52 protein-coding genes and 1 tRNA gene (2 of these 53 cut by a window edge) are annotated in these 56,261 nt (G+C 68.1%); 17 read left to right on the top strand and 36 right to left on the bottom strand.

Going from position 1 to position 56,261, the window contains the following annotated elements; translation table 11 throughout:
* From WKR98_RS15360 to WKR98_RS15335, 6 genes are all read right to left on the bottom strand, one after another.
* Window positions 1-307: the 5' portion of a RidA family protein gene (locus WKR98_RS15360; RefSeq protein ID WP_087837422.1), read on the bottom strand. 41 nt of this gene lie to the left of the window's left edge; the window shows 307 of its 348 coding nt (coding positions 1-307); it begins with the start codon at window positions 305-307; its stop codon lies beyond the left edge, outside the window.
* A gap of 60 nt (window positions 308-367) precedes the next feature.
* A complete protein-coding gene (locus tag WKR98_RS15355; protein ID WP_341433989.1) occupies window positions 368-1,264 on the bottom strand; it encodes an alpha/beta fold hydrolase in 897 nt (298 codons plus the stop codon).
* Between the two features lie 46 nt (window positions 1,265-1,310).
* Entirely contained in the window at window positions 1,311-3,710 is a 2,400-nt protein-coding gene (locus WKR98_RS15350; protein ID WP_341433988.1) for a DNA internalization-related competence protein ComEC/Rec2, read from the bottom strand.
* A 97-nt stretch (window positions 3,711-3,807) separates the two neighbouring features.
* A complete protein-coding gene (locus WKR98_RS15345) occupies window positions 3,808-4,617 on the bottom strand; it encodes a TatD family hydrolase (protein ID WP_341433987.1) in 810 nt (269 codons plus the stop codon).
* Window positions 4,618-4,642: 25 nt separating this feature from the next.
* The gene (locus tag WKR98_RS15340; protein WP_341433986.1) at window positions 4,643-5,338 is read right to left on the bottom strand and encodes an ABC transporter ATP-binding protein; all 696 of its coding nucleotides are present in this window, start codon (window positions 5,336-5,338) and stop codon (window positions 4,643-4,645) included.
* Window positions 5,331-6,599, bottom strand: coding sequence for a lipoprotein-releasing ABC transporter permease subunit (locus WKR98_RS15335; protein ID WP_238159997.1), 1,269 nt, complete (start codon window positions 6,597-6,599; stop codon window positions 5,331-5,333). Before WKR98_RS15335 ends, WKR98_RS15340 begins: the two co-directional genes overlap by 8 nt.
* Window positions 6,600-6,708: 109 nt before the next feature.
* On the opposite strand from WKR98_RS15335, the gene WKR98_RS15330 reads away from it, so the two are divergent.
* From WKR98_RS15330 to WKR98_RS15310, 5 genes are all read left to right on the top strand, one after another.
* Window positions 6,709-7,791, top strand: a complete 1,083-nt coding sequence (locus WKR98_RS15330) for a hypothetical protein (protein ID WP_341433985.1) — start codon at window positions 6,709-6,711, stop codon at window positions 7,789-7,791.
* Complete coding sequence (recJ, locus tag WKR98_RS15325; protein ID WP_124689741.1) at window positions 7,770-9,482, top strand: single-stranded-DNA-specific exonuclease RecJ; 1,713 nt, start codon at window positions 7,770-7,772, stop codon at window positions 9,480-9,482. Before WKR98_RS15330 ends, recJ begins: the two co-directional genes overlap by 22 nt.
* 79 nt (window positions 9,483-9,561) lie before the next feature.
* Window positions 9,562-10,666 (top strand): peptide chain release factor 2 gene (gene prfB / locus WKR98_RS15320; protein WP_124689742.1). Its coding sequence is split into 2 segments (ribosomal slippage): window positions 9,562-9,642 and window positions 9,644-10,666, totalling 1,104 coding nucleotides; the frame shifts between segments, so codons are not numbered across the junction.
* 78 nt (window positions 10,667-10,744) lie between these two features.
* Window positions 10,745-12,274: a lysine--tRNA ligase gene (lysS, locus tag WKR98_RS15315; RefSeq protein WP_341433984.1), complete on the top strand. Its 1,530-nt coding sequence runs from the start codon at window positions 10,745-10,747 to the stop codon at window positions 12,272-12,274.
* A gap of 66 nt (window positions 12,275-12,340) precedes the next feature.
* Window positions 12,341-13,672 (top strand): serine hydrolase domain-containing protein, encoded by a 1,332-nt coding sequence (locus WKR98_RS15310; RefSeq protein WP_445936099.1) that lies wholly within the window; start codon window positions 12,341-12,343, stop codon window positions 13,670-13,672.
* Between the two features lie 5 nt (window positions 13,673-13,677).
* On the opposite strand, the gene WKR98_RS15305 is transcribed toward WKR98_RS15310, so the two are convergent.
* From WKR98_RS15305 to WKR98_RS15285, 5 genes are all read right to left on the bottom strand, one after another.
* The gene (locus WKR98_RS15305) at window positions 13,678-14,124 is read right to left on the bottom strand and encodes an SRPBCC family protein (RefSeq protein WP_124689745.1); all 447 of its coding nucleotides are present in this window, start codon (window positions 14,122-14,124) and stop codon (window positions 13,678-13,680) included.
* Window positions 14,125-14,229: 105 nt separating this feature from the next.
* Window positions 14,230-14,607 carry a VOC family protein gene (locus WKR98_RS15300; protein WP_341433983.1) on the bottom strand — a complete coding sequence of 126 codons (378 nt, stop codon included), beginning with the start codon at window positions 14,605-14,607 and terminating at the stop codon, window positions 14,230-14,232.
* Between the two features lie 26 nt (window positions 14,608-14,633).
* Window positions 14,634-15,734 carry a tRNA 2-selenouridine(34) synthase MnmH gene (mnmH, locus tag WKR98_RS15295; RefSeq protein ID WP_341433982.1) on the bottom strand — a complete coding sequence of 367 codons (1,101 nt, stop codon included), beginning with the start codon at window positions 15,732-15,734 and terminating at the stop codon, window positions 14,634-14,636.
* Complete coding sequence (gene selD / locus WKR98_RS15290) at window positions 15,734-16,768, bottom strand: selenide, water dikinase SelD (protein ID WP_124689748.1); 1,035 nt, start codon at window positions 16,766-16,768, stop codon at window positions 15,734-15,736. Before selD ends, mnmH begins: the two co-directional genes overlap by 1 nt.
* A 71-nt stretch (window positions 16,769-16,839) precedes the next feature.
* Window positions 16,840-17,322, bottom strand: coding sequence for an SgcJ/EcaC family oxidoreductase (locus WKR98_RS15285; RefSeq protein ID WP_124689749.1), 483 nt, complete (start codon window positions 17,320-17,322; stop codon window positions 16,840-16,842).
* A 277-nt stretch (window positions 17,323-17,599) separates the two neighbouring features.
* Between WKR98_RS15285 and acnA the strand changes: the two genes are divergently transcribed.
* The 5 genes from acnA to WKR98_RS15260 all read left to right on the top strand — a co-directional run bounded on the left by acnA (window position 17,600) and on the right by WKR98_RS15260 (window position 24,757).
* A complete protein-coding gene (acnA, locus tag WKR98_RS15280) occupies window positions 17,600-20,302 on the top strand; it encodes an aconitate hydratase AcnA (protein WP_124689751.1) in 2,703 nt (900 codons plus the stop codon).
* 95 nt (window positions 20,303-20,397) lie between these two features.
* Window positions 20,398-21,306 carry a LysR substrate-binding domain-containing protein gene (locus WKR98_RS15275; protein ID WP_124689752.1) on the top strand — a complete coding sequence of 303 codons (909 nt, stop codon included), beginning with the start codon at window positions 20,398-20,400 and terminating at the stop codon, window positions 21,304-21,306.
* A gap of 112 nt (window positions 21,307-21,418) precedes the next feature.
* Entirely contained in the window at window positions 21,419-22,615 is a 1,197-nt protein-coding gene (locus WKR98_RS15270; protein WP_341433981.1) for a CaiB/BaiF CoA transferase family protein, read from the top strand.
* Window positions 22,612-23,523 carry a hydroxymethylglutaryl-CoA lyase gene (locus WKR98_RS15265; protein WP_341433980.1) on the top strand — a complete coding sequence of 304 codons (912 nt, stop codon included), beginning with the start codon at window positions 22,612-22,614 and terminating at the stop codon, window positions 23,521-23,523. Before WKR98_RS15270 ends, WKR98_RS15265 begins: the two co-directional genes overlap by 4 nt.
* Before the next feature lie 43 nt (window positions 23,524-23,566).
* A complete protein-coding gene (locus WKR98_RS15260; RefSeq protein WP_124689755.1) occupies window positions 23,567-24,757 on the top strand; it encodes a DUF2863 family protein in 1,191 nt (396 codons plus the stop codon).
* Window positions 24,758-24,775: 18 nt separating this feature from the next.
* On the opposite strand, the gene WKR98_RS15255 is transcribed toward WKR98_RS15260, so the two are convergent.
* Window positions 24,776-25,771: a bile acid:sodium symporter family protein gene (locus WKR98_RS15255; RefSeq protein WP_124689756.1), complete on the bottom strand. Its 996-nt coding sequence runs from the start codon at window positions 25,769-25,771 to the stop codon at window positions 24,776-24,778.
* A 324-nt stretch (window positions 25,772-26,095) separates the two neighbouring features.
* Here WKR98_RS15255 and WKR98_RS15250 point away from each other — a divergent pair, with 324 nt between their 5' ends.
* Complete coding sequence (locus WKR98_RS15250; RefSeq protein ID WP_124689757.1) at window positions 26,096-26,818, top strand: glutathione binding-like protein; 723 nt, start codon at window positions 26,096-26,098, stop codon at window positions 26,816-26,818.
* A 39-nt stretch (window positions 26,819-26,857) separates the two neighbouring features.
* Here WKR98_RS15250 and WKR98_RS15245 read toward each other — a convergent pair whose 3' ends face one another.
* Entirely contained in the window at window positions 26,858-27,535 is a 678-nt protein-coding gene (locus tag WKR98_RS15245; RefSeq protein ID WP_124689758.1) for an LrgB family protein, read from the bottom strand.
* Window positions 27,532-27,933, bottom strand: a complete 402-nt coding sequence (locus WKR98_RS15240; RefSeq protein WP_341433979.1) for a CidA/LrgA family protein — start codon at window positions 27,931-27,933, stop codon at window positions 27,532-27,534. The genes WKR98_RS15245 and WKR98_RS15240 overlap by 4 nt, the downstream gene beginning before the upstream one ends.
* Before the next feature lie 93 nt (window positions 27,934-28,026).
* On the opposite strand from WKR98_RS15240, the gene WKR98_RS15235 reads away from it, so the two are divergent.
* The 3 genes from WKR98_RS15235 to efp all read left to right on the top strand — a co-directional run bounded on the left by WKR98_RS15235 (window position 28,027) and on the right by efp (window position 30,748).
* Window positions 28,027-28,959 carry a LysR family transcriptional regulator gene (locus WKR98_RS15235; protein ID WP_124689760.1) on the top strand — a complete coding sequence of 311 codons (933 nt, stop codon included), beginning with the start codon at window positions 28,027-28,029 and terminating at the stop codon, window positions 28,957-28,959.
* Window positions 28,959-30,059: an elongation factor P maturation arginine rhamnosyltransferase EarP gene (gene earP, locus WKR98_RS15230; protein WP_341433978.1), complete on the top strand. Its 1,101-nt coding sequence runs from the start codon at window positions 28,959-28,961 to the stop codon at window positions 30,057-30,059. Before WKR98_RS15235 ends, earP begins: the two co-directional genes overlap by 1 nt.
* Before the next feature lie 131 nt (window positions 30,060-30,190).
* Window positions 30,191-30,748 (top strand): elongation factor P, encoded by a 558-nt coding sequence (gene efp / locus WKR98_RS15225; RefSeq protein ID WP_124689762.1) that lies wholly within the window; start codon window positions 30,191-30,193, stop codon window positions 30,746-30,748.
* Between the two features lie 276 nt (window positions 30,749-31,024).
* Here the strand turns inward: efp and WKR98_RS15220 are convergent, their stop codons facing one another.
* The 18 genes from WKR98_RS15220 to WKR98_RS15135 form a co-directional block, all read right to left on the bottom strand.
* Window positions 31,025-31,477 (bottom strand): DUF1178 family protein, encoded by a 453-nt coding sequence (locus tag WKR98_RS15220; RefSeq protein WP_341433977.1) that lies wholly within the window; start codon window positions 31,475-31,477, stop codon window positions 31,025-31,027.
* A 107-nt stretch (window positions 31,478-31,584) separates the two neighbouring features.
* Complete coding sequence (locus WKR98_RS15215) at window positions 31,585-33,444, bottom strand: diguanylate cyclase (protein WP_124689764.1); 1,860 nt, start codon at window positions 33,442-33,444, stop codon at window positions 31,585-31,587.
* Between the two features lie 70 nt (window positions 33,445-33,514).
* On the bottom strand, window positions 33,515-33,952 hold the full coding sequence (locus WKR98_RS15210; protein ID WP_341433976.1) for a low affinity iron permease family protein: 438 nt from the start codon (window positions 33,950-33,952) through the stop codon (window positions 33,515-33,517).
* A 468-nt stretch (window positions 33,953-34,420) separates the two neighbouring features.
* Window positions 34,421-35,959, bottom strand: a complete 1,539-nt coding sequence (locus tag WKR98_RS15205; RefSeq protein ID WP_341433975.1) for a malonate--CoA ligase — start codon at window positions 35,957-35,959, stop codon at window positions 34,421-34,423.
* A complete protein-coding gene (locus WKR98_RS15200; RefSeq protein WP_341433974.1) occupies window positions 35,956-36,774 on the bottom strand; it encodes an enoyl-CoA hydratase/isomerase family protein in 819 nt (272 codons plus the stop codon). Before WKR98_RS15200 ends, WKR98_RS15205 begins: the two co-directional genes overlap by 4 nt.
* A gap of 17 nt (window positions 36,775-36,791) precedes the next feature.
* Window positions 36,792-37,760 (bottom strand): Bug family tripartite tricarboxylate transporter substrate binding protein, encoded by a 969-nt coding sequence (locus tag WKR98_RS15195; protein WP_341433973.1) that lies wholly within the window; start codon window positions 37,758-37,760, stop codon window positions 36,792-36,794.
* Window positions 37,761-37,835: 75 nt separating this feature from the next.
* Entirely contained in the window at window positions 37,836-39,218 is a 1,383-nt protein-coding gene (locus tag WKR98_RS15190; protein WP_341433972.1) for a malonyl-CoA decarboxylase domain-containing protein, read from the bottom strand.
* Window positions 39,219-39,243: 25 nt separating this feature from the next.
* Window positions 39,244-39,927 (bottom strand): GntR family transcriptional regulator, encoded by a 684-nt coding sequence (locus tag WKR98_RS15185; protein ID WP_124689771.1) that lies wholly within the window; start codon window positions 39,925-39,927, stop codon window positions 39,244-39,246.
* A 70-nt stretch (window positions 39,928-39,997) separates the two neighbouring features.
* Complete coding sequence (locus WKR98_RS15180; RefSeq protein ID WP_124689772.1) at window positions 39,998-41,662, bottom strand: ABC transporter permease; 1,665 nt, start codon at window positions 41,660-41,662, stop codon at window positions 39,998-40,000.
* Window positions 41,663-41,717: 55 nt separating this feature from the next.
* Window positions 41,718-42,680, bottom strand: coding sequence for an ABC transporter substrate-binding protein (locus WKR98_RS15175; protein WP_238159998.1), 963 nt, complete (start codon window positions 42,678-42,680; stop codon window positions 41,718-41,720).
* A 47-nt stretch (window positions 42,681-42,727) separates the two neighbouring features.
* Window positions 42,728-43,822, bottom strand: a complete 1,095-nt coding sequence (locus tag WKR98_RS15170) for an ABC transporter ATP-binding protein (RefSeq protein ID WP_124689774.1) — start codon at window positions 43,820-43,822, stop codon at window positions 42,728-42,730.
* A 137-nt stretch (window positions 43,823-43,959) separates the two neighbouring features.
* On the bottom strand, window positions 43,960-44,145 hold the full coding sequence (locus tag WKR98_RS15165; RefSeq protein ID WP_124689775.1) for a hypothetical protein: 186 nt from the start codon (window positions 44,143-44,145) through the stop codon (window positions 43,960-43,962).
* Between the two features lie 96 nt (window positions 44,146-44,241).
* The gene (locus tag WKR98_RS15160; RefSeq protein WP_124689776.1) at window positions 44,242-45,051 is read right to left on the bottom strand and encodes a MetQ/NlpA family ABC transporter substrate-binding protein; all 810 of its coding nucleotides are present in this window, start codon (window positions 45,049-45,051) and stop codon (window positions 44,242-44,244) included.
* Between the two features lie 59 nt (window positions 45,052-45,110).
* Window positions 45,111-45,773, bottom strand: coding sequence for a methionine ABC transporter permease (locus WKR98_RS15155; RefSeq protein ID WP_124689777.1), 663 nt, complete (start codon window positions 45,771-45,773; stop codon window positions 45,111-45,113).
* A gap of 2 nt (window positions 45,774-45,775) precedes the next feature.
* Window positions 45,776-46,621: a methionine ABC transporter ATP-binding protein gene (locus WKR98_RS15150; protein ID WP_124689778.1), complete on the bottom strand. Its 846-nt coding sequence runs from the start codon at window positions 46,619-46,621 to the stop codon at window positions 45,776-45,778.
* A gap of 180 nt (window positions 46,622-46,801) precedes the next feature.
* Window positions 46,802-48,889 (bottom strand): TonB-dependent siderophore receptor, encoded by a 2,088-nt coding sequence (locus tag WKR98_RS15145; protein WP_238160457.1) that lies wholly within the window; start codon window positions 48,887-48,889, stop codon window positions 46,802-46,804.
* Window positions 48,890-49,173: 284 nt separating this feature from the next.
* Window positions 49,174-49,247, bottom strand: a tRNA-Cys gene (locus WKR98_RS15140).
* 151 nt (window positions 49,248-49,398) lie between these two features.
* Window positions 49,399-49,833, bottom strand: coding sequence for a hypothetical protein (locus tag WKR98_RS15135; RefSeq protein ID WP_124689780.1), 435 nt, complete (start codon window positions 49,831-49,833; stop codon window positions 49,399-49,401).
* A gap of 154 nt (window positions 49,834-49,987) precedes the next feature.
* On the opposite strand from WKR98_RS15135, the gene WKR98_RS15130 reads away from it, so the two are divergent.
* Window positions 49,988-51,082: a helix-turn-helix transcriptional regulator gene (locus WKR98_RS15130; protein ID WP_124689781.1), complete on the top strand. Its 1,095-nt coding sequence runs from the start codon at window positions 49,988-49,990 to the stop codon at window positions 51,080-51,082.
* Window positions 51,083-51,102: 20 nt separating this feature from the next.
* Here WKR98_RS15130 and WKR98_RS15125 read toward each other — a convergent pair whose 3' ends face one another.
* The 4 genes from WKR98_RS15125 to WKR98_RS15110 are packed head-to-tail and all read right to left on the bottom strand — an operon-like array spanning window position 51,103 to window position 54,885.
* Window positions 51,103-52,134, bottom strand: a complete 1,032-nt coding sequence (locus tag WKR98_RS15125) for an ABC transporter ATP-binding protein (protein ID WP_124689782.1) — start codon at window positions 52,132-52,134, stop codon at window positions 51,103-51,105.
* The gene (locus WKR98_RS15120) at window positions 52,131-52,934 is read right to left on the bottom strand and encodes an ABC transporter permease (RefSeq protein ID WP_161567824.1); all 804 of its coding nucleotides are present in this window, start codon (window positions 52,932-52,934) and stop codon (window positions 52,131-52,133) included. Before WKR98_RS15120 ends, WKR98_RS15125 begins: the two co-directional genes overlap by 4 nt.
* A complete protein-coding gene (locus tag WKR98_RS15115; protein WP_124689784.1) occupies window positions 52,931-53,827 on the bottom strand; it encodes an ABC transporter permease in 897 nt (298 codons plus the stop codon). Before WKR98_RS15115 ends, WKR98_RS15120 begins: the two co-directional genes overlap by 4 nt.
* Complete coding sequence (locus WKR98_RS15110; RefSeq protein ID WP_161567825.1) at window positions 53,827-54,885, bottom strand: extracellular solute-binding protein; 1,059 nt, start codon at window positions 54,883-54,885, stop codon at window positions 53,827-53,829. Before WKR98_RS15110 ends, WKR98_RS15115 begins: the two co-directional genes overlap by 1 nt.
* 311 nt (window positions 54,886-55,196) lie before the next feature.
* Here WKR98_RS15110 and WKR98_RS15105 point away from each other — a divergent pair, with 311 nt between their 5' ends.
* Entirely contained in the window at window positions 55,197-55,613 is a 417-nt protein-coding gene (locus WKR98_RS15105) for a RidA family protein (RefSeq protein WP_124689786.1), read from the top strand.
* A 54-nt stretch (window positions 55,614-55,667) separates the two neighbouring features.
* On the top strand, window positions 55,668-56,261 hold the 5' portion of the coding sequence (locus WKR98_RS15100) for a GntR family transcriptional regulator (RefSeq protein ID WP_124689787.1). It continues 120 nt past the right edge of the window; 594 of the gene's 714 nt are visible here — the first part of the coding sequence; the start codon lies at window positions 55,668-55,670; the stop codon falls past the right edge of the window.

Below are 56,261 nucleotides of genomic sequence, written 5' to 3'. Positions count from 1 at the left end.
GCGCGGCCAGCTTGGCCTCGACCGTGGCGCGGGCGGGCGTGTGGCCGGCCGGCACCCAGGCGTCCCAGACGGAGTTCATCGCGGCGAAGTCGGCGATGTCGGCCAGGAAGATCTGCGCGCGCAGGATGCGGGTCTTGTCGGTGCCGGCGGCGGCCAGCAGCTTGTCGATGGCGGCCAGCACCTGGCGGGTCTGGTCCGCCGGATCCTTGGAGGGATCCTCGGCTACCTGGCCGGCCAGATAGGCCACGCCGCCGTGCACGACCATTTCGGACATGCGCTTGCCGACACTGAAACGCTCGATGCTCATGGTGTTTTCCTCTTTGTGGAGCAGATTCGGAGCCGCAAGCATAGCAGGCCGTGATGGCCGCTAGTCGCGCAGGAAACCGTCCACCAGATCCAGCTGCGCCGGCGTCATGAACGTGGGCGCATGCCCGACGCCGGCGACCTCGACGCATTGCGCATGCGGGTTGCGGGCGAGCATCCCCGCCACGGTATCCTGGGTCAGCAGGTCCGACTGTTCGCCGCGCACGATCAGGATGGGACACTCGATGTTGGTGTAGACGTGCCACAGCGCGGCTTCGGCCGCGACGGCCGTGGCCGGGTCCATGGCCGCGAAGGCCTCGGCGATGGCCGGATCGTAGTGCATGGTCCACGGGCCGGCCGGGCCATCGACCTGGCGCACCACGTGCCGCGTCAGCTCGTCCCACTGTTCCGCCGTATGCGGGCCGAACGAAGCCGATACCGTGCTGACGTAGGCCCGTGCTTCCTCGAAACTGCCGAAGGCCGGCGCCTTGCCCACGTACTGCCCGATGCGCGACAGCGCCGCCGGGTCCAGGTGCGGGCCCACGTCGTTCAGCACCAGCTTGTCGATGGGCGACGCCTGCAGGCCCGCCAGCGCCATGCCGATCAGGCCGCCCAGCGAGGTCCCGAACCAGTGCAAGGTCTCGGCCTGCACCCGGGCCAGCAGCGGCATCATGTCCGCGACGTATTGCGGCACCGTGTAATAGGCGGGATTGACGAGCCAGTCCGAGCGGCCGCGCCCCACCACGTCCGGGCAGACCACCCGGTAGCGGCCGGCCATGCGCCGCGCCAGCGCGTCGAAATCGCGGCCCGAGCGGGTCAGGCCGTGCGCGCAGACCAGCACGTGGTCGTTGGACGGATCCCCCCACTCCCAGTACGCCATGCGATGCAGGCCCGCCGGGCTCAGGCAGGTCACGAACTCCAGGCGGGGCTGGAGGGAGTCGGGCGAGGCGTCGTGATTCATGAAGGCGTTCCTTGCTGGGCCGGACTCGGGATTGTAGCCACCGCCGTCACGGCGCGGTGTGCCAATAACGGTGCCTGGACTCGCGCTCGCGGTCGACCCGCAGCCCCCCGGCTTGCGAGGTGAACACCAGCGCCCCGTGCTGGTCGGTGCGGTGGAACACGGCGCCCGCGCGCTGCCACCGCCGCTGCGCGTCGGGGTGCGGGTGGCGGTAGCGGTTCAGGTAGCCCGCCTGCGCCACGGCGTGCGAGGCCCGCGTGGCCGCGACCAGCGCCGGACTGGACGACCCCCGCGACCCGTGGTGCGGCACGGCCACCACATCGGCGGCCAGATCCCGGGCGCCCGCCAGGCCCGCCTCCTCGGCCGCGCCGATGTCCCCCGTCAGCAAGGCCGCGTGATGGGCGCCGCGCACCCGCAGCACGCAGCTGTGCGCATTGCGCCGACGCGCCGGCACCTCGCCCGCGGGGGAATCGGGATGCAGGAACTCGAACGCCACGCCATCCACCGTCCAGCGCTGCCCGGCGGCGCAGCGCGCGAAAGCCGCCCGCCCGATGTCCACGGGCGCCAGATCGTAGGACGCATGCACCCGCGCGACGGGCAAGGCCGCGATCACCGAGCGCAGGCCGCCCGCATGATCGGCGTCGGCGTGCGACACCACCACGTGGTCCAGCCGGCGTATGCCTCGCGCGCGCAGATAGGGCCAGACGACGCGCCCGCCGGCATCGACCTGCTCGCCATAGGGCGGCCCGGTGTCGTACAACAGCGTCGCGCGCGCCGTCTCCACCACGATGGCGGTGCCCTGCCCCACGTCCAGCAGCGCCAGACGCCATTCGCCCGGCGCGGGACGCTCGGGCCGATAGGCCAGCATGGGCACCAGCAGCACCAGCCCCAGCCAGCGCCCGGGCAGGCCGCGCGGCTGCAAGGCCCAGACCACGCCGGCCAGCGCCAGCGCGAACAGCGGCCAAGGCGGCGCCGCCAGCGAGACGGCCGCCAGCCGGGTCTCGGCCAGCCACTGCAAAGGCACCATCAACCCTTCGAACACGGCATGGGCGACGGCCGCCGCGGCCGCGCCCGCCTGCGCCAGCCCCGGCACGACACACAGCGCGAGCGCCGTCAGCGCCAGCGGCGTGACCAACAGGCTGACCATCGGGATGGCCACGGCGTTGGCCAGCGGCGATACCAGCGACACCTGCTGGAACAACAGCGCCAGCGCGGGCAGCAGGCCCACGGTCAGCGCCGCCTGCGCCCGGGCGCCTTCGCGCACCGGGGCGGCCAGCCGCGCGGACCATGCGGCGGCCGGCGCCGATTCATCGCGTTGCCGCCAGCGCCCGCCGCCACACAGGATCAGCAGCGCCACCGCGCCGAACGACAGCCAGAACCCGGCCGCCAGCGGGGCCCAGGGATCCAGCGCGCAGACCAGCGCCGCCGCCGGCGCCAGCACTCGCGAACCGGACACCGGCACGCGCCATGCCGCCGCCCCCGCCACCACGGCCAGCATGAAGAAGGTCCGCCGGGCCGGCACTCCCCACCCCGCCAGCAGGCAGTACAGCCACGCCACGGCCAGCGCCGCACCGGCTGCCACGACCTGGGCGGGCTGCCGCTCGGACAATCGGATGCCACCCCAGCGGCTGCGCTTCCAGGCCTGCAGCACCGCCCACCCTGCCAGCGCGGCCAGCATGGTCACGTGCAGGCCGCTGATGGACACCAGGTGCGTGATGCCCGTGCGGTTGAAGGTGTCCCAGTCACGCCGGTCCACGCCGGCCTGGTCGCCCATCGCCAGGGCCGTCAGCACGGCGCCGTAGCGCTTGCCTTCCAGGGCCTGGCGCAGGGCCGCGCGGCATGCATGGCGCACCCGCTGCACCGCCACGTCGAAACTGGCGTAGGGGTCGTCCGCCACCTTGGCGGGACGGCCGCGCACCGACCCGGTTGCCCGTATGCCGCGTTCGAACAAATAGGCCTCGTAGTCGAAGCCGTGAGGATTCAGGTTGCCGTGAGGCCGCTTCAGCACCACGGTGCCGCGCCAGCGTTCGCCCGGCACCACCTCCGCGTCCTTCCCCCACCATGACAGTTGCACCTGCTCAGGCACGCCGGCCGGCGGGTCCAGCACCTTCGCCTCGAAACGCTGGCCGGTCGCCGTGGCCGTGGCCAGGCTGGTGACGAGATAGTCCAGCTCCCGGGGCACGTTCTCTTGCGCCGGCGACAGGCTGTCCTGCAAACGCAGGTCGATGCGCGCCAGCGCCAGGCCGCCCCCCGCCGCGAAAGCCGCGAGCGCGAGCAAGGCGGCCGCGCGGCGAGGCCGCCGGCGTCGTTGCAGCGATCGCCACCCCACGGCACACGCCGCCAACACCGTTGCGCCCACCAGCACCGACACCCAGGCCGATGGCACCGCCGGCAGGCCATGCACCCCCGCCGTGCCCAGCACGAACGCCACCAATGCAAAACGCAGCATGTCCTTCCTCCGGCCCAAGGCCAGGATGGTAGGCATGCCGGGGCCGCCACGCAGCCCCCGCTGGGATGAATCTGTCCGGGATGCGGCCTCGCGGCGCTCAGGCCGCCAGCGCCTCGCTCAAGCGCGGCAATACCCGCCGCGCATTGGCCGACGTGGCCGCGGCGATCTCCGCCACCGGCAGGCCGCGCAGTTCGCCCAGCACCGCGGCGATGCGCGGCAGTTCCGCCGGCTCGTTGCGCCGGTCATCACGCGGCAGCCAGGCCGGCGGAATGTCGGGCGCGTCGGTTTCCAGCACCAGCGCGGCCAGGTCCATCGCGGCCGCCAGCCGGCGGATGTTGCGCGAACGTTCATAGGTCATTTCCCCGCCCAGGCCCAGCGCGAAACCGCGCGCGACGAACTGGTCGGCCTGCTGCCGGCTGCCGTTGAAGGCATGGGCGATGCCGCCCGGCACTTCCACGCGCCGCAGGTATTTCAACAATACGTCCTGCGAACGGCGCACGTGCAGCAGCACGGGCAGGCCGAACTCGGCCGCCAGCTTGAGCTGGGCGTGGTAGAAGCGTTCCTGGCGCGCGCGCTGCTCGCCCTGGGCGATGTCCTGGACGAAGAAATCCAGGCCGATCTCGCCCACGGCCACGAAGCGCGGATCGCCCATGGCCCGTGCCACCGCGTCGCGCAGGCGGTCCAGGTCGTCGTCGGCGGCGCCGCGCACGTACATGGGATGGATGCCCAGCGCGTACGCACCGCCCGGGATTGCATGGGCCAGGTCGCGCACGGTGGAGAGATTGTCGCGCCCCACGGCGGGAATGACGATGCCGGCCACGCCCGCGGCGCGGGCCCGCCGGGCAACGTCCGAACGGTCGCGGCCGAACTCGGCCGCATCGAGGTGGCAATGGGTATCGATCAGCATCGATCCACTTTACCGTCTCGCCGTCCTAGGCGGAAACTTTCTCGGCCAGCAGGCCGTCGGCCATCTTCAATTGCCGGTCGGCCAGCGCCGCCAGCTCGGCGTCGTGGGTCACGATGACGAAGGCCATGTCCAGATCCTGGTTCAGCCGCTTGAGCAGGCCGAACACCTCGCGCGCCGTATGGCGGTCGAGATTGCCGGTGGGTTCGTCGGCCAGCACGCATAGCGGCCGCGTCACCAGCGCGCGGGCCAGCGCCACGCGCTGGCGCTCGCCGCCGGACAACTGGCCGGGGTGGTGGGTGGCCCGCTGCCCCAGGCCCACCTGCTCGAGCATTTCCGCTGCGGCACGGCGTGCCTGTGCGCGGTCCATGCGGCGCACGATCAGCGGCATCGCGACGTTGTCCAGCGCCGAGAACTCGGCCAGCAGGTGATGGAACTGGTAGACGAATCCCAGGCTGCGGTTGCGCGCCAGGCTGCGCTGCTTCTCGTTGAAGCGGGCCGCCGCCTGGCCGTCCAGCAGGACCTCGCCCGCGCTGGGCTGGTCCAGCAGCCCCAGCACGTGCAGCAGCGTGCTCTTGCCCGAGCCCGAGGCGCCCACCAGGGCCACCATTTCACCCTGGCGCACGCGCAGGTCCACGCCGCGCAGCACGGTGACGCGCTCTCCGCCCTCGGCATAGGTCTTGGATATGCCCCGCCCTTCCAGCACCACGCGGCGATCAGTCATGGCGCAGCACCTCCGCCGGTTGCAGGCGTGAGGCGCGCCAGCTGGGATACAGGGTAGCCAGGAACGACAGCACCAGCGACGTCACGCCTATGGTGACGATGTCGGACAGGCGCGGATCGGACGGCAGTTCGGTGATCAGGTAGATGTCGCGCGGCAGGAACTGGATGCCCAGCGCATGTTCGATGGCGGGCACGATGACATCGATGTTGTAGGCGATCAGCGTGCCGCCCGCCACGCCCAGCAGCGTGCCGATGACGCCGATCAGCGCCCCCTGCACCACGAAGATGCGGGCGATCTCGGCCGGCGTGGCGCCCAGGGTGCGCAGGATGGCGATGTCCGCCTGCTTGTCGTTGACCGCCATGACCAGCGAGGACAGCAGGTTGAAGGCCGCCACGGCGATGATCAGCGCCAGGATCAGGAACATCATGCGTTTTTCGGTCTGCACCGCGGCGAACCAGGTGCGGTTGTTGCGCGACCAGTCGGCGGCGGCAATGTTCGGCGGCAGCAGTTGCGCCAGGTCGCGCGCCACCTGCGGCGCCTTCTGCATGTCGGCGATGCGCAGCCGCACCCCGCCTATGCCGCTGTCGCGGAACAGCCGCGCCGCGTCGTCCACGTTCACGAAGGCCAGGCTGGAATCGTATTCGTAGTGGCCGGCCTCGAACACTCCCACCACGGTGAACTGCCGCATGCGGGGCGTGAAGCCGGCGGGCGTGACCGAGCCCTGCGGGGCCAGCATCAGGATCGGATCGCCCAACCCCACGCCCAGGCCCTGGGCCAGCGCGCGACCCAGCACCACGCCGTAGCTGCCGGGCTTCAGGTCGTCCAGCGACCCGGACACCATGTTCTTGGCCACGTCGGAGACGTCGCGTTCGGCCTCGGGATCGATACCGCGCACCTGCACCCCGCGCAATACCTGGTCACGGGCGATCATGGCCTGGGCCGCCACGTAGGGCGCCCCCGCCTGCACCTCGGGATTCTTCTTGGCCTGCGCCGTCAGTTCGCGCCAGTTGGCCAGCGCCGCGCCGCGCTCGCCCCCCACCGGGTAGAGCTCGATGTGCGGCAGCACCGACAGCATGCGGTCGCGCACTTCCTTCTGGAAGCCGTTCATGACCGACAGCACGATGATCAGCGCCGCCACGCCCAGGCCGATGCCCGCCATGGAACTGGCGGCAATGAAGGAAATGAAGCGATCGCGTCGCCGCCCGCGGCCGGCACGCGTATAGCGCCAGCCTATCCAGAATTCGTAGGGTATCTTGAGCACGCGCGTATTATGGCAGAAGGCGGCGGCCGGCACCGCCTCCGCCCCACCCCCTACAATACCGGCCATTCGGCCCGCCGCCCGCGGGCCCTCGCATCCGGATCCGACCGCCGTGCCCGCCTCGCCCTCCGCCCTGACCCTGCTGCTTCCCGGCCTGCTGACCGACGCCGCCATCGCGCCCGAACTGGCGCGGCAGCTGGCGGACCAGCCCGCCGTGCGCACGCTGGTCGCGTGGCTGGGCGCCGCCCACCCCGTCCAGCAGGACTTCGACCCCTTCGAGGCGGGCTGCACGTCGCGCGAATACTGGTGGCTGCATCGCGCGGGCTACCGGCCGCCTGACGGCAAGGTCGGCGCGGGACTCGCGCCCCTGCTGGCGAACGACGCCCAAGCCGATCGCCCCGTCTGGCTGGCGGACCTGGCCCATGTGCAGGTCGGCCGCGACGGCCTGGTCCTGACCGACTCCGGCGAACTGGACACGACGCAAGGCGAAAGCGACGCGCTGCTGGCCGCGGCCCAGCCCGCGCTGGACGCGCATGGCGCGGCGGCCCGCGGCATCGGCCCGCGCCGCTGGCGCCTGGACCTGCCCGAAGGCGCCGCCCGGCACACCGGCACGCCGGACGCCGTGACGGGCGCCGCGCTGGATGCCTGGTGGCCGCGCACGCCCGAGGCCCGGCCCTGGCGCAAGCTGGTCAACGAAATCCAGATGCACTGGCACGAGACGCCGGTGAACGCCGACCGCGAAGCGCGGGGGCTCGTCCCGGTCAACGCCTTGTGGCTGTACGGCGGTGCCGCGCCGTGGCGGCCGGACTGGCCCGCCGGCCGGCCCTCGCTGGTGGCCGGCAACGCGCCCTGGCTGCGCGCGCTGGCCGAACGCGACGGCCTGCCCTGGCTGCGCCCCGTCGATGCGGCCGCGGCGATCCGGCCCGGCGCGCTGGTGGAGCTGGACGACCTGGCCCTGCCCGAGCGCACCGACGACTGGCGCACCTGGCTGGACGCCGCCGCCCGGCTGGATCGCGACTGGTTCGCCCCGGCCGACGCGGCCCTGCGCGCCGGCACCCTGCGACAACTGACCCTGGTGCTGCCGGCCCGCGAACGGCTGGTCACCCTGAACCTGGAACGGCGGCCCGCCCTGCTGCGCTGGCTGCCCACCCCCCGACACGACTGGAAACGCTGGTGGTTGCCCCAAGAATCCTGACCCGTCAACCCGATCCGGCGGCCCGGCGCCGCCTGGAACTGGCCGGCATCCATCCCCTCCTGGCCCGCCTGTGGGCGGCGCGCGGCGTGGCCGCGCCGCAGGAAACGGCGCCCGACTGGCAGGCCATGCTGGCCCCTTCGCTGCTGACCCACGCCGGCCGCGCGGCCGCGCTGCTGGCCGACGCCATCGCCGCGCGCAAGCGGCTGCTGATCGTGGCCGACTACGACTGCGATGGCGCCACCGCCTGCGCCGTGGGCCTGCGCGGCCTGCGCGCCATGGGCGCCGTGGTGGACTTCCTGGTGCCCAACCGCTTCGAGACCGGCTACGGTCTGTCGCCGGCGGTGGTCGACCTGGCCTGCGCCCATCCGGCCGGCAAGCCCGACATCCTGATCACCGTCGACAACGGCATCGCCAGTCTGGACGGCGTGGCGGCGGCGCGCGAGGCCGGCATGCAGGTCGTGATCACCGACCATCACCTGCCCGGCGACGTCCTGCCCGAGGCCCTGGCCATCGTCAACCCCAACCAGCCCGGCTGCGGCTTCCCGTCCAAGCACCTGGCGGGCGTCGGCGTCATCTTCTATCTGTTGCTGGCGCTGCGGGCCGAGCTGCGCCAGCGCGGCGCCTTCGGTGGCGACAGCGGCCCCAGGCTGGACGCCCTGACCGACCTCGTGGCCCTGGGCACCGTGGCCGACGTCGTCCGGCTGGATGCCAACAACCGCCTGCTGGTGGCGCAGGGCCTGAAACGCATACGCGCCGGCCGCATGCAGCCCGGCCTGCGTGCGCTGTTCTCGGTCAGCGGCCGCCAGGCCCGCGAGGCCAGCACCTTCGACCTGGGCTTCGCCCTGGGTCCGCGCATCAACGCCGCCGGCCGACTGGCCGACATGAGCCTGGGCATACGCTGCCTGGTCACCGACGACGAGGACGAGGCCCTGAAGCTGGCGCGCGAACTCGACACCATGAACCGCGAACGCCGCGAGATCGAGGCCGGCATGCGCGATCAGGCCCTGGCCTCGCTGGACGCGCTGCCCGCGGCCTCGGCCGCCAGCCTGTGCGTGTTCGACGCCTCGTGGCACCAGGGCGTGGTGGGCCTGGTGGCCTCGCGCCTGAAGGACCGCTTCTGGTGCCCGACCCTGGCCTTCGCGCCGGCCGGCGACGGCGAACTGCGCGGTTCGGGCCGCTCCGTGCCCGACGTGCACCTGCGCGACGCGCTGGATCTGGTCTCCAAGCGCTACCCCAGCCTGATCCGCAAGTTCGGCGGCCACGCCATGGCCGCCGGCCTGACCCTGCACGAGGCGGATTTCGCCGCCTTCGCACCGGCCTTCGACGCCGCCGTGCGCGAACTGACGGGCCGCAGCCGCTTCGAACCGGCGCTGGAAACCGACGGTTCGCTGGAGACCGACTACGCCAACGCCGAGGTCGCCACCCTGCTGGACCAGCAGGTCTGGGGATCCGGGTTCCCGGCTCCCGTGTTCGTCGACGCCTTCGTCGTCCGCAACCAGCGAGTAGTGGGCGAGAAACACCTGAAGCTGGCGCTGGAACGCGGCAGCCAGCGCTTCGACGCGATCTGGTTCGGCCATGCCGACGCCCTGCCGCCCGCCGTGGACCTGGCCTACCGCCTGGCGCTGAACAACTGGAACGGCATGGTGTCCGTCCAACTGGTGATCGAGCACGGGCAGGACGCGGCGCGCTGAATCCCGCGCGCGGCCCGCCGGCGAATGCCCGGCCTACGTTAAAATAGCGGGTTACGCGAAAAATCACCTGGAATTCAGCATGGAAGCAGAACGCCTCAACCAACTCGAAGCCCAACTGCAGGACCTGGCTGCTCGCACCCAGGATCTACGGAGGTATCTTTGACTACGATGTCAAAGATGAACGCCTGCAGGTCGTAAACGCCGAGCTGGAAAACCCCGACGTCTGGAACGACCCCAAGCACGCCCAGGACCTGGGCCGCGAGAAGAAAGCGCTGGAAACCATCGTCCTGACCATCAACGAGATCGACACCGGCCTGCGCGACGCCACCGAGCTGTTCGAGATGGCCGCCGCCGACAACGACGACGCCACGCTGGAGTCCATCGTCGGAGATGCCTCGGGCATCGAGGAAAAAGTGGGCGGACTGGAATTCCGCCGCATGTTCGCCAATCCGGCCGACCCGCTGAACTGCTTCCTGGACATCCAGGCCGGCGCCGGCGGCACCGAGGCGCAGGACTGGGCCTCCATGCTGCTGCGGCAGTACCTGAAGTACGCCGAGCGCAAGGGCTTCAAGGCCGAGCTGATGGAAGAGTCCGAAGGCGAAGTGGCCGGCATCAAGTCCGCCACCATCAAGATCGAGGGCGAATACGCCTTCGGCTACCTGCGCACCGAGACCGGCGTGCACCGCCTGGTGCGCAAGAGCCCCTTCGATTCGTCCGGCGGCCGGCACACCTCGTTCGCCAGCGTGTTCGTGTATCCGGAAGTCGACGACTCCTTCGAGGTCGACGTCAACCCCGCCGACATCCGCGTGGACACCTTCCGCGCCTCCGGCGCGGGCGGCCAGCACATCAACAAGACCGACTCCGCGGTGCGGATGACCCACATCCCCACGGGCATCGTCGTGCAGTGCCAGAACGACCGTTCGCAGCACCGCAACCGCGCCGAAGCCATGCAGATGCTGAAGTCCAAGCTGTTCGAACTGGAAATGCGCAAGCGCATGGCCGAACAGCAGAAGCTGGAAGACTCCAAGACCGACGTGGGCTGGGGCCACCAGATCCGTTCGTACGTGCTGGACCAGAGCCGCATCAAGGACCTGCGCACCAACGTCGAAATCTCCAACACCCAGAAGGTGCTGGACGGCGATCTCGATCCCTTCATCGAAGCCAGCCTGAAACAGGGCGTCTGACCGACGCCGGCAACGCGACGACTTCGGTCGTCGCACCGACATCGACGACATCCGACATTACCGACCCCGACAGCCATCATGACCGACAACCGGCCCACCGCCAACGAACCCGCGCAAGACGAAAACCAGATCATCGCCGAACGGCGCGCCAAGCTCGCCCGCCTGCGCGAAGCCGGGCCGGCCTTCCCCAACGACTTCGTGCCCGCCGACCGCGCGGCCGCGCTGCATGCGGCGCATGACGGCACCGAAAAGGAAGCGCTGGACGCCACCGACATCGCCGCCAGCGTCGCCGGCCGCATGATGCTCAAGCGCGTGATGGGCAAGGCCAGCTTCGCCACCCTGCAGGACTCGACCGGCCGCATCCAGATCTACCTGAGCAAGGAACTGGTGGGCGAAGAGGTCTACAACGCCTTCAAGCACTGGGACATCGGCGACATCCTGGCCGTGCGCGGCAAGGTCTTCAAGACCAACAAGGGCGAACTGTCGATCCAGGCCGCCGAGGTGCGGCTGCTGACCAAGTCGCTGCGCCCCCTGCCCGACAAGTTCCATGGTATCGCCGACCAGGAGATGCGCTACCGCCAGCGCTACGTCGACCTCGTCATGACCGAGTCGACCCGCAACACCTTCGTCGCGCGCAGCCGCGCCATCGCCTCCATCCGCCGCCTGATGACCGAGGCCGGCTTCCTGGAGGTGGAGACGCCCATGCTGCACGCCATCCCCGGCGGCGCCGCGGCCAAGCCCTTCACGACCCACCACAATGCGCTGGACATGCCCATGTACCTGCGCATCGCGCCCGAGCTCTACCTGAAGCGCCTGATCGTGGGCGGCTTCGAGCGCGTGTTCGAGCTGAACCGCAACTTCCGCAACGAAGGCGTCAGCCCCCGGCACAACCCCGAATTCACCATGATGGAGTTCTACGCGGCCTACGGCGATTACCGCTGGCTGATGGACTTCACCGAACAACTCATCCGCCAGGCCGCCATCGACGCCACCGGCGGCGCCAAGGTGACCTACCAGGGCCGCGAGGTGGACCTGTCGCAGCCCTTCGACCGGCTGACCATCACCGAGGCCATCCACAAGTACGCCCAGCCCGGCTACACCGATGAACAGCTGAACGACGAAGTCTTCGTGCGCGCCGAACTCAAGCGGCTGGGCGCCCACGTGGACGGCCCGCAACTGGCGCGCGCCGGTCTGGGCGCGCTGCAGCTGGCGCTGTTCGAGGAAACGGCGGAAGCCAAACTGTGGCAGCCGACCTACATCATCGACTACCCGGTGGAAGTGTCGCCGCTGGCGCGCGGGTCCGACACGCGCCCGGGCATCACCGAGCGCTTCGAGCTGTTCATGGTCGGACGCGAGATCGCCAATGGGTTCTCGGAGCTGAACGATGCCGAGGACCAGGCGGAACGGTTCCGCAAGCAGGTCGAGGCCAAGGACGCCGGCGACGAGGAAGCCATGTACTACGACGCGGATTACATCCGCGCGCTGGAATACGGCATGCCTCCGACGGCCGGCTGCGGCATCGGGATCGACCGCCTGGTGATGCTGCTGACCGACAGCCCCAGCATCCGCGACGTGATCCTGTTCCCGCATCTGCGGCCGGAGGACTGATCTTTCTCGCGGCGGCATGCTGCTACAGTGAGACCACGTTCTCCGGAGCAGAAGCGAGGAAGCCACATGGACACACGACCTCGGCCACGCGCGGCCGTTCTGGCCGCCCTGCTGCCCCTGGTAGCCGTCGGTACCGCATTGGCCGCCGCCCCCTCCCCCACCTATCCCGACGCCGATGCCAGCGACCCTGCCAGGCTGGGCTGGATGGTCGGCTCGCCGCCTCCGCCAGACCGCATCCTGCGCTTCGACGACGGCTCCTACTTCCGCTTCCCCGCGATGCGCTGGAGCGTCTCGCACTTCCGGCAGCTGATGCCCACGGTGAACGTCTCGCGCGGCCTGGACGCCCCCACGCCGCTGCCGCGGGCCTTGCGCGACGACATCGACGGCGTGGTCTTCCAGCCGCTGGGTTCGAGCCGGACCATGACCTGGCAGGCATCGCTGAAGGCCAACTACACCGACGGCATCGTCGTGCTGCACAAAGGGCGCATCGTCTACGAACGCTATTTCGGCGTGCTCGGCCCCCAGGGCCAGCACGGCGCGATGTCGGTGACCAAATCCTTCATCGGCACGCTGGCCGCCATGCTCGCGGCCGAGGGCAAGCTGGATCCGTCGCGCCGCGTTGCCGAATACGTGCCCGAACTGGCTTCGTCCGCCTTTGGCGACGCGACGGTCCGCCAGTTGATGGACATGACGACCGGCATCCGTTTCAGCGAGGACTATGCCGATCCCGACGCCGAGGTCTGGGCGCACGCGGCCGCCGGCAATCCCCTGCCCAAGCCCGCGGACTACACCGGGCCGCGCAGCTACTACGAGTTCCTGCGAACAGTGAAGCCCGAGGGCAGGCACGGTGCGGCTTTCCACTACCGCACCGCCAACACCGACGCACTGGGCTGGGTGCTGGCCCGCGCCAGCGGCATGTCGGTGGCGCAATTGCTGTCGGAACGCATCTGGAGCCGGCTGGGCGCCGAGCAGGACGCCTACATGACGGTCGACTCGACCGGCACGCCGTTCGCGGGCGGCGGCCTGAACACGGGCCTGCGCGACCTGGCTCGCTTCGGCGAAATGATCCGGAACAACGGCTTTTTCAACGGCCGGCAGATCCTGCCCGCCGCCGCCGTGGCCGACATCCGGCGCGGCGGCGACCCGGCGGACTTCGCCCAGGCCGGCTACACGCTGCTGGCGGGCTGGACCTATCGCGACATGTGGTGGGTCACGCACAACGCGCACGGCGCCTTCGCCGCGCGCGGCGTGCACGGGCAGGCCATCTACATCGATCCCAAGGCGGAAATGGTGATCGCGCGCTTCGCGTCGCATCCGGTGGCGGGCAACGCCGCCAACGATCCGACGTCGCTACCGGCCTACCACGCGCTGGCGCAGCACCTGATGAAAACGCGCTGATCCGCTCAATCCGGGATTTCCGGCTCGACCAGCTTGGCCAGCTGGAGCAGCGATTCCTGCCAGCCCAGGTAGCACATCTCCGTGGGAATGACCTCGGGAATGCCGGCCTGCACGACGTCCAGGTCGGTGCCGCAGGCCACCTGCTTCAACACGACCGTCACCGCCATTTCCCCCGGCAGGTTGGGATCGTCGAACTTGTCGGTATAGCGGATCTTCTGGAACGGAACCAGTTCCTGGTATTCGCCGCCGAAGGAATGCGCATTGCCGGTCGTGAAGTTCCGGAAGGACATCTTGAATGTCCCGCCTACCTTGGCCTCCAGGTGGTGGACCTGGCAGGTGAAGCCATACGGCGGCAGCCACTTCGCCAGCGCATCGGCCTCGACGAAGGCGCGATAGACCCGCTCGGGGGTGGCGCGCAGGACACGGTGGAGTCGGACGGTACCGGTAGCCATGGTGAATCTCCTTTCGTCAGGGTGGTTACATGCCTACGACGAGTGGGAAGCGCAAGAATCGACAACTTGGCGGATCAGTGAAAACCCTAGGACGCGTTCATGCCGTCAATCCCAGACGGTGGCCCCCTGTTCGAATCCGCCTCGGTAAGGCTTGCCCACGCAGAACCGGTGTCCGCTGGGCGCCTGCATGACCACCCAGGCCTCCTTGCGGGACACCACGACGGCCCCGAGGTTTTCCAGCCGCGCCACTTCCGCCTCGACCGCATCGGTCTCGATGTCGAGATGGGCCCGCGCTTCGTGATCGACCTTCTGGATGATGACCTGGACGTCCCCGGGCCGGGTCACGAGCTGGATGTAGCGCCCGTCCGGATCGATCTCCGCGGGCAGGGGGCACCCGAGCGCGGCGCTCCAGAAGCGGGCCTCCGACAGCAGGTCGCCAGTCTTGCAGTCGATGACGATGTTTCCCAACCGGCTCTTGTGCATCGCAGCTCCCGAACGGGCAGCGCCCGCTATGCCCTCGCGTGATCCCGCAAATAATCCAGCACCGCGCGCTGGTCGCCCGTGAACACGATACGCGCCGCCTTCAGCTTGCGCTGGTAGACGTACATGGGATCGTAGTAGCCGGTCAGCAGTTCCTCGATCCAGGCTCGGTGCGGCTCGACGCTGTCTCCTCGCGCCTGCCCGGCCAGGGCGGCATCCATGATCGCCGCCAGGCGCTGGTGCCGTTCGCCGCCCAGCCGCCTGCGGATGTTGTCCAGACTTTCCCGCAGGCGCTGGCCGAACATCTCCCTGCCCGCCTCCTCGCCATGGATGGCCACGAACTCGGCGCACAGGTCGACCACGTAGTCGCGCAGGATGCGCTCCACCCGGTTCTCCAGGCTGTCCTCCAGCCAGACCACCGGATATTCCTGCATGCCCTGGAACAGGCCCAGCGGCACGCTGCAACTGCCTATCGCGTGGCTCTCGTCCTCCAGGACGAAGCGAGCATGGCCGGCTTCCCGCTTCTTCAGGACATCGATCGCCAATTCGTTTTCGAAGCCGATCTGCGGCGGCTGCCCGGTGGCGTGCTTGCCGAAGCTCGATCCGCGATGATGGGCATGGCCCTCCAGGTCCAGGGCATGGTCCAGCGCCCGCAGCACATCGGTCTTGCCCGTGCCCGTCATGCCGCCCAGCACGACGAAGCCGCACTCGGCCACGGCGCGCTCCAGCGTGTCCATCAGGAAGCCGCGCATGGCCTTGTAGCCACCCACCACGCGCGGATAGGCGATGCCCGCCTCGTCCCGCAGCCACTGCTGGGCGATCTGCGAACGCAGGCCGCCGCGGAAGCAGTACAGGCTGCCCTCGGGGTGCGCGCGGGCGAAGGCCGCCCAGGCCTCGACCCGTTCGGCCTTGGTCTGGCCACGCACCAGTTGATGGCCCAGCGCGATCGCGGCCTCCTGGCCCTGCTGCTTGTAGCAGGTGCCGACCTTCTGCCGCTCGATGTCGGTCATCAGCGGCAGGTTGATCGCGCCCGGGAAAGCGCCCTTGCGGAATTCGATGGGCGCGCGCGTGTCCATCAGGGGCGTGCCCCGCAGGAACAGCGCGCGATAGTCGTCGATGTCGCCTTGCATCACACCACTTCGACCGCGTAGTCGCGCCGCTCGACCAGTTCCCCGATGGGCTCGAGCGCCAGCCCGGATTCGGCGGCGGCCGCCAGGAACTCGTCCTCGGCCCCCGGCGCGACCGCCACCAGCAGGCCGCCGCTGGTTTGCGGATCGCACAACAAGTCGATGCGATCCTGGCCCAGTGGGGCGATGCGCTGGCCATAGCTGTCGAAATTGCGGCCCGTGCCGCCTGGCACGCAGCCTTCGGCCAGATAGTGCTCCACGCCCGGCAGGCGCGGCACCTTGGCGAACTCGACGCGGGCGCTGACGCCACTGCCGTCGGCCATCTCCACCAGGTGGCCCAGCAGGCCGAAGCCGGTGACGTCGGTCATGGCCTGGACCCCGGCCAGCCGGCCGAAGCGGCTTCCCGGCCGGTTCAGCGTGCACATCCAGTCCCGTGCCAGGTTCACATCTTCGGGGCGCAGCTTGGCCTTCTTCTCGGCCGTGGTCAGGATGCCGATGCCCAGCGGCTTGGTCAGGTACAGCTTGCAGCCCACCGTGGCGGTGTCGTTGCGCTTGAGCCGGGCCTTGTCCACCACGCCGGTCACGGCCAGCCCGAATATCGGCTCGGGAGCGTCGATCGAATGCCCGCCCGCCAGCGGAATGCCCGCCGCGTCGCAGGCCGCCCGGCCGCCGCGCACCACCTCGCGCGCCACCTCGGGCGGCAGCAGGTTGACCGGCCAGCCTAGGATAGCGATGGCCAGCAGCGGATCGCCACCCATCGCATAGATGTCGCTGATGGCGTTGGTGGCGGCGATGCGGCCGAAATCGAAGGGATCGTCGACGATGGGCATGAAGAAATCCGTGGTCGACACCACGCCGCGCTCGTCGTCCAGCGCGTAGACCGCCGCATCGTCGCGCGAGGCGTTGCCCACCCACAACCGCGGGTCGAGATGCTGCGCGCCGCTGCCGGCCAGGATCACATCCAGGACCTTGGGCGATATCTTGCAGCCGCAGCCGGCCCCGTGGCTGTACTGCGTCAGGCGTATGGGAGTGCTCATGGATCGTTCGCAATGGCTTGATGGCGCCATTCTAGAACACCCGTTCCGGGCAGCTCCCCCCGCCCTGCCCCCTACTTTCTTTCCGGCATCGCCGACGAGTGATGGCTGGTGATCAGCCATTGCCGCCCGTCCCAGCGATAGGCATAGGTATAGCGAGCCTTGACCGCGGCCCCCGTCCGGGCGAAGGTGAAGGTGTACAGCCCCGAATCGACGGCGGTATTGCACCCCAGCGCGATGCGGCGCTCGTCGATCCGGCCCGCCGGACGATCCTCCAGGAAATGCTGGAAGTAGTCCTCCTTGGCCTGCGCGCTGTAGCGCGGCTGGTTGGACATGGTGGGCAGCAGCACCGAATCGGGCGCGTAGTTGGCCACCACCTGATGCGGATCGCCGGTCTGCAGCGAGCGGTTCCATCGGTCGAACAGGCCGGCGATCTCCTGCTCGCTGACCCCCTTGCAGCTTTCCAGGTGCGGCGCCAGCGCCCCCCCGGACACCCCCGGATTCGTGGCACAGCCCGCCAGCGCGCCGGCCAGGATCACCATTCCCAGACGTTTCATGGACTTCCCCCCTTCATTGTTGTTGTGGAAGCGAACGCTCAAGCATAGCGGAGAGCGGCCTCGGCCGGGCCGATGACAAACACCTCCCCGCAAGCCACGAAGCAGGCCGTCTCAAGAACCATTCCCCCATCCGGCAGTCCAAATCATCACTTGCATTTTTATGTCTTATATCTTATATAAGACATATGACCTACCCTTATAGAAAGTCATCCGCCCCCTACATCGCAACGACGCAACATAAGTGGTAGATTTAACCGGTTTTCCTTCGGAGCCCATCATGCCGCACAACACGTTCAAAACCCTGAAAGAGTTCAAGATCGGCAGCAAAACCGGCCAGTACTACTCGCTCCCGGCGCTCGGCAAGGCCCTGGGCGTGGCGGTAGAGCGACTGCCCGTCTCCCTGCGGATCGTGCTCGAATCCGTCCTGCGCAACTGTGACGGCAAGAAAGTCACCGAAGAACACATCAAACAGCTCGCCAACTGGAAACCCGGCGCCAAGCGCGAAGAAGAAATCCCCTTCGTCGTCGCCCGCGTCGTGCTCCAGGACTTCACCGGCGTTCCCCTGCTGGCCGACCTGGCCGCCATGCGCAACGTCGCCGCCAAGCTCGACAAGAATCCCAAGGCCATCGAACCCCTGGTTCCGGTGGACCTCGTCGTCGACCACTCCGTCATGATCGACGCCTACGGCACCAAGAACGCCCTCGACATCAACATGAAGCTGGAATTCAAGCGCAACCACGAGCGCTACCAGTTCATGAAGTGGGGCATGCAGGCCTTCGACACCTTCGGCGTGGTGCCCCCGGGCTTCGGCATCGTCCACCAGGTGAACCTCGAATACCTGGCGCGGGGCGTGCACAAGCGCGACAAGGTCTACTACCCTGACTCACTGGTCGGCACCGACAGCCACACCACCATGATCAACGGCATCGGCGTGGTCGGCTGGGGCGTGGGCGGCATCGAGGCCGAGGCCGCCATGCTGGGCCAGCCCGTCTACATCCTGACCCCCGACGTCGTCGGCGTCGAGCTCAAGGGCAAGCTGCGCGAAGGCGTCACCGCCACCGACCTGGTCCTGACCATCACCGAGATGCTACGCCGCGAGAAAGTCGTCGGCAAGTTCGTCGAGTTCTGTGGTCCCGGCACGGCCAGCCTGACCGTTTCCGAGCGCGCCACCATCGGCAACATGGCCCCCGAGTACGGCGCCACCATGGGCTTTTTCCCCGTGGACGAGCGCACCATCGACTTCTTCAAGGGCACGGGCCGCACCAAGGAAGAAATCGACGCCTTCGAAGCGTATTACCGCGCCCAGAAGATGTTCGGCGTGCCCAATGCCAAGGACATCGACTACACCACGCTGCTGACCCTGGACCTGTCCACCGTCGCGCCCTCGCTGGCCGGCCCCAAGCGTCCCCAGGACCGCATCGAGATCGGCGACGTCAAGGCCACCTTCGGCGACCTGTTCAGCAAGCCGGTTGCCGAGAACGGCTTCTCGCAGCCCGCCGCGAAACTCGACCAGGTCTTCACGACCGACAACGGCATCCCCATCCAGAACGGCGACATCCTGATCGCCGCCATCACCTCCTGCACCAACACGTCCAACCCCAGCGTGCTGCTGGCGGCGGGCCTGCTGGCCAAGAAGGCGGTGAAGGCCGGGCTCAAGGTCAAGCCGCACATCAAGACCTCGCTCGCCCCCGGATCGCGCGTCGTGACCGAGTACCTCCAGAAGACCGACCTGCTGCCCTATCTTGAACAGCTCGGCTTCGACGTGGCGGCCTACGGCTGCACGACCTGCATCGGCAACGCCGGCGACCTCGCGCCCGAGCTGAACGACCTCATCACCAAGAACGACCTGGTGTGCGCGGCCGTGCTGTCGGGCAACCGCAACTTCGAGGCCCGCATCCACCCGAACATCAAGGCCAACTTCCTGGCCTCGCCGCCGCTGGTCGTGGCCTACGCCATCGCCGGCACCATGAAGCGCGACCTGATGACCGAGCCGGTGGGGCGCGGCACCAAGGGCGATGTCTACCTGGGCGACATCTGGCCGACCCAGGCGGAAGTCGAGAAGCTGATGAAATACGCCCTGGATCCCAAGGCGTTCAAGAGCAACTACGCCCAGGTCAAGACCAACCCCGGCAAGCTGTGGCAGGACATCCAGGGCGTGGCCGGGCAGATCTACGACTGGCCCAAGTCGACCTACATCGCCGAGCCCCCGTTCTTCGAGGACTTCACGATGGAGCCGGGCGCGGCCAATGCCGTGGTCAGGAACGCCCGGGCCCTGGGCCTGTTCGGCGACTCCATCACCACCGACCACATCTCGCCGGCCGGCTCGATCAAGGAAAGCTCGCCCGCGGGCAGGTACCTGCAGGCCAACGGCGTGATGAAGGCCGACTTCAACAGCTACGGCTCGCGCCGCGGCAATCACGAGGTCATGATGCGGGGCACCTTCGCCAACGTGCGCATCAAGAACCTGATGATCCCGCCCAACGCCGACGGCACGCGCGTGGAAGGCGGCCTGACCCTGCACCAGCCCAGCGGCGAACAGCTGTCGATCTACGACGCGGCCATGAAGTACATCGCCGAGGGCACGCCCACGGTCATCTTCGGCGGCGAGGAATACGGCACGGGTTCGTCGCGCGACTGGGCCGCCAAGGGCACGCAGCTGCTGGGCGTGAAGGCCGTGATCGCGCGCAGCTTCGAGCGCATCCACCGCAGCAACCTGGTGGGCATGGGCGTGCTGCCGCTGCAGTTCAAGGGAGGCGACAGCATCCAGTCCCTGAACATCACGGGCCGCGAGACCTATGACATCACCGGGCTGGAAAACGGCATCAAGCCCCAGCAGGACGTGACGCTGACCATCCACTACGAGAACGGTACCAGCAGGCAGGTCCCGCTGCTGCTGCGCATCGACACGCCCATCGAGGTGGACTACTACAACCACGGCGGCATCCTGCCCTTCGTGCTGCGCCAGTTGCTGGCAGCCTGAAGCCGGCCGGCCCCTCGGGGCCGCCACCCGAGGCCTGCGCCTCCGGTGCCCTCGCGGCGCCCGGCGCAGGCCTTGCCACATCTGCGGAGCCACGCTTGGTCAATCTTTCGCGCTTCGATCTCGTCACGCTGTCGTTGTTCGCGGCCGTCGCGCGCCACGGCAGCATCTCGGCCGGCGCCCGCCAGGCCAACCTGGCGGTGGGCGCGGCCAGCCGGCGCATCGCCGACCTGGAGGACACGGTGGGTACTCCCCTGCTCTACCGCCGGGCCTCGGGCGTGGAGCTGACCGAGGCCGGAGGCGCCTGCCTGCGGCACGCGCTGCGCATCCTGCAGGACGTGGAGCAACTGGCCGGCCGGATGTCCGACTATGCCAGCGGCGCCGTGGGCCAGGTCCGCATCGCCGCCAATACCTCGTCCATCACGCAGTTCCTGCCGGAGGACCTGGCCGGGTTCATGGCGAGCCATCCCGGCATCCGCATCGAACTCGAAGAACAGAACAGCGCGGACATCGTGGCCGCGGTGAACGAGAACCGCGCCGACGTCGGCGTGTTCGCCGATCGCACGCCCGCCGATGGCCTGGCGACCTACCCTTATCGCGAGGACGAACTGGTGCTGATCGCGCCGCGCGCGCACGCGCTGGCGTCCCGGCGCTCGGTGGCCTTTCGCGATACGCTGGACTATGACTACGTCAGCCTGCCGGACGCCACCTCGCTCGCCAACCGGATACGGGAGGAAAGCAGCCGGCTGGACCGGCCCATCCGGCCGCGCATCCAGGTGCGCAGCTTCGATGCCATCTGCCGGATGGTCTCGACCGGCATGGGCGTGGGGATCCTGCCCCGCCTCGCGGCGGTCCCGCATGCGAAGTCCATGAATCTGAAGCTGGTCGCGCTGGAAGACGGCTGGGCCAGGCGCGGCCTGCTGCTGGGCGTGCGCGCGCCCGAGGCGCTGACCGCGCCGGCGCGGCTGCTGGTGTCGCACTTGCGGGCGGCCGCCGCGCCGGCCTGACCCCGCGCCGGCTTTCGCATTCCGGCAAACCCCGCTTGCCCGATCGGCCATTTCCCCCTCCGAACGTTTCGGGTCACACTGTCGCCAAGCCATTTCCCCCACGAGACCTCCCATGCCACGGCAAATCCTCGAAGGCATCCGCATCCTGGAACTGGGCCAGTTGATCGCCGGCCCGTTCGCCGCCAAGACGCTGGCCGATTTCGGCGCCGAAATCATCAAGATCGAACCGCCCGGCCAGGGCGATCCGCTGCGCAAGTGGCGCATGCTGCACGAGGGCACCTCGGTCTGGTGGGAAGCCCAGTCGCGCAGCAAGCAATCGGTATGCGTGGACCTGCGTCAACCCGAAGGGCAGGAACTAGTGCGCAAGCTGGCCGCGCAGGCCGACGTGCTGATCGAGAACTTCCGCCCCGGCGCCATGGAGAAATGGGGCCTGTCCTGGGAAGCCCTGCATGCGCTGAATCCCCGCCTGATCATGCTGCGCGTCTCGGGCTACGGCCAGACCGGAACCAAACGCGACGAACCGGGTTTCGCGGCGATAGGCGAAGCCATGGCCGGGCTGCGCTACCTGACCGGCGAACCGGGCCGCTCGCCCGTGCGCGCGGGGCTGTCGCTGGGCGACACGATCGCCGGCCTGCATGGCGCGATGGGCGTGCTGCTGGCGCTGTACGACCGCGACGCGCGCGGCGGCCAGGGGCAGATGATCGACACCGCGCTGTACGAAAGCGTGTTCAACCTGAGTGAAAGCCTGCTGCCCGAGTATTCGGTGTTCGGCGCCGTGCGCCAGCCGGCGGGCGGCGCCCTGCCCGGTATCGCTCCCTCGAACGCCTACCCTTGCGCCGACGGCGAGTACGTGCTGATCGCCGGCAACGGCGATGGCATCTTCGTGCGCCTGATGCGGCGCATGGGACGCGACGACCTGGCCGACGACCCGGGCCTGGCCCGCAACGACGGCCGCGCGCAGCGCGCGGCCGAGCTGGACGAGGCCATCGGCGCCTGGACCCGCACGCTGGACAGCGGCGCGGTGCTGGCCGCGCTGCGCGAGGCCGACGTGCCCGCCGGCCGCATCTACAACGCCCGCGACATCGCCCAGGACCCGCACTACCGCGCCCGCGACATGATCCAGGCAGTCACCTCGGCCAAGGGCCTGAAGGTCGAGATGCCCGGCATCGTGCCCAAGCTGTCCACGCATCCGGGCGCCATCCGCCACCGCGCGCCGACCCTGGGCGAACACACCGACGCCGTGCTGCGCGGCGTGGGCCTGGACGACGAGGCCTTGCGGACGCTGCGCGGCAAGGGAGTGATCGCATGATCCAGATCAACGAGGTCGGCCCGCGCGACGGGCTGCAGATCGAACCCGCCTTCGTCGCCACCGACGACAAGGTGGCGCTGGTCGATGCGCTGTCCGACTGCGGCTTCGCCCGCATCGAGGTGACCAGCTTCACCTCGGCCCGCGCCATTCCCGCGCTGGCCGACGCCGAGGCCGTCATGCAGCGCATCCGCCGCCGGCCCGGCGTGGTCTACACCTGCCTCGTGCCCAACCTGCGCGGCATGGAGCGCGCCCTGGACAGCGGCGCCGACGAACTCAACCTGGTGATGTCGGTCAGCGAGACCCACAACCAGGCCAACCTGCGGATGACCCGCGAACAATCCACGGCCCAGTTGCTGGCCATGCTCGAACGCGCCGCGCAGGCGCGCGTGCCCTGCAACGTCTCGCTGTCCACCACGTTCGGCTGCCCGTTCGAGGGCGACATCGCGCCGTCCGAGGTCGAGCGGCTGGCGCGGCTATTCGCCGGCGCCGGCGCGGCCGGCATCACGCTGTGCGACACCACCGGCATGGCCTACCCCACGCAGGTGGCGGACCTGTCCGCGTCGCTGGCCGCCCTCCTGCCCGCCTCCATCTCCTTGACCCTGCATCTGCACAACACCCGCGGCATGGCGCTGGCCAATGCGCTGGCGGCCTGGCAGGCCGGCGTGCGGCGCTTCGACGGCGCCGTGGGCGGCCTGGGCGGCTGTCCCTATGCGCCGGGCGCCAGCGGCAACGCCAGCACCGAGGAACTCGTCCACATGTTCGACTGCATGGGCGTGGACACCGGCGTCTCGCTGGCCCCGCTGCTGGAGGTCGTGGCCACCCTGCCGCGCCTGGTCGCGCGCGAGGTGCCCAGCCAGTTGCTGGCCGCCGGGCCGCGCCTGCGCACCCATCCGGCGCCGGGGAGATAAACTAGCGGACTCGAACAATCATTCCGTCAGCCGCGACCCCTCCATGCCCCGTTCCCGCAGCACATCCTCGTCCCGCCTCAATCGCGATGCCGAAAAACTCGTATCGCTGTCCCTGTCGCTCAACGGCTCGGGCAGCCGGGTCGAGGACCGCTACTGGGAGGGGGAACTGGGCACGCTGCTGGAGAAGCTCATGCACGGCGGCCAGGACGCGACCATCGAGGCCGCGCTCGAGGTCCTGTACCAGCGCAACGCCGGCGCCTACGAGATCCTGGTCGAGCAGGCCGAGACCCTGTCGGAATCGCTGACGCTGCAGAAGGACGGCGTGGACCACGACGTGCTGCTGGTGGTGGCGCCGGTGGTGGCCTGGACCCGTTTCAGCATTCCCTACGGCCCGATACGCATCGGCCTGCTGGATGCGCTGAAGGCCCAGCTGCACGGCCACATCCTGGCGGCCGACGCGCGCATGGCGGTGGCTCCGGAACTCTACAGCGTGGACCAGATGCCGCGCTCGTTCAGCGCCACGCGGCTATGGCTGAGCCGCCTGGGCTCGCAGGCGCTGGGTCTGACGCTGCCGCGCATGCCGGCCACCGACGACACCGAGGTCGCGAACCTGCTGGCCGACACGCGCTACGTGGTGGCGGCCGTTGCCGTGCCGCGCGGCGCCCCGGTGTTCCGCTGGCAGGAAAACCCCGGCAAGCCCGAGCACACGCGTGAAAGCTGCCTGGCCCAGTGGGAAGCGCAAGCCGCCCCGCTGTTCGCCGACCTGCTGCCCGGCTGCGGCTTCGAATGCCTGCTGCCGGACGCCTACTACGTCAACAACCGCGAAGCCGACCGGCGCGTGCGGCCGCTGTCGCTGCGCGCCTCGGTCGCCTGGCTCGAAGCCACGCTGGGCATCGCGCCCGACCAGTTGCGCGCCGTCATCGCCGCCTGCGGCGAAACCGAGATCGAGGAATACCGGATCGGCTTCACCCAGCGCCAGAGCAACGACGTCATCTATGGCTCGACCTGGCCGATATTCGGCCGCGACGACGACGATCCCGAGATGCCCGTCATGGACGTGATCGCCGACCAGCTGCGGGAACTGGGCGTGACCGACCTGCGCAAGCTGCAGGGCCTGCTGCCCCTGGAATTCTGCGACGACTGCGGCGCGCCCTACTTCCCCAACCCCCTGGGGGAAATGGTGCACGCCGAGCCTCCCGAGGACGCCGACGCCGGCCCCGCCCATTTCCACTGAGCGGGACGCGGCGGACGCTCAGGCCGCGCGCGGGCTGGCCTCGGTCGCTTCCTCGGGGCGGTTGGCGTAGCGGCGCGCCAGCACCGCGCATACCATCAGCTGCATCTGGTGGAAGATCATCAGCGGCAGGACAATGGCGCCGGCGGCGCTGCTGGACAACAGCACCTTGGCCATGGGAATGCCGGTGGCCAGGCTTTTCTTGGACCCGCAGAAAACGATGGTGATCTCGTCTTCTTTCGAGAATCCCAGCGCGCGGCTGATGTAGGTCGTGGCCAGCAGCGCCACGGCCAGGATCACCGCGCAGGCCACCAGCACGCCGGCCAGCGTCGCGGTCGAGGTCTGGTGCCACAGGCCGCCCACCACGGCCTCGCTGAAGGCCGAATAGACCACCAGCAGGATGGAGCCCTGGTCCACGTACTTGAGCACGGCGCGATGGCGCGCGACCCAGCCGCCTATCCAGCGGCGCATCACCTGCCCCACCACGAAGGGCAGCAGCAGTTGCATCAGGATCTTGCCCACCGCGTCGAACGAGAAGGCCGCCTCGCCGGCGGTGCTCATCATCAGCTTGACCAGCACCGGCGTCAGGAAGATGCCCAGCAGGCTGGAGGCCGAGGCGCTGCAGATGGCCGCCGGGATGTTGCCGCGCGCGATGGACGTGAGCGCGATGGCCGACTGCACCGTGGCCGGCAGGGCGCACAGGAACAGGATGCCCAGGTACAGGTCGGGGGTGACCAGCGGCGCCAGGAGCGGCTTGAACGCCATCCCCAGGACGGGGAACATGACGAAGGTGAATACGAAGATCAGCAGATGCAGCCGCCAGTGGGTGGCGCCGGCGACGATGGCCTCGCGCGACAGCTTGGCGCCGTGCAGGAAGAACAGCAGGCCGATGGCGATGTTGGTGATCCAGTCGAATACCACGGCCGTCTGCCCGGAACATGGCAGGAAGCTGGCAAGGGTGACGACGACGATCAGGCTGAGTGTGAAATTATCGGGCAGGAAACGCGGACGAGTCATGGGATGGGCCGAAAAACAAAGGAAACCTGCGCCTGGCGCCGGGCACGAGGCCTCGCGGCGCCTCCGGACGAAGCCGGTCGCTGGTCCCGCCGCAGCGGTCGTTGCGCGCTGGCAGCCAGCGGCCGGAAGGCGGATCCGGCCAAGGGTAAACACGGATTATCTTCCTTTGTCGCCCCCCTGCCCAGCCCGCATTCGGTGCAGCTGCTGTGCGCCACGGTCAAAGATCGCCGCCCGTATCCCTTCCGCAAGGGCGGCCTATGGGCCACGAGCGAGGGTCTTTGTCGCATAATCGCATCGAATTCGACCTCTTTTCCGGAGTCCCGCATGACCGACAAGATCGCCAAGCCGGCCCAGCAGCCCATCCAGGTCTACTCCTGGCCGACGCCCAATGGCCACAAAGTGCACATCATGCTCGAGGAGTGCAAGCTTCCGTACGAAGTGACGGGCATCAACATCGGGGCTGGCGACCAGTTCAAGGAAGAGTTCCTGGCCATCAGCCCCAACAACAAGATTCCCGCCATCGTCGATCCCGAGGGGCCCGACGGCAAGCCGATCTCGCTGTTCGAGTCCGGCGCCATCCTGGTCTACCTGGCCGGCAAGACCGGCAAGTTCCTGGGCAAGACCGACCGCGAGCGCTACAGCACACTGCAATGGCTGATGTTCCAGATGGGCGGCGTCGGCCCCATGCTGGGCCAAGCCCACCATTTCCGGCTGTACGCGCCCGAGCGCATCGAATACGCCACCAACCGCTACACCAACGAATCCCGGCGGCTGTACAGCGTCATGGACAAGCAGTTGTCCCGCCAGGCCTTCCTGGCCGGACGCGCCTACACCATCGCCGACATGGCCACCTGGCCCTGGACCCGCTCGCACGCCAACCAGGGGGTGGACCTGGCGGACTTCCCCAACGTCAAGCGCTGGTTCGACGAGATCCACGCCCGACCGGCCGTGCAGCGCGGCATCCAGGTCCTGGCCGATCAGCGCAAGCCGCAGGACGCCACCGCGAAGGAAAACCTGTTCGGATCCACGCAGTACCAGCGGCGCTGACGCGCGGGGGCGGCGTCCCCTGCCGGCGCGCCGCGGGCCTCAGGCCAGCCAGGCGCCCAGGACCGGTGCCAGCAGCACCATGGACAGGCCGCTGAATATCATCAGCAGGCTGGCCATCACGCCGGCTTCCTCGCCCAGCTCGCGCGCCTTGGCCGTGCCCAGCGCGTGGGCCGCGGCGCCGTAGGACGCGCCGGAGGCCAGCTCCGAACGGCGCGGCATCAGGGCCAGGATCAATTCGCCGGTCAGCATGCCGGCCAGCCCGGTGAAGACCACGAACATCGCCGCCAGGTCGGCGTCGCCGCCGAAGCGGTCCGCCGTGGCCATGGCGAAGGGCGTGGAGACCGAGCGCACCAGCAGGCTGCGCGCGACCTCGGGGGCCAGGTGGAAGGCCCGCGCCAGCCACCACGAACTGGCCACCGCAGCCGTCACGCCCGCCACCGTGCCCACGGCCAGGGCCGGCCACAGCTCCCGTATCAGGCGCCGGTACTGGTAGATCGGTACCGCGAACGCCACCGTGGCCGGGCCCAGGAACCACAGCAGCACGCGCGTATCGGCCGCGTATTCGTCCAGCGAAATGCCCGTGGCCAGCAACAAGGCCAGCAACGCCAGCGGCGTCAGCAGGATGGGATGCGTCCAGAGCCGCGGATGGCGGGCATGGAGCAGCTTGTTCAGGTAATACAGGGCAAGCGTGGCCACCACGCACAGGACGATGATCATGATGCCGCCTTCGCCGGCGCGCGGGCGCGGCGCCGCCGGGCGATCCACTCCACCGTCGCCGCGGTGGTCAGCATGACGCAGGCGTTGCCCAGCACGATGACCGCCGCCAGCTTCAGCCCCTCGTTCCTGAGCAGATCCTGGTAGCGCACCATCGCGACCACGGCGGGAATGAAGAACACCAGCATGTCGGCCAGCAGCCAGTGCGCGCCCAGGTCGATGCGGTGGAGCGGCAGGCGGCCGCTCAGCAGCAGCGCCAGCACGGCGAACAGGCCCACCACCCCGCCGGGGATGGGCAGGCCGGTCCAGCGGACGGCAGTGTCGGCGGCCCACCAGACTGCAACCAGGGCCAGGACCTGGAGGATGCGGACGGCGAAGGGGGGAAGGAAGCGGTGCGACATGGTTGTTCTACGGGTATACCCGTAATTCTAGGCAAGACGCTTCCATTTAGAAAATGAATAAAATCCATATTAAGAATTCCATATTGGAATGAAATGGATTTGCGCGCCCTGCGGTACTTCGTCGAGGTCGTCCAGCGCCAAAGCTACACGGCGGCGGCGCGCGCGCTGTTCGTGACCCAGCCCACGGTCAGCAAGATGATCCGGCAGTTGGAGGACGAACTGGGCACGCCGGTGCTGCGCAAGTTCGGCCGGCGCATCGAACCGACCGACACCGGCCGCATCGTGCTGGAACGCGGACGGCAACTGCTGGCCCTGCACGCCCAGTTGCAGGCCGAACTGTCCGACGTGCGCCAGGCCGCCCGGGGCGAACTGGTCGTCGGCACCCCACCGCTGGCGCACCACCTGCTGGCCCCGCTGCTCGCACGCTTCCATCAGGACTATCCGGGGATCGAGCTGCGGCTGTTCGAGCGCGGCTCGCGCTCGGTCGAAGACGAACTGAAGTCCGGTACGCTCGAGATCGGCGCCATGCTGCTGCCGGCGGACGAAAACGAATACGAAACGCTGCCCATCTGCAATTTCCCGCTGCGCCTGATCGTGCCGGCATCCTCGAGCTGGGCCGGGCGCGAACGGGTCCGGCTGGAGGAACTGGCGGCCGAACCCTTCATCTTCTACGGCGAGGGCTTCGTGCTGAACGAAGTGGTCCACGCCGCCTGCGTCCAGGCCGGCTTCACGCCGCGGATCGCCGGCCGCAGCAGCCAGTGGGACTTCATGGCCTCCATGGTGGCCGCCGGCGTGGGGCTCGCCCTGCTGCCGGAGCTGTTCAGCCGCCAACTGGACCGCTCTCGGCTGGCGGTGGTCCCGCTCCAGGATCCGCAGTTGTGGTGGCACATGGCCTTCGCCTGGCGCCGCGGCCGCTACCTCTCGTTCGCCGCGCGCGCCTGGCTGGACCTGGCCCGCCGCATGCTGCCCGGGGACGGCCGGGCCGCGGGCGATAATGGCGTCCTTTGGGACGAGGAAAACCGCTGATGCGCGCCGACATCTTCTGCCGCGTGATCGACAACTACGGCGACATAGGCGTGTGCTGGCGCCTGGCCCGCCAACTGGCGCGGGAGCACGGCTGGCGGGTGCGCCTGTGGGTGGACGACCTGCCGGTCATGGCGCGCCTGGCGCCGGCGGTCGATCCCAAGGCGGCCGCGCAGCGCGCCGACGGCGTGGACATCGTCCGCTGGACGCGGCCGGCGCCGCCGCTGGAACCGGGCGACGTGGTCATCGAGGCCTTCGCCTGCGATCCGCCCGCCGAATTCGTCCAGCGCATGCGGGACCGGGTGCGCCCGCCCGTCTGGGTCAACCTGGAATACCTGAGCGCCGAGACCTGGGTCGAGAACTGCCATGCCCTGCCCTCACCCCAGCCGGGCGGGCTGCGCAAGTACTTCTTCTTCCCCGGGTTCACGCCGGCGACCGGCGGGCTGCTGCGCGAGCGCGGCCTGCTGGCCGAACGCGATGCCCTCCAGGCCGATCCGGCCGCCCGGGCCGCCTTCCTGCGCGGTGCCGGCCTGCCCGAGCCCTGTGCCGGCGAACGCCTGGTCACCCTGTTCTGCTATCCCGACGCACCGGCCTCCATCCTGGCCGACGTACTGGCGGGCGGCGACATACCCACGCTGCTGGCCATCCCGCCCGGCGTCGCCCCCTACCTGACCGCCGGCGCGCGTGGCCGCCTGCGCATCGCGCGGGCGCCCTTCCTGCCCCAGGCCGACTACGACCGCCTGCTGTGGAGCGCCGACCTGAACTTCGTCCGGGGCGAGGATTCCTTCATCCGCGCCCAGTGGGCCGGCCGCCCCATGGTCTGGCACATCTACCCCCAGGCCGAGGCCGCCCATGTCGACAAGCTGCACGCCTGGCTGCGGCGCTACCCCGCCCCGCAAGCCGCGGCGGCGCTCCAGGCCGCCTGGAACGGCGACGCCGGGGCGGCGCGCTTCCAACCGTTGCTGGCCGAGGCCTTGTCGCCCGCGGTGTTCGACCCGTGGCGCGAGGCCGCGCGCGCCTGGAGCGACACCCTGGCCGCCCAGCCCGACCTGGCCACCCAACTGGCCGGTTTCTGCGCGGCACGGCAGGAAAACCACGCCTGACGCGGAACTAGCCGGGGCACCCTGTCCCGGGCTATACTAGTTGGCTGCACAGGCCATATGGCCGTCTTTTGGACATCGCGGCGCTACACGCCGGCTGTCACTAGCGTTCCCTCCCCTAAGGTTGCTCCAGCATGAAAATCGCTCAGGAATTGCGCGTCGGCAACGTCATCATGGTCGGCAAGGATCCCCTGGTCGTCCTGAAGGCCGAATACAACAAGTCCGGCCGCAACGCCGCCGTCGTCAAGATGAAGCTCAAGAACCTGCTGACCGGTTCGGGCACGGAATCCGTCTACAAGGCCGACGAAAAGTTCGAAATCCTGGTGCTCGAGCGCCGCGAGTGCACCTACTCGTACTTCGCCGACCCCATGTATGTCTTCATGGACACCGAGTACAACCAGTACGAAGTCGAAGCCGAGAGCATGGGCGATGCCCTGCACTACCTGGAAGAAGGCATGCCCGTCGAGGTGGTCTTCTACGAAGGCCGCGCGATCTCGGTGGAAATGCCCACCATCGTCGTGCGCGAGATCGTCTACACCGAGCCGGCCGTGCGTGGCGACACCTCGGGCAAGGTCATGAAACCCGCCAAGGTCAACACTGGCTACGAACTGCCGGTGCCGCTGTTCTGCGAAATCGGCGACAAGATCGAGATCGACACCCGTACGGGCGAGTACCGTAGCAGGGTGAAATAAGCCCCCCCCCCTACGCGCTTACGCGCGCCCGGCATGGTGAGCCCCCAGCCGCTACGCGGCAGCCCCCCGAGGGGGCCGGGGCCCGCCTTGGGGCGGCCCGGCGCCGGGCCCCGTGGGGCGTCGAAGTGGACCGGCGGAGCCGGATCCACTTCGCCTCGTCTTTCTTGGGGGCCTTTGGCCCCCTTTCCCCCATAGTTTCGTCTATTGGTTGGCTTGCGCTTTTTTGGCGCAGGGCAGGCGCAGGTTCGCCCCGCTTTGCGGGACGAACAAACGTCCTTATTGCAAGCGGTCGTCGTCTAGCAGGGCGGGGATGGGGGCTACGGCTATGCCTTCTTCGGCCAGGGACTGGCGTTCCTGCTGGGTGGCCACGCCGCGGATGGGGCGTTCGGGGGCGTCGCCGTGGTGGATGCGCCGGGCTTCAGTGGCGAAGCGTTCGCCGACGTTTTCGGTCTGGCGCAGGGCTTCCCGCAATTGTTTCAGCATGGCGGCCTGCATGTCGGGGGACATGGGGGCGTTGCCGGGTTCGCGCGCGGCGGGAGTGGCCGGCGCCTTGCTGCCGGAGACGTTCAGCATGGGGGCCGACAATTTCTTGTCGATGGATTTGCTATCGCACAGCGGGCAGCTGATCAGGCCGCTTTCGCGTTGCGTGTCGAAATCGGAGTGCGAGCTGAACCAGCCTTCGAAAACGTGGCCGTGCTCGCATTGCAGATCGAAAACCTTGAATGCCATGAATGATGCGCCTGTCGCCCCCGGGGAACGCCTGGCGCGGTCTGTACCTGTAGAGAGCCCTATCGTACCCCAAGCCCGGGGCTTGCAGCCGCGCCGCGCCCCGGCCTTCATACCGAACGCGACATCGACCCCTGCTGCGGTTCGTAGACGCAGGTGCGATTGCGCCCCTGCCGCTTGGCGGCGTACAGCGCGGCATCGGCCTGGCGCACCAGCAGCGCCGCCGCGGTGGCATGGCCCGGCACCATCGCATCGACGCCGATGCTGACCGTCATCACGCCCTGCTCGCTCTTCAGGTGGGGAATCCGCGCATCCAGCGTGGCCTTGCGAATGTTCTCGGCGATCAGATAGGCGCCATCGATGTCCGTCTTGGGCAGCAGCACCGCGAATTCCTCGCCGCCGTAGCGCGCCGCCATGTCGGCCGGGCGCCGGATATTGCCCTGGATCACCTGGGCGATGGTGCGCAGGTACTGGTCGCCATGCTGGTGGCCGTAGTGGTCGTTCAGCGCCTTGAAATGGTCGGCATCGATCAGCAGCAGCGCCAGCGAGCTTTCCTCGCGCGCGGCGCGCCGCCATTCCCGCTCCAGCGCCTCGTCGAAGCGGCGGCGGTTCGACAGGTTGGTCAGGCCGTCGGTGGCCGCCATGGCCAGCAGCTGGGCATTCTCGGCCTCCAGGGCTTCCTCGGCCTTCTTGCGGCGCGAGACGTCGCGGATGTTCAGGATGCAGCGCTCGTCGCCCATCTCGGGCGGCAGGCGCTTGACGCTGGCCTCCAGCCAGCTCCACGACGAATCCCGGTGGCGCGCCGGAAAGGTCAGCATGCGCGGCCAGGACTGCTCGTCCCCGGAGAACAGCGGCACGTAGTCCGCCCGCACGAAGTCGTCGATGTTGCGCCCTTCGATGTCCCCCGGCACCCACCCCAGCACGTCCTTGATGGCCGGCGAGATATAGGTGACGATGCCGTCCGCCCGGCACAGCGCGATGATGTCGGCCGAATTCTCGGCCAGCACCCGGTACCGGGCCTCGCTGCGCAGCGCGCTGCGCTCGGCCGCCAGACGCAGCGCGAACTCCCGGCGCAGCATCCACACCAGCACCATGGTGCCCATGCACAGCAGCAGCGTAAGCATGGCGATGATCCCCGCCTTGTTGCGCCAGGCCGCATAGATGTCGCTGTCGGCCATGCCCACCAGCACGATCAGCGGCAGCGGGGGCTCGACCGCCGTGAAGGAATAAAGCCGGGTCACCCCATCCGTGGCCGACACGGCCTCGTACGAACCGGTGTCCGATGCCGGATAGCGCTTGAACAGCTCGAGATCGGCCAATTGCTTGCCCAGCAGGCCCTGTACCGCCGGGAAACGCGCCATGACCGAGCCGTCGGCGCGCAGCAGCATGATGGAGCCATTCTGGCGCAGGTCCAGTTGGCGGAACTGGTTTTCCAGGTGGGAGATGCGCAGCGTGCTGACCACCACGCCGCCGAAGCTGCCGTCGGGCCGGCTCACGCGGCGGCTGATGGCGATGGACCACATATTGGTCAGCCGCGAGAAAAAAGGCCGGCTCACGAACAGTCCGACGTCGGAAGCTTCCTTGTGCACGCGGAAATAGTCGCGCTGCGAAAACTCGACGCCGCGCGGCTGCACCGACTTGGAGTCGGTCAGCATCCGGCCCTCGGTGTCCAGCACCACCATCGTTCCCACGCCGCGCATCTGCGGCAGGCTGCCGAACAGCAGTTGGTGACGGCGATAAGGATCCAGGCCTTCGGCTTCGGCAAGCCGCAGGCCATTGAGCATGGATTGCAGAGAGAGGTCGACCAGCTCGATGTCGCGGCCGATGCCGTCGGCGACCACCCGGCCCAGGTTCACCGTGGCTTCCCTGGCCGCTCGCCTGGCATCCTGGCGGGTGTCGTATAGCGCGGCCGCGCATACCAGGCCGAAACACGCGACCACCAAGGTGGCCCATAACGTTAGCCAGCGCATGGACCAAACGATACAGGTTACAAAAATTAACCGGGACTATACATCCATTGGGTAGCCCGCGGCACGCGTCTTAACGGTGATTTGCATTCTCCGGCCCGGAAGACGTCCCCGCCCGGCCCCGGGCCACCCTCTCCGCCATCGCGTGGTAGCGCGCGCTCAACCGGCGCAGGTGATCCTCGTCCATCGTTTCGATCGCGACCAGCTTGCTGTTGGCGCCCTCCAGCGCCCCCAGCAACTCGTCCAGCTTCAGGTGCAGCGCCTCGCTGTCCTTGTTCTGGGTGCGCTGGATCACGAACACCATCAGGAAGGTCACGATGGTGGTTCCGGTATTGACCACCAGTTGCCAGGTTTCGGAAAAATGGAATATCGGCCCGAGCGCGCCCCAGAGCACGATGGCCGCGCACGCCATGCTGAACGCCGGCGGCGAGCCCGTGGTCCGGGTGACCGACGTCGCGAAGCGATCGAACAATTGCCCCCTGCCGTTTCTCCGTATGCTGGCTTGATTCATCGCCGTCTCCCGTGGATGAGGACGATGGGGCGTAGCAAGCGTCGTACCCGCGGAGCAACCCGAATGGGGAAGGAGGAATTGGTGCGCCCGGCCGGAATCGAACCGGCACGCCTTGCGGCGGCGGATTTTCTTACCCGCTACTGCTCGCGCAGCCGGATTGCACGAAGGCAATGCCGTTTGGGGTCTGGACTCTGCCTTGACCATCGCGTCGCGCGGCAAGATTGCCGCGCCAGCCTTAGGTCCCCGCCGTCGAGTCTCTACACACGCCCGGCGGCCAACATCGGCCGCCTGCTTGGCTCGGCGTTCCCGTGCCAGGGGTTCGCCGAATTTGACGGGTTCTACTCCCGGACTTTCGTCCAGGGCACTCCACTCTTACGGAAGTCCGCTACGTCTACCAGTTTCGTCACGGGCGCACGGGCGGTATTGTAGCCGATGCGCCCCCGGCGCCCTTCCCCATGCCAGGCCTGGTCAGGCGTAGGTCTGGCGCAGCACGTTCTTCTGGACCTTGCCCATGGTGTTGCGGGGCAGTTCGGACACCACATGGATGCGCTTGGGCACCTTGAAGTTGGCGATCCTGGCCTTGAGTTCGGCGATCATGGCGGCCTCGTCCAGGTTGGCGCCCGGCTTGGGCACGACCACGGCCATCACCGCCTCGCCGAAGTCGGGGTGCGGCACGCCGATGACGGCGCTTTCCTCGACGCCCGGCATGTCATCCAGGAAGCTCTCGATTTCCTTCGGATAGACGTTGAAGCCGCCCGAGATGATGAGGTCCTTGCTGCGGCCCACGATGGACAGGTAGCCGTCGGGCACCCTGGCGCCGCCGGATTCGCCCCCCCAGCGGCCGACATCACCGGTCTTGAACCAGCCGTCCGGCGTGAATTCCTCCCGGGTCTTCTCGGGCATGCGCCAATAGCCCTTGAACACGTTGGGACCCTTGACCTGGATATTGCCGATCTCGCCCGGTGGGCACGCCGCCCCCGCATCGTCCACCACCCGCGCCGACACGCCCGGCAGCGGCTGGCCCACGGTGCCGCCCAGGCGTTCGCCCAGGGCGGGGTCGTAAGGATTGGAGACCAGCATGACGGTCTCGCTCATGCCGTAGCGCTCGAGGATGGTGTGGCCGGTTCGTTCGCGAAAGGCGTTGAAGGTCTCCATCAGCAGGGGCGCCGATCCGGACACGAAAAGCCGCATGTTGCGGCAGGTGTCGCGCCCGAACGCCGGCTCGGCCAGCAACCGCACGTAGTAGGTCGGCACGCCCATCATGACGGTGCAGCGCGGCAGCAGGCGCAGCGCGGCGGCCACGTCCAGCTTGGGCAGCCAGATCATTTTCGCGCCGGCCAGCAGCGCGCCGTGCGCGGCCACGAACAATCCGTGCACGTGGAAAATGGGCAACATGTGCAGCAGCACGTCGTCGGCGCGCCAGCCCCAGTATTCGTGCAATACGCGGGCGTTGGAGGCCAGATTGCCATGGGTCAGCATGGCGCCCTTGCTGCGGCCCGTCGTGCCGGAGGTGTACAGGATGGCTGCGAGATCATCCGCGGCGCGCACGGCCACCTCATGCTCGGGCGAGGCCTGGGCGGCGGCGTCCAGCAGCGTGCCGGTGCGATCGTCGTCCAGCGTGTAGACGTGGCCCGTTCCGGCGCGTTGCGCGCAGCGGCCCACCCATTCCCGGTTCTTGCTGGCGCAGACCACCACCGACGGTTCGGCATCGCCCAGGAAGTAGTCGATCTCGCTTTCCTGGTAGGCGGTGTTCAGCGGCAGGTAGACGTAGCCCGCGCGCAAGGTGGCCAGGTACAGCAGCAAGGCCTCGGGGGACTTCTCGACATGGACGGCCACGCGGGCGCCCTCGGGCAGGTCCAGCGAACGCAGCAGGTTCGCCATGCGCGCCGTCTGCGTCTGGACGTCGCGCCAGGTGTAGTCGCCGGCGCCGGGCGCCTCGATGCAGACCGCGTCGAGATCGGCGGGGAAACCGGAGGCCAGCAGGGAATAGAGATTCTCGTCTTTCATCTATCTTCTTCGGTCGGGAAAGGTGAAGCGTCGCCGCCGAACACGGGGGTGCGCCCTTCGAGGAACGCCGCCACGCCTTCGCGATGATCGCGGGTATCGCTGTAGGAAAAGAATGCCGCCAGCTCGGCCTCGGCCAGCGGCTCGGGCCGCTGCAGCCGCCGTACCATGTGCTTGTTCAGGGTAGCCGCCAGCGGCGCGCCGGCGGCAAGGCGGGACAGGGTGCGCGCAAGCTCGGCCTCGAGCTCGGCATCCTCGACCACGCGGGTCAGGAGGCCCTTGGCATGGGCCTCGGCGGCGTCCAGGATGCGGCCTTCCAGCAGCAGTTCCAGCGCCACCGCGCGGCCGGCCACGGTCAGCAGACCCGCAAGCTCGGCCGGCGCCATCGGAAACCCCAGCCGCGCGATGGGCGCGCCCACGCGGGTGCTGCGGCCGGCGATGCGCAGATCGCAGCAGCAGGCGATCTCCAGCCCGCCGCCCACGCAGGCGCCCTGCACCAGCGCCACCGTGGGCCATGGGCAATCGTCGATCGCGCGCAGCGCCGGGGCGATGATCCGCTCGTGGTAGTGGCGCACCGCCGCGAGGCCGCCCCGCTCCACCGGAAACTCGCCGATGTCGGCGCCGGCCGCGAAATGGCCGCCGGCGCCCCGGATGACGACGGCGCGCAGGCCCGGCCGGTCCGCCGCGTCCCGCATCGCCGCGGCCAGCTCGCGCCACATCGCGGCGGTCAGCGCATTGAGCTTGCCCGCGTGCGCCAGGGTCAGCGTCAGCACGCCGCCCTCGGTCGACGCGTCGATCCGGCCCGGCGCCGGTTCCATGAGCGGAGCCTCGTCCATCAATCGGCCTTGATGCCCGCGTCCTTGGAGACCTTGGCCCAGCGCTGCACTTCCTCGTGCAGATACCTGCCGAACTCGGCGCTGGTGTAGCGCGGCATCTCGGAGCCGTTGCTCAACCACACCTTCTTGATCTCGGGCGTGCCCAGCGCCTTCTGAACCTCGGCGTACATGCGCTCGACGATAGGCTGCGGCGTGCCCTTGGGGGCCCACATCGCATACCAGGTCGAGACCTCGTAGCCCGGCAGGCCGGCCTCGGCCGCGGTGGGCACGTCGGGGAAGGCGGACGAACGCTTCGGCGCCGCCACGGCCAGCGGCTTGATCTTGCCGGCGCGGATGTGCTGGGCCGACGACCCCAGCCCGTCGAAAGCCAGGTCCACCTGGCTACCCATCAACGCGAGCAGCATGGGGCCGGCGCCGGTGTACGGAACGTGCGCGATGTCCACGCCGGCCTGGAGCTTGAACAGTTCCCCGGCCAGGTGGTGGGAAGTGCCGTTGCCCGCCGAGCCGAAGTTGAGCTTGCCCGGCTGGCGGCGGGCCTGGTCGATCAAGCCCTTCAGGTCGTTGAAGGGTTCGGTGGGCGCCGCGACGATGATCTGCGGCGGCTGCGCGATCAGCGTGACGGGGACGAAATCCTTCTCGATGTCGTAGGTCAGGCCCTTGTAGAACGACGGCGCGATGGCGTGGTGCGCCCCGCCCACGAAGAACGTGTAGCCGTCCGGCTGGGCGCGCGCCGCGATGGCCGCCCCCACGGTGCCGCCCGCGCCCCCACGGTTGTCCACCACCACGCTGTGCCCCAGTTGGGCACCCAGCTGCTGCGCCAGCGGCCGAACGAAGGCGTCGGTGCCGCCCCCGGCCGGGAACGGCACGATGATGGTGACGGCCTTGGACGGCCAGGCCTCCGCTCCCACCGCATGGCCACCCGCGGCCGCGCCCACGATGCAGGCGATCAAGGCAATGCTGCGTTTCATCTCCCGTCTCCTTTCTTGGTATGAAGGTACTACACGCTGGCTCTTGCCAGTTCTGATCGATTCTTTTCGCGCGCGTCAGAGCAGCCGGGCCACTCCCCTGCTCGTCTCGGGCTTCCCCTCGCCCAGCCGCGCCAGGTTGTCGTCGAGCGCATCCAGCTCGTACACGTAGTTGACCATCATGCCGCACGACTGGGCCCGGCCCTTGCGCGACGTGTCCGCCTTCCAGTTCAGCCGTTCGATGCGGGCGCCGTTGCCCAGGTGGAACCGCGCCACCGAATCGAGCGGCAGCGATCCCTTGCGCTCCACCAGGTAGCGGGCCGCCAGCCGCATGGCCACGGCCTGCACGGCCGGCGGCGCGGCCTCGTCGTCCACCGCCTGCTGAATGGCGGCCAGCACCTGCGCGCCGGTGGCCGCCTCCAGGCCGGCCTTTTCCTTGCGAACGATGGCGGCAAGGTCCTCGGCGCCGCGTTTCCTGACCCAGTCGCAAAAGCCCGGTATGGGCGAGAGCGTGGCGAAACGCTTGATCTTGGGCAGTTCGCCGTTCAGTTCCTCGATCACGCGCTTGAGCAGGAAGTTGCCGAAGCTGACGCCGCGCAAGCCCTGCTGGGTGTTGGAGATCGAATAGAAAATGGCCCAGCGCGCCTTGTCCAGGTTCTCCATGGGCGCGCCCTCGTCCAGCAGGCTCTGCACGTTGCCGGCCATGTCGGCACAGAACGCGACCTCGACGAAGATCAGCGGCTCGTTCGGCATGCGCGGGTGGAAGAACGCGTAGCAGCGGCGGTCGGAATCCAGGCGGTTGCGCAGATCGGTCCACGAGGCGATCTCGTGCACCGCCTCGTAGATGATGAGCTTCTCGAGCAGCGAGGCGGGCGAGTCCCAGGTGATGCGCCGCATCTCCAGCAGGCCCACGTCGAACCAGTTCGACAGCAAGCCCTCCAGGTCGGCGTCCAGTCCTTGCAGCCCGGGGATCTTCGCGCGCCAGGCCAGCATGTCGGTACGCAGTTCGAGCAGGAAAGGCAGGCCATCGGGCAAGGCGTTCAAGCGCTTGAAGAAACGGACCCGGGCATGCGAGAGCGCGCGCGACAGATCGGAAGGCGTCTCCTTGCCGCCAGTCTCGGACGGCCCCGCCGACGAGGCACCCACTTCGGCCAGGAGTTCCAGCATGGCGCCGCGGCGCTGGGCGTCGGCGGCACGATAGGCCTCCTGCCAGGTCAACGCGGCGCGATTGGCCGCGACGTCGGTCAGGCGCGCCTGGAAACACGGCAGCAGCATGGCGCGCTGGCGGTTGGCCTCGCGCGTGGACAAGGCAACGGCCTCGCGGCCGGGCTCGGCGGCCCCCTGGGGCCGCCCTCCCAGCCATTTGCTCCAGCGGGCCAGCAGCGACTGGGTCGGCTGCGGATCGGGGGCCGGCGCGGCGGGCCGCGCATCGGCGGCATCTTGACGTTCGCTGTTCAACATGTCGCTCGTGTTCCTTCTGAAAGACTCAAGCCGATTGCCTGGACAGCGAGGCCATCAGGTCGGCGAAACGCTGTCCCTGCACCACGACATGGTCGCGCGCGCGCTCGGCGGCCAGGCCGGCATCGCCGGCCAGCAAGGCCTCGACGATGCCCTCGTGCTCGTCGTAGGACGTGGCGATGCGATCGCGCACGCGCAATTGCAGGCGGCGATACGGGCCCAGCCGGCGATGCAGCTTGATGGCTTCCTCGTTCAGGAACCCGTTGCAGCCCAGGCCGTAGATGGTGCGATGGAAAACTTCGTTCAGGTAGTAATAGGCGTTGGCGTCGCCCGCGTTGCGCGAAGCCTGGCAGGCGCGATGGGCCTCGAGCAGGCGGCGATGGTCGTCGGCCGTCATGCGCCGCGCGGCCAGCCGCGCGCACATGGCCTCGATTTCGCCCATCACGTCGAACATCTCGATCAGGCGCTGGGGGCCGATCTGCGCCACCAGCGCGCCCTTCCTGGGCCGCATCTCCACCAGTCCGGCCGAAGCCAGCTGGATCAGGGCCTCGCGTATGGGCGTGCGCGACACGCCGAAACGATTGGCCAGCACGGTCTCGTCCAGCGGATCCCCCGGCGACAGTTCGCCGACGGCGATCAGCTCTTCGATGGTTTCGCGCAGCGTCTCGGAGCGCTTTTTCTCGTTGCCGGAGGATGGGGGGCGGGATGACATGGAATCATCTTGCCCCATCCTTTTCTTGTATACAAGAGATTTTTATAAATACACACAAACAGGGGTCTGGTTACACACCGCGCGCCTGCCGCCGCTCCAGCCACAGGGTGGCCAGCAGCATCACCGTCGTGGTCAAGGCCACGGTGACCAGGCTCATCGCCATGCCCTGGCCCACCGAGCCCTGTTCGAACTGGCGCCAGATGAACAGCGATACCGTCTGCACGCCCGTGGGCGCGAGCAGCAGCGAAGCCACCAGCTCGCGCGAGGCCACCGCGAACACCAGCAGCATGGCGGCGACCAGGCTGGGCGCCAGCAGCGGCAGCAGGATGCGCGCCAGCGCCGTGACCGTGCCGGCGCCATGCACCCGGGCGGCGGCCTCCAGGTTGTCGCCGATCTGCATCAGCGCGGCGTGGGCATAGCGCACCGGGTACGGCAGCAGCAGGCAGCAATAGGCCAGCAGCAGAATGCCCCAGGTGTTGTAGGGCGTGGCCGGCCAGAAGGCCTGATTCCACGCCAGTATCAGGCCCACGCCGACCACCACGCCGGGCATGGTGTTGGGCAGCACGGCCAGGGCATCGAGCACCGCCCGGCCGCGCGTGCGGGTCTTGACCACGCAATAGGCCACCAGCACGCCGGTCAGCCCGGTCACGATGGCCGCGCCGGCACCCAGCATCAGGCTCGTGGCCAGCGCGCCCGAGGCTTCGCTGCCGCCGGCGGCGATGGCCTGGAAATGCGTCAGCGACAGGTTGCCGATGGCCAGGCCGCCCGACAGCGTGCGGCTGAATGCCGTCGCGGCGATGGCGAACAGCGGCGCGAACGTGGCCACCGCCACGATCGCGGCGAACAGCGCGGCGGCGGGCCAGCGCCAGGCGCCCAGCGGCAGGGTCTCGCCCCGCGCGGGCTTGCCCGTGGTGGTCTCGTAGCCCTTGCCCGTCAGCATGCGCCGCTGCCAGACGAAGGCCAGCATGGCCAGCGCGACCAGGATCAGCGACAGCACCGAGGCGCCGGGCAGGTCGATCGGCCACTCGGAGAAGCGCCGCTCGATGCCCGTCACCAGCACGAAGAAGCCGGCGTTGGCCGCCAGTGCGGCCGGCGTGCCGTACTCCTCGATCGCCATCGCGAACACCAGCAGCAGGCTCGCGGCGATGCCCGGCAGGGCCAGCGGCAGCGTGATGCGCCAGAAGCAGCGCCAGGCGCCCCCGCCGCATACCCGCCCCACCAGCGCCAAGCGGGAGCCCGACGCCGCCATGGTGCGGGAGACGGCGAAATAGACCACCGGCACCACGTTCAGCGTCATCACGAACACCACGCCGCCGAACGAGAACAGCGCCGGCCCGGCATGGATGCCCAGCAGCTGCTGCAGGTATCCGCGCGGCTGCAGCAGCATGATCCATCCCAACGCGCTGATATAGGGCGGGATCATGAAGGGCACCAGCATCAGCACGTCCCAGAGCTTGGCGCCGGGCAGATCGAACAGGCCGCGCAGCGTTCCCAGCGGGATGCCGATGGCCGCGGCGGCCAGCACCACGCAGGCGCCCAGCTTCAGCGTATTGATCGTCAGTTCGACCAGCTTGGGATCGGCCAGGACCCCCGCCAGGTGGGCCAGCGGCCGCGCCAGCGAGCCCTGGGCAAGCTCGGGGAAAACGGCCTGCAGCAGGACGAATCCCAGCGGCATGGCCACCAGGATACCCAAGGCGGACACCGCGGCCCCCACCAACAACGTGTTCGCGCGCATGGAGCCCGCCTCTTCCTCTTGCTAGCTATGTGGAATCACGCCCGACCGCGTCCGGTCACTTGCGGCCGAACAGTGTCGTGAAGCGCTCCAGCAGGGCCTGGCGGCCGGCACGCTGGGCTTCGTTCTCCACCGGCAGCGATTTGATGTCCTTGATCACCGGGCGCTTGGCCTGCACGTCCTGGCGGGCCGGGATCAGGTAGGTCGCGGCCACCCGCGCCTGGCCGGCGTCGGACAGCACGAAATCGATGAAGCGCTTGGCATCCTGCTGCTGGCGGCTGGACTTCAGGATCATCATCGGCCGGCCGGCGATCACCGTGCCGCTGGCGGGGAAGATGACCTCGATGCTCTCGCCCTTGGCCTGGTTGCCCAGCGCGACGTAGTCGACCGCGCCGAAGACGGCTGCCTTGGCGCCTTGCAAAACGGGATTCATCGCCTGCGCATTGGCGCCGGCAATGGCCATGTCGTTGCGCTTCAGATCGGCGAACAGGCGCCACGCATCGGCGCCGCGCGCCGATTGCAGGCCCGACAGCAGTTCCAGGGCGGTGCCCGACTGGGCCGGATCGGGCATGTTGACCAGCCCCTTGAACTCGGGCTTGGCCAGGTCGGCCCAGTCCGTCGGACGCGGCGTGCCGCTCTTGGTGTTCCAGGCGATGGCCAGCGCCGACAGGCCCTGGGCCACGTAGCTGGGGCCCTTGTACTCGGCCGGCACCTTCGCGGCATTGGGGCTGGCATAGGCCAGCAGCCAGCCGCGCTTGTGCAGGTCCAGGGCGCTGTCCCACGACGCCGAGATCACCACGTCGGCCTTCGGGTTCGAGGCTTCCGCCTCCAGCCGCGCCATCACCTTGCCGGTATCGGCCTGGAACACGTCGACCGAAACGCCGGTCTGCTTCTTGAAGTCGTCGGCCAGTTGCTTGATCAGTCCGGCCGGGCCGGCGGTATAGACCGTCAGGGCCTGGGCCTGGCCAGCGGCCAGCATCGCGCCGAACGCCAGCGCGCCGATCAGAGGCTTGATTTTCATCATCGAGATTCCTGAGTCGAGAAACGGCATATCGCCGGGGAAAAGCGTCACGCCGCCTGCGGAAACCAGCGCAGGCGGCTCCAGTCGAGGTCCAGCCCCACGGGGTGCTGGACAGGCATGCGTTGATCGGTCAGCCACGCCAGTTCGAAGGCATGGTGGTCGCTGCCCACGCGCACGGTCGTCGTGTAGTGCCCGCCGCGGAACCGCTGCGCGATCACATGGCCTCGCAGGGCGTGGCGTTCGCCCGCCTTCAGCGCGGCATGGGGAATGAAGAGATGGCCCGGCCCCGCCGGACCGCCGGCCAGGGGCACGGGGCAGACCAGTTCGAGGCCGCCGGCCAGTTGCCAGCCGCGTTCGGTGCGCACGCCGCTGCGCAGGGCGCCCAGTTTCAGGAACTCCACCACCTCGGGGCTGGCGGGTTCGCTCACCAGCAGTTCGGGCGCGGCGATCTGGCACACCTTGCCGGCCCGCATGACCGCCACCGTGTCAGCCAGCGAGAAGGCTTCCTCGTGGTCGTGGGTGACGTACACCGCCGTGGTGCCCAGCTCGCGCAGCAACAGTCCGATCTCGCCGCACAGGGTCTCGCGCAGATCCCGGTCGAGATTGGACAGTGGTTCGTCGAACAACAGCACCCGGGGCCGCGCCACCACGGCCCGCGCCAGCGCGACGCGCTGCTGCTGGCCACCCGACAGGCTGCCGGGCGAACGGTCTTCGCAGCCCGCCAGCCCCACCATGCCGAGCGCGCTCGCCACCCTCTCCGCCCGATCGCTTCGGGGCACGCCACGCACTTCCAGCGGGAAGGCCACGTTGGCCCCCACGGTCATGTGCGGCCACAGCGCGTAGTCCTGGAACACCATGCCCAGGCCGCGCCGCTCGGGGGGAACGAAGGTCCGGTCGTCCGCGACGGTGACACCGCCAATCCCGATGCGCCCCGCCACCGGGCGGCTCAGGCCGGCCAGCAGCTTGAGCAGCGTGGTCTTGCCGCAGCCGGACGGTCCCAGCAGGGCCAGCACCCTGCCCGGTTCGAGCCGGATGTCGATGCCGTCCAGGATGGTAGTGCCGGACAGGCGCTGTACCACGCCCTCGATATCGATGGCGGCACCGGAGGAAGAAGAATCGGAATGGGAAGCGGAATCGGACACGGGCGGACATGAACAGGAAACGCCGCCGTTCGCCGGCTCGCACGAGCCCGGCCACGGCGCCGTAGGATCGTGTAAATACTATGTCCGCCCGATGACCGGATCATGACAGCCGGTCGCCCCGCATCGGGGGCACCGGCTCAGAAGATCGACGTGATGGCGAAATGCTCGAGCACCGTGGGACACAGGGTGCCCAGCTTCGCGACCAGCCACATGAAACCGCACGAGAAACCGGCCAGCAGGGCCAGATCGCGCAAACGCTTGAGAAATACCGTCATGGGCCGATACTCCACGCCGTGGTATTCCATGGTTGCAGAACCTCTCATGATTGCGAAAATCCGCGACGTGAGTCTATCCGCCCCCGCCGCGAATCACCATATCCGTAAGGTCGTACTCCAAAAACGTGAAAACGCCCGCGCCGATCACAAGCCCGCCGGGCGGACATAGCCCGGGAAGTCCTTGTCCAGCACGCTCTTGAAGAACGGCGACTTGAACGCGGCGGCCAGGTCCTTGGCCCATGGCTTGCCCTGGTCCGCGCGGCGGATCGCCACGACCTGCTGGAATTGCACGGGCGGCGTCTCCAGCGCCACCGCGCTGGTCAGTTTCAGGCCCGAAGCGATGGCGAAGTTGCCCGGCACCACGGCGAACTCCACGTCGCCCACGGTACGCGGCAGCTGCGCGGCCTCGACGGGCTGCAGCCTGACCTTCCTGGGATTGCTGGCCAGGTCCTTTTCCGTGACCCGCAGCGGATCCACGTCGGCCTTCACCGTGATCACCCGATTCTGCTGCAGCAGCAACAGGGCGCGCGCCAGGTTGCTCGGATCGTTGGGCAGCGTGAAGCGGTCGCCCTCCTTCACGTCGGCCAGGCTCTTGCGCGACTTCGAGTAAATGCCCATGGGCGCGGTCGTGCTTTGCACCAGGTCGACCAGGTCCAGCTTCTGGTCCGCCTTGAATCGGTTCAGGTAGGCGATGTGCTGGAACAGGTTGGCGTCCAGCGAGCCTTGCGCCAGGGCCAGGTTGGGCTGCACGTAATCGTTGAACTCGACCAGCTTGACCTTGTAGCCCTGCTTTTCGAGTTGAGGCACGATGCCGAGCTTGAGCACGTCGTAGTTGTAGCCGGCGGTCGCGCCGAAAACGAGGTCCTTCTTGGCGGGGTCGGCGGCGTGGGCGGCGGCGCCCAGGGCCAGGACGGCGGCGGCCGTGCCAAGGATGAAAGTGCGGCGTAGAGTCATGATGAGTCCCGGAAATGAATGCCGGCACGGCCAGCCGTGCCTTCGACGGAAAGAAAGAGTCAGCGTTTGTCCAGCCTGTGGGCCAGCGCGTTGCCGCCGAACTGGATGATCTGCACCAGCACGATCAGCAGCGCGACGGTCAGCAGCATGACGTCGGTCTGGAAGCGGTAATAGCCATAGCGGATGGCCAGGTCGCCGATGCCGCCCCCGCCCACTACCCCGGCAATGGCCGAATAGGACAGGAAGCTGACCGCCAGCACGGTCAGCGCCAGGATCAGTCCGGACCGGGCTTCCCGCACCAATACGCGCCAGACGATCTGCAGCTCGGAGGCGCCCATGGCGTGCGCGGCCTCGATCACGCCGCGCGGCACCTCGCGGATGCTCTGCTCCACCAGGCGTGCGAAGTACGGGATGGCGGCCACGGACAGCGGCACCGACGCGGCCAGCGGGCCGATGGACGTCCCCACCACCACGCGCGTGATGGGCACCAGCGCGACCAGCAGGATGATGAAAGGAAAGGACCGCACGGTGTTGACGATCCAGCTCAGCACCAGATAGGCGGGTCGGTTCTCCAGCGACTGCCCGGGACCCAGCAGGAACAGCAGCACGCCCAGCGGGCCGCCGATCAGGATCGCGGCGGCCAGGCCGATGCCCAGCATCATGAAGGTCTGGCCGATGGCGACCCAGAGTTCGGGAAGAATGGCGAGGATATTGTCGGACATGGTCAGGCGGCCCGGGTAGTCGGCTCCGCCGCCTGGGCGATGCGGGCGGCGTGTTCTTTCAGGATGTCTTCGCGCACCTGCTCCTGGGCCAGCTCGCGGCCCAGCGCGCTCAGGCGCGGCGTGGTCTGGTCGCCCACGTCGAAGCGCTCGACCAACTGGCCGTTCTCGAGCACCGCGACGTGGTCGCACAAGGCATGCACCACGTGCAGTTCATGGGTGACGATGATGATGGTCACGCCCAGCCGCTGGTTGATCTCGCGCAGCGTGTCCAGCACCGAACGCGTGGTCTCGGTATCCAGCGCGGAGGTCGGTTCGTCGCACAGCAGCACCTTGGGGTGCGGCGCCAGGGCGCGCGCGATCGCCACGCGCTGCTTCTGCCCGCCGGACAACTGCGCGGGATGGTTGTGCAGCTTGTCGGTCAGGCCCACCACGGCCAGGCACTCCCGCACGCGGGCCTCGATCTCGGCCCGGCTGCGGTTGCCGTGCAGTTTCAGCGGGAAGGCCACGTTCTCGTAGACGCTGGCGTTCTGCAGCAGGTTGAACTGCTGGAAGATCATGCCTATGCCCTGCCGGGTCTCGCGCAGCTCGCGCTTGGAGAGCCGGGTCAGGTCGCGGCCGTCCACCAGCACCTGGCCGGCGTCCGGACGCTCCAGCAGGTTGATCATGCGCAGCAGCGTCGACTTGCCGGCGCCGCTCTTGCCAATCAGGCCGAAGATGCGCCCTTCGGCCATGTCCAGCGACACGGACTTCACAGCTTCGAACGCCCGCCCGTCGGGCAGCTTGAACGTCTTGCTGACCGCTTCGAGCCGGATCAGCGGCGATGCGGAAGGAGAGGAATTCTGGTTCATAGAAAAAGACGAGGCGGCTGGCTCCCGCCCGGAAGTGGCGCGGGAACACGGTGGCCGCCAATGTAACATCGCAGTATGAGGCAAGTGCCCTGCGCCAGGAACGACGCATTTTTCCTATATATATTCTATTTCCTTATTAAGCCCTGCGTTCATTCGACAAAAAACGCATAAGCCGCCAACTCAGAATTTCAGCGTCATCCCCAAGGCCAGCGCGCGCGGATAGCCCGGTTTCACATAGTCCGCGTACTGGAATTCCCAGTACCGCTTGTCGGCCAGATTGGTGATGGCCGCGCGGAAGACCGTGTCGTAGCCGCCCAGGCGGGTCTCGTAGCTGGCGCCGACGTTGACGATGGTGTAGCCCGAGACCCTCACGTCGTTGGCCGGACGCAGCATCGTGCTGCCGGTGTACTTGAAATCGGCCCGCAGCCTGAGCCCCTGCACCTGCGGCACGCTGTAGACCACCTGCCCGGCCGCGACGAAACGCGGCGCGCCGGCGACACGCTTGCCGTTGTAGTCCGAACCCTTGCGGTACTCCGAATCCAGCAGCATCAGGTTGCCGCCCACGGTCCAGGCCCCCGCCCTTTTCGAGGCGCCCAGCTCCAGGCCCTGATAGACCGACAAGCCGTCCTGCACCAGCACGTTGCCGGCGTTCGCATATTCGGCGCCGCGCTCGATGCGGAACAAGGCGGCGGTGGCGGCCCAGCCTCTGCGCTCGGTCTTGACGCCGACCTCGTACTGCTTGCTCGTAAGCGGCCCCAGCGTCTGGCCGCGGTTCGCATAGGCATTGCCCACCGTCGCGCCCTGTTCCAGCGACTCGACATAGCTGGCATAGGCCATGGTCTGCGCATCGGGCTTGAACATCACCGCCACCGTGGGCGTCACGCTGCTCTTGTCATATAGCGCGGACATGGCGCCGTCCGGCGTATAGCCCTCCTGCCTGAACTTGGTGTAGCGCACGCCCGCCAGCACCGACCAGCGATCCGACAGCTTGACGGTATCGCTGGCGAACAGCGCCTTCTGCGTGATCTCGCCGGCCCGGTACAGGTCGAGCCCGCCCTGCGGATGGTAGGAAATGACGTTCTGCGACCCGAGCGAACCCGTCCCCATCTGCTGGTACACGCTGTTCAGGCTGTAGTCGTTCTTCTGCTGCTGCCACGACGTACCCAGCACGACCTGGTGCTCCAGCGCGCCCGTCGAGAAACTGCCTTGCACCATGGCCTGCCACTGGTCGTAGGCATAACGCTCCGCATAGTCCGACCGAACGTCCTGATAGTTGCCGCCGCTGTCCGTCAGGAACAGCACCGATTCGCTGCGGCGGGTCCGGGTCGAACTGTGGCTGTAGGTCGTGCTGAGCTTCCAGTCCGGCGCAAGCCGGTACGTCAGCCCGGTCGAATGGAACTGGAACTCGTTGTTCACGAACGTGCCGTCCCCGACCAGCGTGCGGTCGTTGTCGCGCACGGGCCGCGGCAGCACCGTCCCGACCAGCTTGGACGTATTGATCGTCGGCTCCTGTCCGACGACCTTCTTGTTCTGGTAAAGCGATTGGAAATCCCAGGTCAGGCGGTCGGTCAGCTTCAGGTCCAGCGCCAGCGACACGGCATTGCGCTTCAGGGAACCGTCGTTGTAGAGATCGCCCTGTTCATGCGTCGCGTTCAGCCGGTAGCCGAAACGATCGTCCTCGCCCGCCCTGCCGCCCAGGTCCACGTGCTGGCGCCAGACATTGCCGGACGAGAATCCCAGGCTCACGCTGCGCACCGGCTGGGCGGTCGGCCGCTTCGTCACGTAGTTGACGACGCCGCCCGGCGAGCCGAAGCCGTACATGAACCCCGACGCTCCCTTGAGCAGTTCGACTTGCTCGAAGTGTTCGTAGGGCGGCGTCGTGGCGTAGCTCAGGAAAGGCTTGCCGTCGATGCGAAAGGCGTTCTGCCAGTCCAGCTGCAGCCCGCGCACGGTCAGGTAGCTGGCCCAGGCGCCGTGGGCGCCGCTGTTGTCCGATACCGAGGCGTCCGTCGCGAACAGGTCCCCCAGCTTCACGATGGGCCGATCGTCCAGGTCGCCGCGAGTGACCACGGTGGTCGAGAACGGCGTCTCGAGCTGCGTCAGATTGCCCAGCGCGCCGGCATTGACCGGCGCTTCCAGGTCATGCAGCGTGGCCGACTCGCCCGTCGCGGTGACCGAGATGGTGGGAAGCTGCTGGGCGGTTTCCGGTAGCTTGTCCTGGTCTCTGGCGGGGTCATCGGCGGAGGCCGCCCGGGCCGCGAAGGCCAGGGATAGCGCGAGGACGAGAACGGAGTGACGGGGGCGGACGGCGCTGGCGTGACCGGCTTGGCGATCTTGGTGGAGGGAAGTATGCAACGGGGTTCTCGAGTAGGGAAAATGAGTTATCATTTACGCAAATCATAATGATAAACGTTTTCATTTAACTTAAAGCGTTCCCCTTAAACCTTTCTGGAACCGAGCCTGTCCGCTCGATCGCCCCCGTTGATACAAGCGGCAGCGACGCGCAAAAGAAAATCGCCGCCCCTTGCGGGAACGGCGATTTCAGATAAAGCTGGAGGCGCGTGGCGGAGTCGAACCGCCCTCAACGGATTTGCAATCCGGTGCATAACCGCTTTGCTAACGCGCCATGGCGAACAAGGTTCGCAATTCGTCTTCCCTTTTCCGCCCATGGGTTTTGCACGGCATGCAAAAGGGCTTTGCTGGAAAGAGCCCGCTATTCTACACGAAGCCACGCTTGTGTGCGAGGCATCGCCCGCCCCGGGCTTGCGGCCTTTCCGCTAGGGCTTCCGGCGGGCACGCATCACCTCGATATTCGCCCGCTGCTCGGGAGTGAAAGAGGACTGCCCTTGCGGGTCGGCGGCCCGTTCGGTGGCCAGGTACATGCCGGCGTGCAGCGCGGCCAGCATCGCGGTGGCGTATTCCTTTCCGGTCAGCCGCTGGCGCGCCAGCGCGGAACGCACGCGCGGCCGGGCCTCGAGCTTGCGCGCGATGTCCTCGACCGACTCGGCGTCATCGTCATCGTCGTCCGCCGCTTTCAGGTCCTTCAATTCGGCCGCCACCGCGTCCATGCGATCGAGCAAGGCGGGAGTCAGGCGAAAGCGGGCCGGGTCCGCGCCATCGGCGGCGCGGGCGGTGCCCGCGGCCAGGCAGGCGCTCAGGGCAATGACGGCGGAGGCGGCCGCCAGGGAAAGAAAACGGGTGCTTGGCAACATGACGATGAATACCTTGGAAAAAACCCGAGCAGCCTAACCAAACCCGCCTTCGCCCACCCCACCCCGCCGGGATAGGGTGTCGTGGCCGGCGCACGCAGGTGCCGGGACGCGGCGGCTCGGGTACGATCGGGATTCCCCATCGCTTCCGACCGACATGTCCCTGCCTCGCTCGACCGGCCATGCTCTTGCTCGCCTGCACCAGCTGGCATGCCTGGACGTGGGCGGTCCGCAACTGATCCAGCCCTTGCTGGAGACCCTGCATCCGCTGATCGGGTTCGAGTCGGGCGGCTATTTCTATCCGGACCACCACAACGGACTGGAAGCGCACATGGAGGATGCCGACGTGCAGGCCTCGGTGCCTGAGCATTTCGATCCGCGCATCCTGCGCAGCGAAAACGAGATGTTCCACAACAGCCTGCGCCAGGCGCGCGACATCGAGCTGCACGGCCACGGCCCGCGTACCATGGGCCAGATGCTCAGGGCGTCCCATGTCGACCTGCGGCGCAGCGATTACTACAACGTGGTGATGCGCCCCGCGCGGGTGGCCGACTGGCTGTGCCTGGCGCTGCGCGCGCCGCAGGGCCAGGGCGTGGGCATGCTGTTCCTGTTCCGGCCGCCTGGCGCGCAACCGTTCCAGCCGGAAGAAATCGCGACGCTGGCGCGGCTCGAATCGCATCTGGCGCATGCCTTGCGGCAGGGCGAACGGGATGCGGACGACAGCGAGGTCCATCGCCAGGGACTGCTGGTCGCCACCCCGGAGGGCCGGCCCTTGTGGATTTCCCCCGACGCCGAAGCCCTCATGCCGCTGGCCTTCGGCTGGCGCTGGCGCCGCGGCGCCGCGTTGCCCCCTGTGCTGCAATCGCTGGTGCAGCGGCTGACGCCGCGGACGGGCACCGCCTGCCCGCCACCGCAGCAGGAACTGTCCAACGCCCACGGCTGGTTCTCGCTGCGGGCCACGCATCTGGCGGCGGCCTCCGGCGACGAGGATGCCGTCGGGATCCACATCACGCAGCGCGTGCCGCGCGGCCTGCGGCTATGGTCGGCCTTGCTCGCGCTGCGGCTGCCGCCACGTCAGCACGAACTGGCGTACTGGCTGGCGCGCGGCATGCCCGAATCGCAGATCGCCCGGCGCCTGGGCATCAGCGCCAACACGGTGGTCTATCACCGACGCCAGCTCTACAACCGCCTGGGCGCCGGCAACCGCGCCGAACTGCTGGCCCGGCTGGAACCGGGCGGCACGTTTCGCTAGGTCTTGGCGGGCTCGGCCCGTCATGGCGATACCCGCACCAGGCTCTCGGCGGGCACGCCGAACCGGATCCTGTCGTTTTCGCGGATCGTCTCGTCCCGGAAGGCGCTCATGTCGATGAGCAGGCTGTCGCGGGTCTCGGCGATCTCGACCTCGGCCAGGCGAGCCGAGCCGTGGAAATAGATCGAGCGGACCTTGCCGGCAAATTCGAGCCCATCGGCCCCGCCGGGTTTGCGAACAGCCTCGGGCCGGAAAAAGAGCGGTTTGCCGCCGTCATCGAACAGCGCGTCGGCCCCGGCGCGCACCGCGATCGGCGAACCGGGCCTGAGCAGGTTGCCGCGGCCGATGAATCCGGCGACGAACTCGGTGGCCGGGCAGTTGTACAAGGTCTCGGGCGCGGCGCACTGCTCGATCTTCCCTCCGTACATGACGGCGATCCGGTCCGACATCAGCAACGCCTCTTCCTGGTCGTGCGTCACGAATATGGTCGTGATGCCCAGCGAACGTTGAAGCATCCGTATCTCGCGTTGCAGCTCCTCGCGCAGCTTGCGGTCCAGGGCGCTGAAAGGCTCGTCCAGCAGCAGCACGTCCGGGCGGATAGCCAGCGCCCGCGCCAACGCGACGCGCTGCTGCTGCCCGCCGCTCAGGCGCTTGATGTCGCGGTCGGCGAATGCCGACATGTGCACCAGTTCCAGCATTTCCCCGGCGACGCGCTTGCGCTCCTCGGCCTTCACCTTGCGCATGCGCAATCCGTACTCGACGTTTTCCCGGACGCTGAGGTGGGGAAACAGCGCATAAGCCTGGAAGACGATACCGATGTCGCGCCGCTCGGGCGGCAGATGGTCGACGCGCTTGCCGCGGATATGGATTGCTCCGGCGTCGGCGCGCTCGAAGCCCGCGATCATCATGAGCGTCGTGCTTTTCCCGCAGCCGCTCGGCCCGAGCAGCGAAACAAACTCGCCTTTCCGTATCGTCAGGTCAATGCCGTCGACAGCTCTCGCGCTGCCGAAGTTCTTCACGAGGGAATCCAGTACGAGGTCTTGGGAATGGGTCATGCAAGGGCTCCGGACTTCGCCGCGCGCACGGCGAATCCAATGAAAAGCGCGATGATGATCAGTTGGACCATCGAGAACGCGGCCACGCCGGGATCGAAGTTGTATTGCATGTAGTTGAAGACCGCGACCGGGACGGTGATGTTGTCCGCGGTGGTGACGAACAGCGATACCGGGATGTTGACGAAGGACACGATGAACGCGAAGGCGGCCCCCGCCTTCAGGCCCGGCATCATCAAAGGCAGGGTGATCGTGAAGAACGTACGCAGCGGACCCGCCCCCAGGCTGCGCGCCCCCCGCTCATAGGACATGGGCATGTCCGCCAGCACCGCGACCGAGGTGCGCAGCACATAGGGCGCGCCGATGACGGCATGGCCGAAGATCAGCGTATCCAGGCCCAGCCGCAGTCCCAGGTGTGTCCATAGCAGCAACAGCGCGACGCCGTAGACGATCCACGGCACCGTCAGCGACGACATCAGCATCGCGTACAGGACGCCCCTGCCCCGAAACCTGAAGCGCGTGACCAGGATGGCAGCGGGAACCGCGACCAGCACCGCTATCGCGGTGGAAGCCAGGGCCACGATCAGGCTGTTCTTGAACGACAGCAGGAAGTTCGCGTTGTCCGGCAGCGATCGATACCACTCCAGGTGCAGACCCTTGGGCGGGAAACCGATGTGGGACGAGGTGTCGAACGAGATCAGCGCCACGACCGCAAGCGGGAACACCAGCAAAAGGCAGATTCCCACGATGTAGGCATTGAACAGTCGGCTGCCGGCGCGGCCGGGTGCCGAGAGGGTATTCATGCTGGATCTCCCTGGCCCCCGGAGCGGTTGAAGTAGCGCAACTGCACGAAAAGCACGGCCAGGGCGATCACCGTCAGGATCACCGACAACGCCGCCGCGCTGGCCTGGTCGTTCGCCACGCCGATCTGTTCCCATATCGCCACCGGCAACATGACGGTGCTGGATCCGCCCAGCAGCAGCGGGATGACGAAGGCGCCGCAACTCTGCATGAAGACGATGAGCATGCCCGCGGCCAGGCCTTCGAAGCTCAGCGGCAGCGTGATCGTAAGAAACACCTTCCACCTGGGCGCCCCCAGGCTGCGCGCGGCGGACTCCACCTGCGCGGGTATCCCCCGGATGACGCTTTCGAGCGGCAGCACCATGAAGGTGAAGCTGACGTGCACGAGCCCGATCACCACGGCGGTCGCGCCATAGGCCAGCGGTAGCGGCTCGGACACCAGACCGAAATTCAGCAGCGTGCTGTTGACCACGCCGGCGCGGCCCAGCACGATCAACCAGCCTATCGTGAGCATGTTCATGCCGACCGCGAGCGGCGTGAAGGTGATCAGGTAGGCGGTGCCTGTCCAGCGGCTGGGCGAGCGTGCCAGGAACATGGCCAGCGGATAGGCCAGCACCGCGCTGATCGCGGCCACGCCGGCGCTGACCGCCAGCGTGAACCCCAGGACACGCCAGAAATAGGCGGAGCCCAGGACGGCGACATACTTGGCCGCGCTGATACCGGCGAACTCGCCGATACCGCCCTCGTTCACGCTGACAGCCAGGGTCAGCAGCCCGGGCAGGACGAAGCCCGCCAGCATCAGCAGGGCCATGGGCAGGCCCAGCAGCAGCCGCGGGGACACGGGGCGCGGCTCGGGTCCCGGCCGCGCGGGCGCGGATATCGCGTGCGTGGACATCAGCCGCGCATCTCCGCATTCCAGCGCGCCATGATTTCCGGCGTCGCCTTGATGAGTTCCTTCATGTCCGGCACCACCCCTTCCGACACGGGCATGATGCGGGCCCGCGTCGCCTCGGGAATGACGACCTTGGGATTCGTGGGCGTGTACTGGATCGTCTGGTAGTACTTGAGCAGGGGCTCGGGATCCAGCAGCGTATTGACCCAGGCGAAGGCAAGCTCCGTGTTGCCGCCCTTGACCACTTGCGCCGGCACGAGCGAGAACAAGGTGTTCGGCCCCAGGCGCGTGAAGTCGAGCGCCTTGTCGCCACTGTCCATCATCGCGTAGACGCGGCCGTCCCAGATCCAGCCGATCTCGGCGTCGCGGGACACGATCAGGCGCTCGGCCTCGATGGCCGTCCCCCAGAACTTGACCACATAGGGCCGCATCTTGCGCAGCGCCGCGAAGGCCGGATCGAGGTTGGACATCGAACCGCCCAGCGAGGTGGCCAGGTGCCAGACGAGTTCCGGGGTCCACGGATATGAGATGTCCGGAAAGGCGATGCGCTTGCCGAACTCCCCCTTCCCCGCGCGTTCCAGGAATTCCGGCCAGGTCCTGGGTATCTGCTTGATCTTGTTCTTGTCGTACCAGATGCCGGACGAGCCGTACTGGTACGACACCCCGTAGTCGTCCCAGGTCTGGCGAAACACCGCTGGAATGTCGGCCAGATGGGGCACCTTGTCCACCGTCAGCTTCAGGACCCGCCCCTTGCCGATCAGGTCCATGGCCAGGACTTCGCTGTTGTCCACGGCGTCCAGGGGCGGATGCGCGGGCTGCGCCAGGATCTGGGAGGTCCATTGTGCCGGCCCGCCCGACACGATGCGGACATCCGCGCCGGTCCGCTTCTTGAACAGCGGCGCGAAATGCGTGCGGATGGATTGCTCCCACCGCCCACCCAGGCTGGTCACCGTCACGACCTTGTCATCGGCATGCACCAGGCCCGGACGCACGCCCGCGGCAAGGGCGCCTGCCCCAACGACAGAGGAAAGAAAACTGCGGCGGGAAATCAATCGGCTCATGTGAACTCCGGCGGCGAAGGGAGGAATGGCCTGCCTGGGCACAACACGTTGCACAAAGGCGGGCCGCGCTGTCGACTCCGCCGCATCCCCTATCGGGAATCGTGGCGAAGCCATAATTGCATAAAGTATAAAATTCTCCACGTATGTGAGGTAAATACATGTTTTCCCGTAGGAAAATACATCGCCACACGAGGGAAAAATGCCGCAAAATTCCTAGCTATCCGGCGAAATGCTTGCACGTCCAATCAAAATTGAATACTTTATACAAAACGCAAGATATATCGTCCCATCACCAAGCGAGGAGCGCGCAGATGACCACCAAGCCGAAGTACATCAACCCCCAGGGGGCCTGCCCGGCCCAGGGGCTGTATTCCCATGCCACGGAAACGGCAAGCAGTGGCAAGACCTACTACATCGCCGGCCAGCTCTCGGTAGCCGGCGACGGCGGCGTTGCCGGCAAGGGGGATTTTTCCGCGCAGTTCGCGCAGGTGTTCCAGAACCTGGAGTCGGTATTGAAGGGGCTGGACATGGGATTCGACAACGTCGTCAAGTTCACGACCTACCTGGTCCATTCCCAGGATATCGGGCGCTTCATGGAACTGCGCGCCGACCTCTTTCCGCGCATCTTTTCGGGCCCGCTCTTCCCGCCCAACACGCTGCTGATCATCGATCGCCTGGTCAAGGAGGAGTTCCTCATCGAAGTGGAAGCCATCGCCCAGAAGGCTTAACCCCGCCTCCGGCCTTCGCTCTACTATTGCCCAGGCTTCCACTCCCTCGTCACCATGGCTACCGCAACCCTCGTCTCCGGACATTCCCAGCCGCTGCCCGAAATCGTCTACCGGCAACTGCGCAGCGCGATCCTCAACGGCATGTTTCCCCCGGGATCACCGCTACGGCAGGAAGAAATCGCACAGAAGCTGGGAGTCAGCCGCAACCCCGTGCGCGAGGCCCTGCCGCGCCTGGAGTCCGAAGGCATCGTCGTCCTGTCGCCGCGCCGCGGCTATACCGTCGCCCAGTTGGAGCCGAGCGAGATCCGGGATGTCTTCGCGCTGCGCACCCTGCTCGAGACCGAACTGGTCCGCCGCGCCGTGGAACTCAAGACCCATGCCGACGATGACAGGATCCTGTCCATCCTCGACCAGATGACGCAGTTGGCGGCCCAGGCGCAAGACGTGGACCGGGTCCGGTGGTTCGACCTGAACCTCGAGTTCCACGACGCGTTGATGCTGCCGGCCCGCTATCCGCACCACATGAAAGCGCTGGTGCAATCGCGCGGCGTGCTCGAGGTCTACATCCGCACAGAGGTCAAGCTGACGGGCGACCTGGACCAGGCCCAGCGCGAGCATCTCGAGATGGCGCAAGCCTTCATCGCGGCG

It is taken from the genome of Pigmentiphaga sp. YJ18, assembly GCF_038066655.1.
In the GTDB taxonomy this organism is placed as follows: Bacteria; Pseudomonadota; Gammaproteobacteria; order Burkholderiales; family Burkholderiaceae_B; genus Pigmentiphaga.
This window is presented reverse-complemented; position numbering and strand designations above follow the sequence as displayed.

Bases quoted from the DNA above. Each gene is read 5' to 3' on its own strand.
- WKR98_RS15245 (WP_124689758.1), bottom strand. From the start codon at position 27,535: ATGATCATCGTCCTGTGCGTGGTGGCCACGCTTGCCCTGTATTACCTG.
- WKR98_RS15310 (WP_445936099.1), top strand. From the start codon at position 12,341: ATGGACACACGACCTCGGCCACGCGCGGCCGTTCTGGCCGCCCTGCTG.
- WKR98_RS15120 (WP_161567824.1), bottom strand. From the start codon at position 52,934: ATGAATACCCTCTCGGCACCCGGCCGCGCCGGCAGCCGACTGTTCAAT.
- WKR98_RS15115 (WP_124689784.1), bottom strand. From the start codon at position 53,827: ATGTCCACGCACGCGATATCCGCGCCCGCGCGGCCGGGACCCGAGCCG.
- WKR98_RS15345 (WP_341433987.1), bottom strand. From the start codon at position 4,617: ATGCTGATCGATACCCATTGCCACCTCGATGCGGCCGAGTTCGGCCGC.
- WKR98_RS15105 (WP_124689786.1), top strand. From the start codon at position 55,197: ATGACCACCAAGCCGAAGTACATCAACCCCCAGGGGGCCTGCCCGGCC.
- WKR98_RS15350 (WP_341433988.1), bottom strand. From the start codon at position 3,710: ATGCTGCGTTTTGCATTGGTGGCGTTCGTGCTGGGCACGGCGGGGGTG.
- WKR98_RS15285 (WP_124689749.1), bottom strand. From the start codon at position 17,322: ATGAAACGTCTGGGAATGGTGATCCTGGCCGGCGCGCTGGCGGGCTGT.
- earP (WP_341433978.1), top strand. From the start codon at position 28,959: ATGCGCGCCGACATCTTCTGCCGCGTGATCGACAACTACGGCGACATA.
- WKR98_RS15305 (WP_124689745.1), bottom strand. From the start codon at position 14,124: ATGGCTACCGGTACCGTCCGACTCCACCGTGTCCTGCGCGCCACCCCC.
- WKR98_RS15255 (WP_124689756.1), bottom strand. From the start codon at position 25,771: ATGACTCGTCCGCGTTTCCTGCCCGATAATTTCACACTCAGCCTGATC.
- mnmH (WP_341433982.1), bottom strand. From the start codon at position 15,734: ATGCAAGGCGACATCGACGACTATCGCGCGCTGTTCCTGCGGGGCACG.
- WKR98_RS15195 (WP_341433973.1), bottom strand. From the start codon at position 37,760: ATGAAACGCAGCATTGCCTTGATCGCCTGCATCGTGGGCGCGGCCGCG.
- WKR98_RS15240 (WP_341433979.1), bottom strand. From the start codon at position 27,933: ATGTCGCACCGCTTCCTTCCCCCCTTCGCCGTCCGCATCCTCCAGGTC.
- WKR98_RS15160 (WP_124689776.1), bottom strand. From the start codon at position 45,051: ATGACTCTACGCCGCACTTTCATCCTTGGCACGGCCGCCGCCGTCCTG.
- WKR98_RS15185 (WP_124689771.1), bottom strand. From the start codon at position 39,927: ATGTCATCCCGCCCCCCATCCTCCGGCAACGAGAAAAAGCGCTCCGAG.
- WKR98_RS15125 (WP_124689782.1), bottom strand. From the start codon at position 52,134: ATGACCCATTCCCAAGACCTCGTACTGGATTCCCTCGTGAAGAACTTC.
- WKR98_RS15175 (WP_238159998.1), bottom strand. From the start codon at position 42,680: ATGAAAATCAAGCCTCTGATCGGCGCGCTGGCGTTCGGCGCGATGCTG.
- WKR98_RS15340 (WP_341433986.1), bottom strand. From the start codon at position 5,338: ATGACTGATCGCCGCGTGGTGCTGGAAGGGCGGGGCATATCCAAGACC.
- WKR98_RS15265 (WP_341433980.1), top strand. From the start codon at position 22,612: ATGATCCAGATCAACGAGGTCGGCCCGCGCGACGGGCTGCAGATCGAA.
- WKR98_RS15110 (WP_161567825.1), bottom strand. From the start codon at position 54,885: ATGAGCCGATTGATTTCCCGCCGCAGTTTTCTTTCCTCTGTCGTTGGG.
- WKR98_RS15250 (WP_124689757.1), top strand. From the start codon at position 26,096: ATGACCGACAAGATCGCCAAGCCGGCCCAGCAGCCCATCCAGGTCTAC.
- WKR98_RS15205 (WP_341433975.1), bottom strand. From the start codon at position 35,959: ATGAAAGACGAGAATCTCTATTCCCTGCTGGCCTCCGGTTTCCCCGCC.
- WKR98_RS15260 (WP_124689755.1), top strand. From the start codon at position 23,567: ATGCCCCGTTCCCGCAGCACATCCTCGTCCCGCCTCAATCGCGATGCC.
- WKR98_RS15235 (WP_124689760.1), top strand. From the start codon at position 28,027: ATGGATTTGCGCGCCCTGCGGTACTTCGTCGAGGTCGTCCAGCGCCAA.
- WKR98_RS15165 (WP_124689775.1), bottom strand. From the start codon at position 44,145: ATGAGAGGTTCTGCAACCATGGAATACCACGGCGTGGAGTATCGGCCC.
- WKR98_RS15355 (WP_341433989.1), bottom strand. From the start codon at position 1,264: ATGAATCACGACGCCTCGCCCGACTCCCTCCAGCCCCGCCTGGAGTTC.
- WKR98_RS15220 (WP_341433977.1), bottom strand. From the start codon at position 31,477: ATGGCATTCAAGGTTTTCGATCTGCAATGCGAGCACGGCCACGTTTTC.
- WKR98_RS15300 (WP_341433983.1), bottom strand. From the start codon at position 14,607: ATGCACAAGAGCCGGTTGGGAAACATCGTCATCGACTGCAAGACTGGC.
- WKR98_RS15130 (WP_124689781.1), top strand. From the start codon at position 49,988: ATGTCCCTGCCTCGCTCGACCGGCCATGCTCTTGCTCGCCTGCACCAG.
- lysS (WP_341433984.1), top strand. From the start codon at position 10,745: ATGACCGACAACCGGCCCACCGCCAACGAACCCGCGCAAGACGAAAAC.
- efp (WP_124689762.1), top strand. From the start codon at position 30,191: ATGAAAATCGCTCAGGAATTGCGCGTCGGCAACGTCATCATGGTCGGC.
- WKR98_RS15270 (WP_341433981.1), top strand. From the start codon at position 21,419: ATGCCACGGCAAATCCTCGAAGGCATCCGCATCCTGGAACTGGGCCAG.
- WKR98_RS15155 (WP_124689777.1), bottom strand. From the start codon at position 45,773: ATGTCCGACAATATCCTCGCCATTCTTCCCGAACTCTGGGTCGCCATC.
- WKR98_RS15210 (WP_341433976.1), bottom strand. From the start codon at position 33,952: ATGAATCAAGCCAGCATACGGAGAAACGGCAGGGGGCAATTGTTCGAT.
- WKR98_RS15200 (WP_341433974.1), bottom strand. From the start codon at position 36,774: ATGGAACCGGCGCCGGGCCGGATCGACGCGTCGACCGAGGGCGGCGTG.
- WKR98_RS15190 (WP_341433972.1), bottom strand. From the start codon at position 39,218: ATGTTGAACAGCGAACGTCAAGATGCCGCCGATGCGCGGCCCGCCGCG.
- WKR98_RS15180 (WP_124689772.1), bottom strand. From the start codon at position 41,662: ATGCGCGCGAACACGTTGTTGGTGGGGGCCGCGGTGTCCGCCTTGGGT.
- WKR98_RS15135 (WP_124689780.1), bottom strand. From the start codon at position 49,833: ATGTTGCCAAGCACCCGTTTTCTTTCCCTGGCGGCCGCCTCCGCCGTC.
- WKR98_RS15215 (WP_124689764.1), bottom strand. From the start codon at position 33,444: ATGCGCTGGCTAACGTTATGGGCCACCTTGGTGGTCGCGTGTTTCGGC.
- acnA (WP_124689751.1), top strand. From the start codon at position 17,600: ATGCCGCACAACACGTTCAAAACCCTGAAAGAGTTCAAGATCGGCAGC.
- selD (WP_124689748.1), bottom strand. From the start codon at position 16,768: ATGAGCACTCCCATACGCCTGACGCAGTACAGCCACGGGGCCGGCTGC.
- WKR98_RS15150 (WP_124689778.1), bottom strand. From the start codon at position 46,621: ATGAACCAGAATTCCTCTCCTTCCGCATCGCCGCTGATCCGGCTCGAA.